The sequence below is a fragment of the Paenibacillus sp. NPDC058367 genome, assembly GCF_042723305.1.
Classification (GTDB): Bacteria; Bacillota; Bacilli; order Paenibacillales; family Paenibacillaceae; genus Paenibacillus_AQ.
In genome coordinates this window covers 368,183-425,853 of record NZ_JBHXIZ010000005.1, presented here as the reverse complement: position 1 = coordinate 425,853, position 57,671 = coordinate 368,183, and the positions used below count along the sequence as shown (strand labels likewise).

Here is a 57,671-nt window from a genome sequence, read left to right as displayed (position 1 = left end):
GATTTACTCTCAATATGCTGCGCCAGATAAAATCTGGAATCCCCAGCATAATCAGCGGCACCGCCACTAGGTATGACAAGGCCATACTAACCATATGGAAGGAAAACATCATATGTCCTAATAGACTAACAGGACCGCCTTGTGCAAGATAAAGCGCAAGCATTCCGCACACAAATAGTGCTCTTCGCCAGAATGGAACCGGAACTGAATCGGCATGACGTCCAGCAATCGGACCAATCCAAACGAAATAACCCGCCGTCAGCAGCAGCATGACCGCCAGAAAAAGCGGGCTCCATAGTTCTGCAAAGCTAAAATATTGTAATCCGAGCATAACCCTAACCCCTCCTAGCGCAGGATCTAGTTAAACACCAAAAAGAGGGGGCATCTCAGCCCGCCTCTTTCTTTATAGTCCGTTAATTCCACCAAACCCAATACAGCGACATAATAATACAGGTACCGGCGGTAAAAAAACCACCCAGCATGAAGATAATCGGTATTAGATGTCCTTTATCTTTCAGGTGCATCCAGAAGCCCATCTGCACAATGACCTGAATGACTGCCATCACCAGGAGTAGAATAACCGCAAAGGTGGCATTCACCCCTCCAGCCGCAACAGCGGCGAAAGCAATTAAGGTCAAGACAATGGACAGTATAAAGACAACAATATGCCTCTGTGGCCCTTCATGCCGATGACGATGCTTATACCCGTCATTCTCTGGCACATGCTGATCTGTCGTCATAGTGTCTAGCCCACCTTTCCAAGTAGGTATACAACCGTAAAGATGAAGACCCATACCACATCAATAAAATGCCAGTACATGGCTGACACATACACTTTTGGTGCAGTAACTACGGTTAATCCTTTACGCATGAGTTGCCCAATCAGGATGGCGATCCATGCAATCCCGAAAGCTACGTGCGCACCGTGGAATCCTACTAATGTATAGAATGCCGAACTAAATGCACTTGTAGTCATTCCGAAGTCTTCGTGTCTCACATATTGAGTAAACTCATAGATCTCCAGAATCAGGAAGCCAAGCCCTAAGGCTACAGTTACCAAAAGCCAGTTACGAAGCACAGCCGGACGGTTCCTATGCATCGCTTGGATAGCGAATACACTCGTCAGACTGCTTACCAAAAGAATGAATGTTGCAGCAGCTACAAGCGGCAAGTGAAACAATTCATTCGCCGATGGCCCCTCATTCGTCTGATTACGCAATGCGAGGAACGTAGCGAACAACGTACCGAACAATACCGCTTCCCCACCTAGAAACAACCAAAAGGCAAGAACCTTGTTTCGTCCTTCGAGCGTAGCTTTTTCCGGCTCGTGAGGAAATTCTTCCTTAGAAGCTTCTGCATGTGCCGTTGTCATGTCCGCTCACTTCCTTCCAGCTCTTCAGGTTCAATATGCCATCCATGATCATCATACAGCGAACGCAACAGCATAGATCCAAACGTGATGATAAGACCGATGGCTGTAACGATATAATTATTAAACATAAAGCTCATAAAGGCGTTGCCGAAGTCATCCCGACTGAACATGAAGCCAAGTCCAGCGATGAAAATTCCAACAGACATAGTAAACGGCAATATAGTTGCAGACGGCATATGGATCGAGCCGACCGGTTCTGCCGGAGTCATGCCTTTATTTCCTGCCATCTTTTCTTTCCAGAATGCATCAATACCACGGATAAGTGGGGTTTGCTTGAAGTTATATTCTGGTGGTGGTGAAGGAATCGTCCATTCTAGTGTACGTCCATCCTCCCACGGATCATTAGCTGCATCCGTCGGTCTTCTTGAAGTTAGATAGATGTTAACCAAGAATATAATCATGCCCACACTCATCAATCCAGCACCGATTGTACTGACTAAATTCAACAAATCGAATTGCTGATTCGGCAAATACGTGAATACCCGACGTTGCATCCCCATGAGTCCAAGGAAATGCTGTACAAAGAATGTCAGATGGAATCCGATGATAAACGTCCAGAAGGTCCATTTGCCCAGCTTCTCACTTAGCATCCGACCAAACATCTTCGGCCACCAGTAATGCAGACCTGCAAACAGGCCAAGCACCAAGCCGCCCACAATAACGTAGTGAAAATGTGCTACAACAAAATACGTATCATGGAACTGAAAGTCAGCAGGCGCAGAAGCCAGCATGACGCCAGTGACGCCACCCATCGTAAAGGTAGGAATGAATCCTGCCGCGAACAGGTTTGGTGTCGTGAAACGTACTTGCCCGCCCCACATCGTGAACAACCAGTTAAAAATCTTGATTCCTGTCGGAACCGCAATCAACATCGTCGATACAGAGAACAACGCATTAGCTACCGGCCCAAGTCCGGTAGTGAACATATGGTGAGCCCAAACCATGAAGCCCAGGAAGGCAATCAGGATGGTAGCGAACACCATTGAGCTATACCCGAACAATCGCTTCCGTGAAAAAGTCGGGATAACCTCCGATATAATTCCGAAGGCAGGCAGAATGAGGATATATACTTCTGGATGACCAAATATCCAGAAGATATGTTGCCAGAGCACCGGATTACCCCCAGCCCCAACCTCGAAGAAATTGGCTCCAAGTATCCGGTCGAATGTCAGCAGTACTAAACCTACTGTAACTGCTGGAAATGCAAACAATATAATTGCGGAAGTAATAAATGTAGTCCAAGCAAACATCGGCATCCGCATGTAGGTCATTCCCGGCGCGCGCATCGTAATGATCGTGGCTAGAAAGTTAATCCCCCCGATGAGGGTACCTAATCCGGCAATTTGAAGACCAATCGTATAAAAGTCTACACCGTGTGTAGTGCTGTATGTACTCGTAGATAGTGGGGTGTAGGAGGTCCATCCGGCATCAGGAGCGCCACCCATTATCCAGCTGAGATTCAGTAGAATTCCGCCGAACAGGAAGGTCCAGAAGCCAAGTGCATTTAGAAAAGGAAAGGCTACGTCACGTGCACCGATCTGTAGCGGTATGACGGCATTCATTAAGGCGAAGATGATTGGCATGACGCCGAGGAATATCATCGTCGTACCATGCATGGTAATAAGTTCATTAAACGTTTGGGCATCCAAAAAATTATTCATCGGCTTGATGAGTTGCCAGCGAATCAGAAGTGCTTCAATTCCGCCGATACCAAAAAATAATCCTCCGGCCCATAGGTACAAAATTGCGATTTTTTTATGATCGACGGTTGTTAGCCAATCCATAAGTCCTGTATGGCGCTTCACACTGTGGCCATGCCCCAGAGGCTTGGATGAATTCAAGGTATGCGCTGCTTGAGCCAAAGTTCGTACCCCCTTTTTCGAAAGTTCCGCCCGCCTTTAGGCTAAGGCATTAGTCCAGCTTATAGTTGGCCAGATACTCAGCAATGCCATCAATCTCCGCATCGCTTAGGCCTAGATCTTTGGGGTTAGGCATCAGATTGCCCGGTTTTACGGATTGTGGATCATGCAGCCATGTTTTGAGATTCTCCTCAATTGGTGCACCATCCTCCCTCGTATCGTCGTTGAGCAGGATCCCTGCAATCGACTCCCGAGAACCAATTCCGGTCAAGTTCGGCGCATTATTAATCCCTTGATCACCTACAGCGTGGCAAGTCAGACACGCCGCTTTGAATTTCTCAGCTAAAGCAGGATCCTCTGGCAGCACAGCTACGGGTGCTTTCATCGAATCTATCCACTTCTGAAAATCTTGCTCACTAACCGATTTCACCTTAAATTCCATGAATCCATGAGACGGCCCGCATAGTTCCGCACATTTGCCACGGTAAACGCCTTCATTAGGTGCACTGAAGCTGAAGCGGTTAATCGTCCCGGCTGGGTTGGTGTCGATTTTACCGGATAGGGAAGGGACCCAGAAGGAGTGCAGCACATCTTTAGTCTCCAGTTCAAAAGCAATATCTTTGCCCACTGGAATAATCAGATCCTGCGCTGTAGTCACCTTGTAATCGGTATACTCAAACTCCCACCAATATTGGTGGCCGGTTACTTTAACCTTAATCGCATCCTTGTCATTGGCATGATCATCTCCTGCGGCGAACACTGCTTTCACCGTTGGAACTGCCAGTACCACTACGAGGATAAGCGGAATGACCGTCCAGAGAATCTCAAGCTTGATGCTACCCTCAACCTGCTCAGGGATTTCATTCTGACCCGGTTTTCGACGGAAACGGATCAGTACATAAGCTGCAATCGTAAAGACAATCAGCAACACGACGATCATAATACTGATCGACAGCTCCATTAATCCATAAGACATTTCCGCCTGAGGCCCCTGTGGTCTGAGCACTGACAAGTCCTCACGGCCGCACCCGGCAAGAAAGAGACCAAACATAGCGGTCATGGGAAGGAGTCGCTTTACAGCCTGCCACGTTTTCATCATTGATCTACCCCGCTTTTCCCGATTTCGTAGGTTCCTGTTTTTTTCTGTCAATTATAACAATCACTATTAATATAAGTTTAAGGGAAAGTTTTGTCAATCGTTCACAACTAGTTCACATTGTAATTTTCGACATAATAATTCCTTGTCCCACCTGCATTTATGCGCATTTTTTGAAAACGCAATCAAATAAAAAATGATCGTTAAAGCGCATTCATTGTGAAATGTGTCTATTAATTCATTTGACTATTTTATGAGAGACAATATTTCTTATTCATAAATGTACATACAAAAAAAACCGATTCCTGCAACAAACGCTGCTCGGGCACGGTTTATAAGAATCCTCGTGGATGTTATTACTCAAAATGATGTCAAAAGTAAGTGACACTCGTATCTGTTAGCTAGGAGACGGATGAATTCATCTTTACCAGCTCATGCTCCACGACCATGGTCAGTTCTTCTTCATAGCCTCCGGTAATCCGATATTTTCGGACGTACTCCTTTACGAATTTCTTGGGATCTTTGGGCCGGAAAATACGTGTCATTTCCCGTAAACTTTCCTTGACTTCGTTATGACCTTTACTTGCCATGATCAGTTCCCTCCCAAAACATTGAAAATGAATGCTCCGTTGTAGAGAATGCATGATGAAAAGTACGCCGTAACCTCGAATGCAAGTGAAGCAACCATTACACATACGTGGCTTGCATTATCCGCCAAAACGTAAAATTCAAAGCTTCAAAGCCTTGAGATACTGGTTCGCCGGTGAAGCAGGTTCGTCGTGATTTGGGCTGAGAGTAAGGACGCCTGTTGAACGAAAGCTCCTTGACACTTTTATTACCCGAAGAGCCACTTACTGAATCACCCCTTTCGGGCCTTATCGTTATATTGTATCATATTCCGGTCCAACTTCCACCTTTCCTTGTAAAATGTGCTAATTGGAAAATTTTTATTTTTTTACAATGTTCTTCGTAAGTCATATTGCTCGTGTCGGGTTAAAATACAATATGCTCTATAGCAGGCCACACCTAGCACATACCACAGCAAGAAAAGGAGATCATTATGGGCCAACCTACACCATTACTGACTTCATCTTATAACGTAGTTCCCGCGATGACTACCGCGCTACCCGAGGAAACTGCAACGCGCCGTGAGGGTCTTGAACAAGCTGATTATGCTATTCAGAAAGAATATCCAAAGATGCATAGTATGCTTATCGCTCGCCATGGCAAGCTCATCTTTGAACGTTATTACGGCAACCATCATGCCGGGGCATTAAATGATCTTCGATCTGCGACTAAAAGCTTTATCAGCGCAATTACCGGAATCGCTATCGATCGGGGAGATATCCCTGATATCGATGTCTCGGTTTCCAAGGTACTTCGTAAACATGTTCCATACCTGCACTCCCCTCATTTATCAAAAATCACTCTCCGTCATCTGCTTACCATGACTTCCGGATTTAGCTGGATCACGGGCAAGAAGCTGGGGGAGCCTTTCGTCCGGAATCTCCATCGTAGTCGCCGCTGGGGTTCCTTTGCTCTTAGTATGAACATAATTCCGGAACATATCGGTCAATTTCAATACCGTAGTATCGACACCCATCTGATTTCGATGATCCTTAGTGAATCTACAGGTCTTGATGCATTCACCTATGCTGCTGAGCATTTATTTAGCCCTCTCCGAATGACTCACACGGCTTGGTTACCGAGTCCCGAAGGACATAGTATGGGACATATTGGTCTGTACTTAAACTCAAGAGATATGGCTAAATTTGGTATATGTCTGCTTAATAACGGCGTATTTGCAAAACAGCAGATCATTCCGAAGCATTGGCTGCAAGAAGCACTAACTGCACAGACTACGGGATACCCGGCTTTTGGAGATTACGGATATCAGTTCTGGGTAGGTACGATGAGCGGCCAACCCTACAAGCTTGCCCACGGTCATGGCGGACAGCAAATCCTTCTCCTACCCAAGTTAGATACGGTAGTGGTCTTTACAGCAGAGAGTAAGACAAACAATTGGAAGAACCCCCGCAAGCTGTTGGAAAAGTATATTATACCCACAATGAGCTAAACATACTTTTTCCTGACAAGTCATAGGCTTTTAAGGAAGAAGGAGTAGCGAACTAACCCCCTTCTTCTCCAAGTAGAAGGAGAGTGAGCCCTTTGTCCCCTTTCAAATCATCCACCGGATTGCCCGATAATATTGCGGGCGCGCTGTGCTATTTTTTCCCTTTTATCGGCGGTGTTGTCTTTCTCGCTCTGGAGAAACGCAACCGCTTCGTGCTGTTCCACGCGTTGCAATCACTGCTTACGTTCGGCGTGCTGATGATTCTCCATGTCCTAACCGGATTTATCCCTTTTCTCGGTTCCCTGTTGAGTGCAATCCTCTCTCTTTGCAGCTTTGCTATATGGCTGCTTATGATCTATCAAGCTTTAAGCAGCAGATGGTATAAGCTCCCTTGGGTTGGGGATATCGTAGAAAGTCAGATTCGGCATCTATAAACACCGCTGAACTAACACCTCTTATCGCTGAAAAGTATTCCCTTTTGCCCATCCACTCCTTACAATGGAAAGACGGGCATCAACGGAATTCTACAGGCTGGAGGAATTTAAATGTATCTATTCATCATAAACCCGCTTTCCGGCGGGGGCGCAGGCGGGCGGACCTGGCATACTGTAGAGGCGCTCATGAAAGAGCGGATGCTGCCATATATGACCTTGTTTACGCATAGCGCAGAGGGTACAGAAGCTCTCGTTCTAAATACACTTAAACACCGTGAGGACTGGAAAGCCGCGATTGTAATCGGCGGCGATGGCACGCTGCACAGCATTTTGGGTGCCCTTCGTGGCAAAGATATTCCCATGGCAATCATCCCTGCCGGCTCCGGTAACGACTCCGCACGCGGCTTCGGCATTCCGCTTTCGACTGAAGCCGCGCTGGAAGCTGCACTTAGCGAACGGTATATCGAAGCCGATCTGATCTCAGGCGCAAACGGACTGACTTTAACAGCCGTTGCCAACGGCTTTGATGCTCAGGTGGCCGAGAATGTGAATGCCAGCCGTTACAAACGGCTGTGCAATGCCATTGGCGCAGGCCAACTGGCTTATATCATCGGCATATTGCATACGCTGATGACGTTTAAGCCATGCCGGGTGAGTGTTGCGTGCGACGGGACGGAGCACGTCTTTGAGAAGGCATGGCTGGTCTCGGTCTGCAACCTGCCCAGCTACGGCGGCGGGCTCTTGATCTGCCCGCAGGCGAAGGCCGATGACGGCCAGCTCGACGTCTGCGTCGTGCACGGGTGCAGCCGCGGGCAGCTGCTGCGGCTGTTCCCAACGGTACTGAAGGGCAAGCATGTAGCTTTGCCCTTCGTGTCGATGCTGCGTGGACGTAGCGTAGCCGTCAACTTCGCAGAGGCCCGGCCGGCGATCGGCGATGGCGAGAGCTTCGGCAAAGGGCCGCTTGCCGTGCGCTGCGAGTCAGGGGCGCTGCGGGTGCTCTCGCCGCTGGCGGCGGTTAGCGCGCAGCGCCATGCCGATCCTGCAGCGGCATGCGGTAGCAACGGGTAATCCATACCCGTGCATCACAAAAAAACAGCAAGAGACAGGCTTATAAACCTGTCTCTTGCTGTTTTGTGTTAACTTCATCCGAATCTACACCAAAGAGTCTTAGCTAAGTAGCCCTTCCTCTTCTTCCACGAAAGAGATTCTTCCGTCCTCCAGTGAAGCGATTCGCACGAGTGATTCTACCCGGTAACCAGCTTCCTGCAGTAACCGATTTCCTGGCTGGAACGCTTTTTCGATCACGATACCAATCCCAACCACACTTCCTCCTGCCTGCTCAACAATACGAGCAAGTCCGAAGGCGGCTTCGCCATTCGCCAAAAAATCATCGACAATCAGAACTCGCTCACCCGGAGCAATGAACTTCTTGGAAACGGTAATTTCATTCGTTTCTTTCTTCGTGAAGGAGTAAACCTTTTCTACATAAATATCCTCTGTCAGCGTCAACGATTTCTGCTTACGGGCAAAAATCAGCGGAACCTCCAGCTCTAATGCCGTCATAATCCCCGGAGCAATTCCCGAAGATTCAATCGTCAGTACCTTCGTAATCTCTTCGCCGGAAAAACGGCGGGTAAACTCACGGCCAACCTCACGCATTAGAAAGGGGTCCATCTGATGATTCAGAAAAGAATCTACCTTGAGCACGCCTTGCCCGAGTACAATACCTTCTTTTAACACCTTTTGTCTCAACAGCTCCATAGTGCTCCTCCTTCTCCCATCAATGAATCCTTTCTCCCCACTTTATAGACCTGTCGGTTTTTGTGGCAATAAATTTCCAACGATAGATTTTAAATTATGGTCATCCTTGCTCTTTTCTTGCCCATTATCATAACCCGTAATTCGGATCTCCACGAAATCGCCCGGATTTACCGGTTTAAAGATCAATTTCTCGCGATCTTCCAGTCTCACGTTAAATTTCATGTCCTTGAACATTTCAACTAGCTCTGCTTCTCCGGGACTTGCTCCTTTATCCAGAAACAGCAGTCCACGCAATTTTTTAGGACCATCCTCATGCACCACTTCAAAATGTACGATACATTCCATGCTTTTCACCTCCCTGTAATAGCTACTGCGCCTGTTCTTCCCCATCATCGCCTGGATCATGCATCACATATTTGCTGTGAATTTTGCTGTAACGCTCACCATAACGTTCTTCTAATTCTGCGCCCATATCCTGCTCCAGCTCGAACAGCACCATTTCCTGTGCAAAATGATTCAATAGCAGATCTACTAACACCGGGTGCTCGGTTACAACCGCTTGCGCCGATCCATCTTCATAGCGCATCCCGAGCATACACCAGCTCCGATCGATTACGAATGAGAACTTCCGTCCATCTGTTCGCTGAGAATCTCTTCCGAGAGGCGGCCATACCGGATAGGCTGCAGGAGCAGCATTGCCACCATCAAACGCCCACAAGAGTCTAACGCCACGCAACTCCGCCTGTTCAAGTTCACTCCGTAGAAGTGACGCTTCCTCACGCCACATATCCACTACGATCTCTTGCTCAGCCATATTAAGTTGGCGAATAAGAGCGCCCAATACATTGCGGTCACCTTCCACATTATAAAACGAAGGGCTAACAGGTCCACCGCGAGGCATCTCACTTTCCATATAAGCCAGTGAAGCTTGAACCCGTCCCGAGATCATGGTCGCAAGCTCCTCTGGATTGAGAACACTGTACCGCGCAGGTTCTCCTTCGCCACATCGTACATATCCCTGCTGCGTAAGGCGTTGTAACGCCGCATACACATTCGATCTTGAAACTCCGAGCTGTTTGGCAACCTCATAGCCAGAAGCCTGACCTTTTGTCGCAAGCTCTACCATAATTTTGGACTCCATCTCCGTGAAGCCCAGATTGCGCAGATGCAGCAGCAGCTGTTCCATCTTGTTGTCCCCCTAAGCTGACTGAAATCCGTACTATATTTGCTCTGACCCACATCGCGGGCACCATAAGGAGCCCTTAGGTAATTCGTTCCGACAGATTTGGCACTGGATCATATCTCGTACACCATGGTCCTCAGTGACCGCAGATTCCTCCTGGTGCTCATTCTTGTGCCATTCGCCGAAGCGACGGTCTAGTTCAAGCTGTCTTTTTCTTTCCCGTTCCAGCTGCTCGGCTTGTTTACGTTCCCGCTCAATATCTTGCTCGCTCGCCTTATATTCTTCAAGTGGCAGCTCATCATCCGGATGCTGAACTTCAGCATATACGACACTCTGCGGGTGCAGCTTCATTGCAATTTCCTTCTCTTCATCCGTAAGCTCATCTGCACCATAATATTGATCTTCGTCATCTTCATTCACAGATTGAACAAATACCGGTGTAGAAGGCACCCTTCTCGAAGCGGACAATGGCTCCAGCTTACTTCCGCATTTCGGACAAAAGTTTGCATCAAGCGCCACAATATGACCACATGAACATAACCGCTCATTTTTCAGCTCAGCAATTCGTGTCCGCAGGACTTCGATTTTTTCCTGAAGTTTGGAACAGTTACGGGACAGCTCCACCATTTTACCTTCAGCTACCGACATATCCTTTGAACGATATCCTTCATAAAAAAGTCTGCCCATTTTCGTAAATTCAACTTCCATTTCTTGTTCAACGTCGGAAATAAGTCCGTTCAGCTTGCCGATCTCTACTGAGTTTTGGGCTTTTTCGGTAACCCGGCTCGCGCTATCTTTAATTTTTTTGATAAAACTCATTACAGTTCCTCCCTCTCCAGCGATACGTGTTTCTATCATACCAAATGTATCGAGTAGATTCATTAATGTGCTTTAATACGCGATTTAGAGGAGAATGTTCCTATAAAATCCATACTAATTGATTTAAGCCACTTCCCTCTTACACTTATGGGTTATATTTCCTAATTTTGAATGTAATTTTGCGTCAGGGGTTCTACATCGGTTAAAATAGAATTATCACAAATAACGAAATCGGGAGAGTTTCAGTGGAAGAACATGAGAGCACACAGCTTACGCTTAGTCAGCTACAGGTACACGTAAAGGATCTGCAACAGTGGCAAGGTAACAGCAACGAGGATTTCGCTAAACTGGTTAACGAGTTCGAAGCCTTACCGGCACTCTATCGCCACGCGTTAAATGATCTTCAGAATAAAATTGATGTGATCAAGACGGAATGGCAATCCCGCGACGGCTTCAGTCCCATCGAACATGTCAAATGCCGGATCAAAGAACCAAAGAGCATTCTTCAAAAGATGGAGCGCAAAGGCTACGGTTTCAGCTTGGAAAATATGGAGCAATACATTCACGATATTGCCGGAATGCGGATTGTATGTGCCTTCGTTAAAGATATATACCGTTTAGTAGATCATCTTAGTACACGCGAAGACATCCGCGTGCTTGAGATTAAAGATTATATAGCTCATCCTAAACCAAACGGATATCAAAGCCTTCATCTTATAGTCGGTATCCCACTCGTCCTGCTGGAAGGAACACGCTGGGTCAAGGCTGAGATCCAGCTGCGCACACTAGCTATGGACTTTTGGGCAAGCATGGAACATATTCTGTATTATAAATTCGATAAGCAGTTGCCTTCGCATGTCGCTGAGGAACTGAAAGAAGCCGCGCGCGCCGCTGATGAACTAGATCAAAAAATGCTTCGTCTTCGCCGCGAAATTCTAGAGCTTTCAGAAGGAGAATTGCCTCCTGCTGGTCAGCATTAGAATAACTAACCAGATACTCTGTTAGATAATTAGGCAAAACAAGAGGCTGTTTCAAGAGTAGCATTCACTACTTTTGAGACAGCCTCTTTCGTATTTTCACTTACCGCTTAATCAGACCCTTATTCGCCCGACGCGCAGACGCTTCTGCAACCCGCTGCATAATCAAAGTTAATCCCTCAATGGCTTTAGGTGTCTGCGGTAGCAACGTTCCCCAGTCTTCTGTAACTTCAGCTACTACTACCGGCGAAGGAAACGGTCTAGCCGCAATCTCATGGAACTGTGGCCCAGGCTGATGTAGCGAACCTTCAGCAGCCGCTTCTGCCAGCCATTCGCCAGAGGAAATGGCCGGACCCTTGCGTTCAAGCCGAGCCAATTCTGTAGAAAGTTCACTAACCGAGGCCTCTTCTTCCTCTGTTTCAGCTTCGTCGCTAGAAATATCCCCTTCAGCCCAAAGGGCAAAAATTCCGTCCAAGAGCTCTCCTTTAGTAAATCCTCTCAGCGAAAGTGCCAGCAGCGGCTCTTCAGCAAGACGTTCTTTAATAAGCTTCAAAGTTTCCGCCTTATGCTCCAAACCCTCACCCTCAAAAAGGGCTTGCTCCAGCTCACTATCCGTAGGTAGAAGCTCAAGCTCTGCCAGCTCACCCGTCAAACGTCCTTGCAGCAGGGCAAATACTTCCCCGGGACTTAGTGCCAGACTTCGTAATATTTCTTTTCTTCGGGAAGCATGCCATACCGGAACCTTCAGAGAGAGAGGTCGATCCGCTTGTTGTTCCTGAGCAGGCGCGCTGGCGTTCAATTCACCCTTCGACCGAGACCCTCCCGTCACTTTCCCAGGTAGCACCGTCCATGCTGCTTTTACTAATCCAGGCACAACTTCCAGCCGCATCTCTAACCGTTCACTCATTGTTCGATCCCTCCGTAACACTCATATCTGTCTTACATCCAGTCCTGATCCTGCAGTTCAATAAGTTCCTTCAGCTCATGATTGGACATCTCAGTCAACCATGTTTCGCCAGAGCCAACAACCTGCTCGGAAAGATTTTTCTTACGCTCAATCAATTCATCAATACGTTCTTCCAACGTTCCTTGGCAAATCAACTTATGCACTTGAACATTTTTATCCTGACCAATTCGGAATGCCCGGTCTGTCGCCTGATTCTCAACTGCCGGATTCCACCAACGGTCATAATGGATGACATGATTAGCTCTTGTAAGGTTCAACCCTACACCACCCGCTTTTAAAGAAAGTACGAAGAAGGATGGGCCTTTTCCCTCTTGAAAATCATGAACCATCTCGTCGCGCTCGCGTTTTGGAATTCCGCCGTGCAAGAACAGCGGCGCTGTTCCATAACGCTTAGTCAGCTTGCTAACCAAGAGCTCACCCATCGCTACATATTGAGTAAAGATCAACACAGATTCTCCGACCTCCGCAATGCTATCCAGAATCTCGAACATGACTTCCATTTTACCGGAATGCTCACTTCGCGGACCCCTGCCTTCTTCTTTGCGGAATAGCTGAGGATGATTACAAATCTGCTTCAATTTCGTTAGAGAAGACAGCACGAGTCCTCTGCGAGCCATCCCGCTACTCTCTCCAATCACGCCAAGCATTTCATCCACGACACCCTGATATAGGACTGCCTGTGTTTCCGTCAGCGGACAATAAGACTTCAGCTCCAGCTTCTCCGGTAAATCTTTAGAGATATCCGGATCACTTTTCAAGCGGCGCAACAAGAATGGAGATACCAAGCGATGCAATTCCCTTAGTCGTTCTCCACCCTCTCCAGATACATAACGCTGCCGGAAGGAATGGTAGGTTCCTAGATAACCCGGGTTTAAAAAGTGAAAAATAGACCATAACTCACCTAGTCTGTTCTCTACTGGTGTCCCCGTCATAGCTATGCGATGCGGCGCTGATAGCTTCATCACACTTTGCGCCTGTTTCGTCCGATGATTCTTAATATACTGAGCTTCATCCAGCACCACAGTGGACCACTGAACATTCGCTAAATCCTCGCTGTCACGACCTGCTAAATGATAGGTCGTCAATACAATATCATGACTGGCAGCCAGTTCTAAAAAGCTATCTCCCCGCACTCGGCGTCCACCATGATGAATGTGAACTTTAAGCGAAGGCGCAAAGCGCTGCAATTCCCGCTGCCAGTTCCCCAAAAGTGAGGTTGGGCATAGAATCAGCACAGGCTCCTGCTTCTCTTCAGATGGAGCACTTAAAGCGCGGTCCAGCAGGCAGGTAATGACCTGCACCGTCTTACCGAGACCCATGTCATCGGCCAGACACACCCCAAATCCCAGACCACTGAGAATGGAGAGCCATTGATAGCCGCGCTCCTGATAAGGTCTCAGGGTGCCGTGCAGACCTTCAGGTACGGCACGCACTGGAAGATTACGCAATATGTCGCCCCGCATCAGCGATGACAATAGTCCGGATGTTTCCATCCCCGTGACCGACATCCCTTTCCAGAGCCGCTCTTCACCATCCTCAGCCTCTAGGCGCATCCAATCGGCTGCGGTCATTTCCCCATTTTCATGGCGTTTCATATATCTAAGAACCTGGCGAATTTCTTTAGGATCTACCTCAATCCATTCTCCGCGGAAACGTACAAAGGGTACGCCTGCCTCCACTAGTGCGTTTAGTTCTTCTTCACTGATTGTACTCTCCCCAAGTGAGGCTTCAATGCGAAATGAAATCAGCTCTTCCATCCCAAGAGCCACTGGAGCAGGACTATCAATCCCACTCACTACCGGCTGCATTTTCATCTTCATGCCAATCCGGCGGCGTCCCTCACGGCTCCAGCGCGATGGCATCTGCACGGTTATTCCACGCTCACGCAGCTGCTGCACCGTCTCCTTCAAAAAGAAATAAAGACGCTCTGGTTCCAAATCTGCTCCCGTAGGTGCAGGCATAGAAAGAGCGCGCTCTATGTCTGGAGAGATTCTTGCCGCTCGGCCCAGCGCTATAAGAAGCTGCTGCTGTATATTTCGATAGCGTTTCCCCCATAACGTAAACTCTCGTTCCTTACTGCTCCAAATCGATTTTGCCGGAATCCAGAATTCCCCTTCTTCCTTGTTCTCCGCCCAGAAGGTTAACCGCCAGATTTCTTCATTATCTCCAGGGGGCTCAAGACGTAGCCCAAGACCCAGCTGTCCACTCCGCGCTTCTTCAGGTTCCGATTGCGGCACATCGCTACCAGCTGTCTCATTCACAGTAGCCAGAAGATCTGTCACCTCTGCTTGCGTTCCCTGCACGGGTATATCCCGGCTGCCTGTAAGAAGACTATTCCACCACAGCTCAGTTAAAGGGGAGTAACCCCGGCGATAATTGGCTTTGTAAGGGGTAAGTTCACTTTCAATACCCGCAATCACTTTCTTTATCTCTGCAGTCATTACCGCCTGCATAAAGGAGTAAAGCACATAGGCGCCTGCCTCTTCCCTCGAAGATAAATCCCCCGCTTCAGCTATATGCGTCCCTAAGGCCAATACCGGCATGGACGACGCCAGCTGCAGAAAGATCTCCTTATCCTCCTGCTTTCGAAAAGCTGGAGACCAGCAGACCGTTGCTGCTTGTTCACCACCACGACGGCGTGAACCTACCGGACGTGGGGGCAAGGCTCCTGGCGTAACGCCGCCAGTACCCATCAATTCCAGCGCAAAGCGGGCTGCTGCCGCCCAATAGCGCAATTCGCCTCCAGGCTCTACTCCCTGATCTCGGCATAACGTCTCATCCCATGCCAGAAGCAGTTCAAATGCATCGCTAGGGACTAAGGCGAGCCCTTCGAATGTTCTTCCGGGCAATCCACGGCGTGCTGGCTTCCCCTCTACAGGAGGAGCCGGATATTTCACTTCTGCGAGTCGCAGAGCAGCACTCGCAAAAGGGCGAACTCCTCCCTGCAGCTCCAGCCGCTTCACCACTCGGGTCCAAGCGTCAACCTTCGGCTCCGAAGTTTCGCCAGAGAAGCAAAATAACACATCCCCCAACCATATTGCATAAAGATGCTTAGTCATCGGTGATCTCCTGTCTTTTAAGCAAGCAAAAAAAGAACCAGTCCGCCACCATCAGGTGGTAACTGCAACCTTTTTCGCGAGAAATAAATTTTGAAGCTATACAAGTAGAAGTAGTTTCTCCATCCTTTTAGAGATGAGATACACTCCTGTAAGAAATATAAGGATAAAGAACTAGGATAAAACTTATCTGCTCTTGAATCTTCATCTCTTCATCTTATACGAAAAAGCGCTGATTTAAAAACGTTTCTGCATATTTTCTGTAGATTTTTATACAAATAAAGTTGAAGTACGTAGAAACACTCATGAATTTGATTCATTTCAGCATATTTTTAATAAATGTTCTAGCCACTATCGTAAAATACCCTTCACCACTACCATACTATCCATGAACATTATGACTCGCTAGTCACTTCTTTTCTTGTTTATAGTCTTAATTGTACCGAAAGCGGGTATATTCTAAGTAAGCATCACCCTATTAAAAAGCTAGGGAGTGAATTCTTTGAGACGTTATAATCCTTATAAATGGTGGAATCTTCTGTTCTTTTTAGGTGTGATTATCGTGAATGTGCTCTCGGTCACCTTACCATTAGGCGGGCACAGCACTGGAGAAATCTCTGATAAATATCAGACCTACATCACACCTGCCGGTTACGCGTTTTCCATCTGGTCATTGATTTATCTACTGTTAGCCGGCTTCATTATTTATCAATTCCGCTCCTATACAGCCTCTAGAGATTCTGTGCGGGCGGTTCAGTTCTGGTTTGTTCTGAGCTGTATTTTTAATATGAGTTGGCTCTTCCTTTGGCAATACTTATACATTGAGCTCTCTCTGGTTGCTATGGTGCTGATGTTAATCACACTGATTGTCATTTACCGAAAAACACGTTTGATCGCTAATCCTACCTCAGGCGAGAAATGGCTGATGAAGCTACCCTTTAGTATATACCTTGGCTGGATCTCTGTGGCTACTATCGTGAACATCAGCGTTGTTCTAGAAAAGAATCATTGGGGAGGTTGGGGTCTTAGCGGTAGCACCTGGGGCGTTATCATGCTCTGCGTAGGAACTCTACTTGCAATTGTGGTCAGCTATCCTTACCGAGATAGCATTTATCCACTCGTATTCGTGTGGGCCTTCATTGCGATTGCCTTGGAACACAAAGAGACCAGCGATGTCTATTTAACCGGAATGATTACAGCAGGCCTCCTGCTTCTTTACAGCATCTGGTTATTGTTCAAACCCCGCCGTAGCAGGTATCGGAGATACAGAAGTTACTAATTCTAATATAAAAAAAGGCAGGCTAGGGTTATCCACCTTAGCCTGCCTTTTTGGTAAAATAATAAAAGTGCAAAGGATAACTCCTTATTTCTTACGAGCTACCGCTTCAATCTCAACAAGTCCGTCTTTAGGCAAACGCGCAACCTCAATAGCACTGCGGGCAGGATAAGGTTCTTTAAAGAAGGTGCTATAAACCTCATTAACGGCCGCGAAATCATTCATATCCTTTAAGAATACAGTTGTCTTTACTACATGGTCTAGTGTTGCACCAGCTTCCTCAAGAATCGCTTGTACATTGTTAAGCGCTTGACGCGCTTGTTCTTGTACACCCTCAACCAAATTACCCGTTTCCGGATTCAGACCAAGTTGTCCTGAAGTGTATACCCAGCTACCCGTGGTTATAGCTTGACTATAAGGACCGATTGCTCCGGGTGCTTTTGTTGTAGCTACTTGTTTTTTGCTCATCTTACTACCCCTCTCCATTATGCGCTGATCATTTATTGTCCATTGTAAGTCCTGTTCTCATCTTAATGCAAATTTATTAGAGACCCAGAAAGCTTAGCGTTTCCCAATCACATGTATCACTTCATTCGTATAAATATGTAATCCATGGGTATCCGCAGACGCAATGTTAACCATAGCTCTTGCGACTGTCGTACCAGGTATTGCACGATATTTAGCCGCCTTACCCACCATTACAAAATCCAGCGCTTTCATCAAACTGGCTCCGACTCTCTCCCCTAATCTGAATTCTTCACGTTGGCCCAGTAGCAAGGAGGGGCGAAATATATGCATACCTTGAAATCCAATAGCGGTTAAACCTTCTTCCGCTCTTCCCTTAGTCCGACTGTAGAAATTACGCGACTTCGCATTTGCCCCTATTGAAGAGACGGCCAAAAACTGTTTAACACCCTGTTCTCTCGCTATGGCTGCAGCATCAAGCGGATAGTGTAGATCGACTCGTTCAAACTTTTCTTGTGAACCCGCCTTTTTTATCGTAGTTCCTAAACAACAGAAGATGGAATGTACCCCTTCGAACGACTCTGTATAGTTTCTTAGGTTCTCCCAATCTACAACGATTTGTTTAAGCTTAGGATGTTCTATGGCTAACGGTGTCCGTACAAGCACCCTTACTTCTTCCCAGTTATCACGATTTAACAATTCCTCCGTAACCGCTTTGCCTACCAATCCGGTGGCACCTAATACCATCGCTATTCTTAACAAGGAATAACCCCCTTTTACTTCTATTCGTCCTTTAGAATACGACGACCTAGCAGAAACGCAAGTGCAATCATAAGCGTCCCTACCACTAGCTGCATACCGTATACCTGAGTCCATTGCGGCCAGTGCGCAATTTTTTCATAGAGCTGACCGCCAATAAGCGGACCAAAAAAGGATGATAACCCGGTAAGCGCCGCATATGTGGCCATATACATCGGCCGTTCTTTTTTCGGCGTGTCTCCAATAATAAAGTTAAAGGCCAGCTGGTTGAAACCGCCTACACCAACACCAAAAACGATATGGGCCGCAAATAAGACCACCAGCATCGGCATCACAGACAAGAGTCCCCACATCAATGAGGACAGTGCAATAATCGGCAAAGTAAAGAATAACAGTCGCTTATTGCTGTATTTCGCATTTAGATTGCCCCAAACGTAGAAGCTGGCCATCATAAACACGGTCTGGGACACATTAAGCAATGACAACGTTTCATAATTAATATGAAGTAACTGCAACATGACATAAGAGTATAGCGGAACCGTTAGATTCTGCAACAACAGCCAAGCAGCCAGAAACAAGGTTGACTTCATAAATAATGTATCTTTAAGCGGTTTCTTAAACATGGGCAAAAATTTATGCTCTTCTGATTTCTCGAACGGTACATCCGGATAAAAAAAGAATACTACGACATTCGATATCGAGAAGATCCACACAACAATATATAGAATCAGAAAACCATGACCCCCGGGATAACGGTCCAGAATAATACCTCCGCCATACATAACCAAACTTCCAAGTGCATTCAGGACCGTGTTACGAATCCCAAAATAACGTCCACGTACCCGTGCGGGAACCAGATCACTAATCACAGAGCTCCACAACACACCACCAGCAGTATTGGCAATAAAAGCAGTAGTATATAAAGCAATAAATGCGATGACCCAATATTCTTTAGGAAAAATAAACGGGATTAGTCCCGTAGAACCCCAAAGTATCCTATGCAGACCGATAAAAGTAACCATAGCCCATTTGCGACTTGGCAGCTTCTGAATCAGAAAAGCTACCCCAATCTGTGCCACATTAACTAATGTAGTAAGCGCTAGCACAAATCCAATTTGACTAGAGGAAGCTCCTAAATATAGTAGAAATCCTGTTAGGAACTGCCCTTGCAGCAGTACCTGAAAAATAGTTGACGGCACACCTTCCAGCGTAGCTATACGCAAATTTCTGCGATGCACTGAAGGTTTACGAACACGTTTTGAAACCGTAACCTTATGCTTATTTTCCATGTTGTCCATAGAGGCGGTAACACTCCTTTGATGCGGCATTGGCTTCATTCTACTCCGCATCAATCTACTGTCAATACGCCAAATCACCAAATAATATTGGAGCTTTACTCACTATCCACTTCAAGGGGCAAATAAAGCGAAAATCGACTCCCCTTCTCTTCCTTACTCTCCAGAGAAATGAACCCGCCGAGCAATCTGGCCAAGTCATTACTAATAGAAAGTCCTAGTCCTGTTCCACCATATTTCCGGCTAGTCGTTCTGTCTGCCTGTTGAAAGGCTTCAAAGATCATGGCATGCTTCTCCGGTGCGATTCCTATGCCACTATCCTCCACATCAAATACAAGCCAATGTTGCACGGCATCCCCTTCCCCACCTTCCTGCTCGTGGATATGCAGCGATACGAAACCTGTCTTTGTAAATTTAAAAGCATTTGAGAGCAAATTACGCAAAATCTGCTGTACGCGATGTGGATCGGAATGAATCATTGGAGGGACATTCTCATCCATGGAGATATTAAAAGCCAGTCCTTTTTGTTTGGCCGTCACAGCGAACTGCATTGCCAGCAAATCTGGGATCTCGCTAACATTTAATTCTTCATTTATAATATCTAATCGACCTGCCTCCACCTTGGATAAATCCAGAATGTCGCTGATGATCATCAATAATTCATCACCCGAACGATGGATAATGGCTGCATACTCTCTTATTTCTGCTTCCGTAAGCAAATCATCATTTTCTTCAATTAATTGCGATAGATTAATGATGCTATTCAATGGAGTTCTAAGCTCATGTGACATATTGGCAAGAAATTCCGATTTGAATTGAGATGCCATCATTAACTGATTAGCACGCTCTTCAAGATCAAGCTTGTTCTTATGTAATTCTTCAGTCTGAGCAGACAACTGCTCGTTAGCATGCTGGATCTGCTCATTCCTTAGAAGACCGAGTTGAAAATCACGGATAATTAATGAGAACAAAATACTTAAAATTAGCCCCGCAGGGAACGTAATTGGCATAATCTCTCTTATGTACTCTTCCACAGGGATAACGCCTAACGCCATAATGTTTATGGCATTCATAAGATTAACGATCAGAATAACGATCAGACCTTGATTCACAATACTGAGGGTTGAGCGTCTGACCCAGTAGCTAAGCGACGCGCAAATAACTCCCAAAATAAAAAGATTTAGCATTCCTGCAACTGCTGCCTCTGTCACTCCGAAAGTTAACCTTGTAAGCCCCGTCCCTATACCGATCAAAATAAGCGTGATGGGTCTAGGATACGCCAGCGTCGAGATGATTAAGGGTACAAACCGCAAATCAAAGATCACATGGTCGTCCAGATTATAACCAAAAAGAGTACTGATCCAACCAGCAAAGATCGCCAGGATCACCCAGCTCGCCTTCTTTATTCCTACACTTGCATTTGAAATGGTATGTTTATAGATCAGATTAGCCAAATAGGCCACGGCTATAAGAATTGCGGTATTCCCGAAAAATATTTTAAGATACCCCATAGTTTTGCTCCTACCTGCACAAGATAAATTACAGATTTCATCTCACAATAATACCATAGCTTAACCTTCGCACACCTAATTGTTGCATAGGAAGAGCGCAAATCGTATACGATTTGCGCTCTTCCTATGCATTTTATATTTGGGTACTTAGAGTAAAAGCTATATTGAATTAATCTCGGTAGGAACGTCCCCAGCTTTGATACTCTTTTTCCGCGTCTTCTTTCGAATGGCCATAACGCTCTTGTAGTTTACCTACCAACTTATCCTTTTCACCATCAATCACATCAAGATCGTCATCTGTAAGCTTGCCCCATTGCTTTTTGGCCTCGCCTTTGAGCTGTTTCCATTTTCCTTTAAACACATTGTTGTCCATTATATGCTCATCTCCTTAGCTGAATTAAGTAGGGTAGAATACTATCCTGTGTTATCGTTACATTACCCTGTCCTATTCGCCATGAATCTTACCTAATCTATAGAAAGTCACAATTTGTCAAATAATAGTTTAAAAAAAGGTATTCAAATCCTTTAAAATTTGATACAATCAATGTATAAATTAAACATTTAATTTTTTAAGTGATTTTTTTCACATGAGTTATTTGCTCTATGTGCTAGAATGCCCTCGGAGATGAAACAACATCATTAAATTTTTTTCTATCGTATGCCGATATATGTCATGATACTGTTAGAGTTTGGCTCTTCACCCCAAGATTAAAGTGACAAATATCATTTATAAAGTGATTTTTATCACTTCGCATTACTATTAAAATGTTTTACATTTTAATATATATATTTTAAACTATATTTTTGGAGGTCATAACAAATGAAAAAAACAACAGTAATCTTGTCGACTGCCCTTATCTTAGGTAGTTTGCTTGCAGGTTGCGGTAACAACACAGACAACACACCGGCGGCTACTAATGCTCCAACAGAAAACAGTACAGCAACTAATTCCACTAACACTGGAACTGAAGCGGCGAAGTACAAAGACGGAACTTATTACGCTACTGCTGATGTGGACGCTAAAACTGGCTGGCAATATTTCGCACTCCTAACTGTAGAAGGTGGAAAGATCACTAAGGCTGACTGGGATGCTTTTAACGTAAACACTGCTGGCGATCTGAAGAAAAAAGTTTCCGAAGATGGTAAATATGGCATGAAAGCTGGTGGTGCTTCTTCTGAATGGCACGAGCAAGCAGCAAAAGCTGAAGCTTTCCTGATTGAAAAACAAGATCCAGCAGCTATAACTTTAGACGCTGAGGGGAAAACTGATGCTATCTCCGGTGTATCTGTACACGTATCTGACTTTGTAAAAGCTGCTCAAGCTGCTCTGGCTGCTGGACCTGTTGAAGCTGGTCAATACAAAGACGGAGGTTACCATGCTGAAGGCGAAATGGATAAAGACTCCGGTTGGAAATCCACTGTTGACTTGACTGTTGCTAACGGTAATGTTGTTGCTGTTAAATTCAGTGGCGTAAATGCTGCTGGCGACGACAAGAAACAATTCTCCGTCGATGGTAAATACGGTATGAAAGCTGGCGGCGCTTCTGCTGAATGGCATGAAGAGATCGCAAAAGTTGAGCAATACTATCTTGAAAAAGGTACTGCTCCAGAACTTACAGCTGAAGGTAAAACTGATGCAATTTCCGGCGTGAGTATTCATGTTGGTGAATATTTTACACTTGCTGAAAAAGCACTCGAAGGCGCGAAATAATTTCGCATAACCTTCTGCAGTTAATCAGACGAATGAGGTGAATTTCTTTTGAAAAAAATAGTCATTTTGGGCGGCGGCTACGGCGGCGTACTCACGGCTAAGAAACTGGCAAAGAAATTTAAGAAAAACAAAGATGTTGAAATCACACTGATCGACCGGAATCCATATCACACTCTATTGACTGAGCTGCATGAGGTTGCCGCGAACCGTGCTCCAGAGGATTCAATCAAGATCGATCTAAAGAAAATCTTTGCTGGACTTAAAGTGAATGTTGTTCTTGACGAAATCAGCAATATTGATTTCAAGGGTAAGAAACTCAAATCCAATAAAACTACCTATGCGTACGATTACCTTGTAATCGGTACAGGTAGCAAACCAACCTTCTTCGGCATTCCAGGTGCAGAAGAGAATACCTTCTCCTTCTGGTCTTACGATGATGCGGTAGCATTGAAACGTCAAATCCGCGACATGTATACCAAAGCCGCAATGGAGAAAAATCCAACTGTACGCCGTGCAATGTTAACTTTCGTTATCATTGGTGCCGGCTTTACAGGTGTCGAGCTTGTTGGGGAAATGGCTGAGCAACGCGAGGAATTGTGCAAGGAGTTCTATATCGACCCATCCGAAGTAAGATTGATTGTGGCTGATATGGCTCCCAAGATTCTGCCTATCCTTCCAGATAAGCTGATTCAAAAAGCTGAAGCTCACCTTCGCAAGCTGAACGTGGAAATTGTAACAGGCGCCAAAATCACTGAAGTAGGCGAAGGTAGTGTTGCCCTTGGTGAGAAAAACGTCGTTGCTTCACAAACCATCGTTTGGACTGCAGGTGTTGAAGGTTCTGAAATCGTGGGTGGACTTGAAGTACAACAACAAGGACGCAAACGGATTGTTACGAATGAGAACCTTGAAAGTGTAGATCATAAGAACGTATATGTAGTAGGGGACAACATTTTCTTCATTCCTGAAGGTGAAACTCGTCCTGTACCACAAATGGTTGAGAATGCTGAACAAGCAGCTCCGATCGTTGCTGGTAACATTGCAGCTGACATTCAGAACACTGCTAAAAAAGCATACAAACCAGGTTTCCACGGTACTATGGTATCCATCGGTAGCCGCTACGGTGTAGCAAACGTTGGTTTGCCAGGCAAGTTCTTTATGCTTACTGGTTTTATGGCAATGTTATCCAAACACTTTATCAATATGTTCTACCTGTCTCAGGTTGTAGGCTTCAATAAAGTTTGGACTTACATGATGCATGAGTTCTTCCATGTTGAGAACCGTAAGAGCTTCTTGGGCGGACACTTCTCCAAGCGTTCACCTAACTTCTGGCTCGTTCCGCTTCGCATGCTGCTTGGTGGAATGTGGCTATATGAAGGTATAGATAAGCTACGGAAAATTTGGGTAGATCCAAACAAGATATTCCTAATTCCAGCCGCTCCTTTTGCAACGGATGCTTCATCAGCAGCCAGCGTAGCGGTGGATGCAGTTAAAACAACAGTAGATGCACAATCTGCAGCTTCAGCAGTATCCACTGCAAAAGAAGCGGTTGAAGCATTGCCAGTTCCTGGCTTCGTTTATAATATTACAAACTGGTTCATGGATTTGATGTTCTACAACAACGACGGAAGTTATACATTCCTCGCGAAATGGTTCCAAATCGGTATGGTATGTGCAGAAATCGTGTTCGGTATTATGCTTATCGTTGGTCTGTTCACAGCTATTGCTTCTATAGCGACGATAGCCATGTCCGTCATGATCTGGTCGACCAAAATGGCTTCTACAGAAATGTTATGGTATGTTGGTGCGGGTATCGCCTGCATCGGCGGATCGGGCAGCACATTTGGCCTAGATTACTATGTACTTCCTTGGCTTAAGAAACATTGGAAGAGAGTTCCGATCATCAGACGATGGTATCTATACACCGACTGATTATAAAGCCCTGAATTCGTGTAATTTATTTTAAAGAAAATATGTAGATTGCATGTCAGTAAGCTAAATATGGATGTACTTCAGAGTAATGTGTCCCTAGGACACATTACTCTCCTTATTTACAAGAAGAAAATAATCTTCCTAATATCAGGAAATGGTCAATTTATTCTTTAATGAATGGTTTTGTAGGGATGATCAGGGGTATGGTTTCTTCCGGCAAAACCGACAAGAAGGAGAGAATCTTGTGAACAAACAACTCATAGAAGATACCCTCCGGTTGTTGCATACTGAAATGTCACCTATTGCCGGAATTGAGCTTAATCCCTCTCCGGCTGCATGTGAACAGCTAATCTCGGTACTAGAACGCCATGATCTGGAATACAACCGCAAAGTCAATTTGCTGGGTATTTACACTATTCTCACTTTGGCAGCTGAGCGCCATATGGAATGTATCCCACATCATCCCGACCTTACACGCAACATTTTGGATGGAGATTATTTGTACAGCTTTTACCTTCAGTTTGCGGTGAAATGCCGTGAGCTCGACCTAGTTGCTTATCTAGCTCCTTCGATCAAAAAAATGCAAATTAGACGGTCAAATGGAGACTTCGCGGAACATGATCCAGCGGCTGGAATCGAACAGTTCTTGATTCAAGAGTGCAGACAGCGCAGTCGCACAAGCAAAGCCATTTGACAGGTGGGATCTATAAGATGAAGCTGCATGAGGCCTTAAACATAGACATAGATGAAATTAATCGTGAAATCGTAAATCTAGTGGCACGAGATAAGGATGTTCCTAAGAAATCACAACTCGGGCAGAGTGTTCTTGAGCTTATAAATTCTGGAGGTAAACGCCTCCGTCCTCTTATGGTCATTGTTGGCAGTCGTTTTGGCCGAAAGGATACAGGTCGAAGAGCGCTTCAATTAGCTGCTGCCGCTGAATTTATTCATGTTGCCTCATTAATTCATGATGATATCATCGACGATTCTGAGTTACGGCGGGGCAAACCCGCCCTACATACTAAGACGGGCACACTATCAGCTGTGCATATTGGCAATTATATGTCCGCTCGGGTTATCGAACTGTTAAGCAAATATACCGGAGACAAAAACAAATATGTTCATGACTTATCTTCTGTAGCTACTGCTCAGCTCTGTCTAGGTGAGTATCAGCAAATGGAACATGCTTTTGATTATGAGATTACAATGGAACAATATCTTGAGAAGTCCTTAAACAAAACAGCTCTTCTTATGGCCACCTGCTTACGTGTGGGTGCATTATCCACCGAAAGCTCAGAGGAAGTGGCCAACCTTCTGTATACCTTTGGCGAAGCCTTAGGCATGTCTTTTCAAATACAAGATGACCTGCTGGATTTCACGCAGTCTGAGGCTGTGCTGGGTAAGCCCGCCGGCAGCGATCTGCGTCATGGTCAGGTTACCCTGCCAGTGCTTTATGCATTACAGGATCCAAAGCTTTCGCCTGTGATTCGTTCAATCGGCCCTGATTCTTCGGATGCTGAAGTGGCACATGTGCTCGCCCTTATTAAGAGAAGCGATGCCTTAGCTCGCGCCGAACAGTTCAGCCAGAACTACCTAGATAAGGCTGGAGCGATTGTGCAGCAGCTCTCCTCCTATCCGGCGCATGCCGATCTGGATACGCTGCTGCAATATTTTGCCGACCGTGATCGCTAAGGGTCTGCTCTCGCAGCAATCAAAAACGGATACCACCCATTTACTTGGGTTGGTATCCGTTTTTTTATGTACATTAGCTAAACAAGCCGAACGTAGCGCAGCGCCCGTGAGCGTATTTAGCCTTTTAGCTTCCAGGCTCTACTATTCCGAACATATAGGGAAATCCTCCCTATAATTAACTTAAAATCGCTTATAATCCACGATTATAGGGAATTCCCCCCTCTAAAAACCTGAATTTGTATGGTTTATAGACTAATCAGCCAATTTAGAGGGAGACTTTCCCTATAACAAGATCGAAAGTCACTTAAGCTCGGAAATATAGGGAGTTTTTCCCTATAAGTCTACCTTGGATTAGTTCAGCCCTCTCGCACTGCTCTAGCCCCCCTCGCAGATGCCCACAAAAACAAAAAAGGAAAGCCGCGTAGCCAGCTTTCCGATCCCATTGCCTACTCCCTTTTGGGTAGGCTATTGTCTTTTGTTGTTAGCTTGGAGGTTAGGACGGAACGTAGTGGAATTTTGGAACTGTAGAAGCGTAGCGCTCGCCTTTATTCTCGGATTTCTACCGCAAATAGCGGTTCAAATCAAAGAAATCCGAGAATAACAGCGATCGAAAGTCCAACATTCCACGCAGTGCAGCTTCCTAACCACCGCCTTATTGCTCCCTAGCTAACATAAAAAAAATCAATCAGCGTACACAATAAAATTACTATGCTGATCACCTGATTCAGATTATAAGAGGCCACCTTCATCAGCTTACGATTCGATGGTTTTATAATCTTATGCTCGGTCATCAGGAGCAGCGTCGCAATCCCAATTCCCACCAGATACATCCAGCCGAGATCACGCCATAGATATAAGAACAATAGCAGCATAATCATGATGAAATGTAGTCCTTTTGCAATGCGCAGCGCGTTCTCTAGACCGAAAAAGCTAGGAATAGACCATAGACCATGCCGCCGATCAAATTCAATATCCTGAGTGCCGTAAATAATATCAAATCCGGCAATCCACAGCATAACAACAGTACCGATAACAAACGGTGTAAATGCGATATTTCCGGTTACAGCGAACCATGCGCCAATCGGTGCAGAAGCAATAACAAATCCTAAATATAAATGACTTAGAAAGGTAAACCGCTTCGTGTAGGAATAGGTTGATATCAATACGATAGCCACCGGTGACAAGATCATGCAGAGCAAATTAAGCATGCCTGAAGCCACAATGAAAATGGCATAGTTGACAATAACAAAGACAACAACTTCTTTTTCCGCCAGTAAGCGTTGAGGCAGATGTCGATGTGCCGTACGAGGATTCTGTTCATCGAACGTACGGTCCGCCAGCCGATTGAATGCATTGGCGCCATTACGGGCGCCTATCAATGCAATCAATCCCCAGATCATCACATGTCCTGATGGCCAGCCCCCAGCGGCCCACACCATCGAGATAATGGCAAATGGCAGCGAAAAAAGTGTATGAGAGAACATCACCAGTTCGCTGAACATTTTAAGCTTTAGGCCTGCAGTTTTAAAAATGTTTAGAATAGCCATTCGTTTTCCTCTTTCTTCGCTACTTGAAATTCATTGTATTAGTCATTAAGCTCCGCAAGAACTTCGTTCAGGACGTCAAGCATCCCGTCGATATCTTCTTCTGTAATAATCATCGGTGGCTGGAAGGCTAGTACATTGCGTCCTATGCCATTTTTACCGATTAGATAACCTCGGTCCTTCATCGCCTCCAGCACTTGATCTGTAAGTGCCGCTGCACCCTCAGCATCTACACCCGTTAGCTCCGCACCCAGCATTAGTCCAGTTCCCCGCACATCAACTATCATCGAAGGATAACGAGCTTGCAAAGCCTTCAAACCTGCCTTCAATCGTTCTCCGAGCTGTACCGAGCGTTCAGGAAGCCGTTCATCTCGAATATAATCAAGCACAGCCAGCGCCGTTGCAGCAGATACCGGATTCCCCCCAAATGTGGAAGCTGAAGGACGGTTTAGGGCAAGGGCAATCTCATCGGTTGTAGCGAAGGCTGCAACTGGAATTCCGTTACCGAGTGCTTTGGCCATACTTATAATATCGGGTACAACGTCAAAATGCTCCATAGCAAACATTTTACCAGTACGTCCAAATCCAGTTTGGATTTCATCAGCGATTAGGAGTACACCGTATCTCTCTAACAATGCTTTTACATCACGGAAGTAGGTTCGGGTTGGCATAATCATTCCGCCGTTGCCTTGGATTGGCTCTACGATCATGGCAGCGATAGTATTCCCCTTCTCTTCAAGCACCCGCTCTAGCGATTCCAGGGATAACGATGCCGCTTCCTCCAGCGATAAATCCGGATGATAAGGGCGAGGAATAAACTCAACGTCATGATCCAAGTATTTATCGGTACGCCACATAGGCAGGCCTGTCACACTCATAGTTAGATTGGTACGGCCATGCAGGCCACTCTCCAGCGCTATAAACCCTTTACGTCCCGTATACATCCGAGCGAGCAGCAGAGCTCCCTCATTAGCTTCAGAGCCACTGTTAACAAAGAAGGTCCGTCGTAGCCCACCCGGCATAACCTCTTCCAAACGCTCTGCCAAATCTACACTCGGTTGAGTTAGATAGATGGTTGTCGTATGCTGCAGCTGCTGCAGTTGTTCAATCGTGCGTACTGTTATGGCCGGATTACAGTGACCACATGCGACTACGGATACGCCAGCGAAGAAATCCGTATAGGACTTTCCTTTTTCATCATAAACAAACTGCATTGAACCACGAACAAGCTGAGGTGCATCACGGTAAAAATGCTGTGTACAAGGATAGAAATATTGCTTACGTTTGGCTGCTACTGCTTCTCTTCCGATGAAGTCTTGTTGTTCCATGAAGGGTTCTCTCCTTTTTGTGAAAATAGTAACTTATTCATAGAGTCCTGTGCACCGCCCTATCACTAGGCGATATTTAGTTCCCATTAAAATACAATTAGTTGAACTGTAGCGAGCCCAAAGTATAACCAGCATAGACCGGCTTAAGGCCGCCCAGCATGTCATCCCCGATATCAGATCGGTTGATTGCCTGTTGATAAGAAACAATAATTTCACGTAGCTGTTCGACGCTATAGGTTGCTCCTTCAATACGGAAGCTTGATATACCTAGTCCACTCATCTCACTCAACAAAGGTAAATAGCAAAGCTCTTTTGCGAATAAAAGATGGCAACGGCCGTGCTGATCACGATATACCGGATTCTCGCCTTGGTCTGTCTTTAGTACCAATACATTATTGTGTACATATTGATTATCCTCTTCAGCAATAGGCTCCATTAACTCCGTATTCTCATAAAGATCATGTTCCATATACATTAGTGCAGGTGTACCATGAACAACAACTTCCAAAGGCGTTTTGCAACGAGAGGCAAAGGTAGCAAAATGCTCTAGCGTCATTTCTGGCGATACCGAAAGCTGAGTTAAACCTAAGTTAGCATATAATTGCGCTGAAAGATGATTGTATACATTTAAGTTACTGTCCCCAATTAGCGGATAACCTGTATTGTTATAACGACGAATAGCTCCTAAATTTGTAACGATAATACCGTCAATCGGCAAGCGTTCTCCGCCAAGCAATTGATCATATTGATCAAAATGCAGCTCGGTCATCATCCGTGGTAAACCCAAGTAGATTTTGCTATCGCCCTTTAGCTCACCCAGTTCCTTGATGTCACGCTTTGTAAAAGGTTTATCTGGTTCAAATACATCCCCTGGCAAGTACAGGCTATCTACACCAAGCTCTAAGACCATCCGTGCCTGTTCCATATTATTCACACGTACAGCTAACTTGGCTTTTGTCTTTTGCGGTTGCTCGACCTCAGCCAATCTTTCCCGCAACTGCTCAACTCGTTTCTCAGACAGCTCACGCTCTGCAGTTGGTGTACTGAATACTTTTCCAGTGCTATAGAATTTACCAGTTCCTTCATAACGACGGTTAATGTTAGTCAGTCCTGGTTTGCCGAAGGCATACGCCGTCGAAAAGTCACGTTTACGGTTGTTATGAAGCTCTTTCGTATCTACCGTACGATCAAAGCCAATCGGATCATCGATATACCGGTCAATGGCTTCGCCGTAGCTATTCGCCAGCATCACCATAAACTCCTTATCCCGCATGCGGCCCTCTATTTTAAAGGAGGTGATCCCTGATTCAATCAATTCCGGAAGATGCTCATACATAAACATATCTTTTACAGCTAGGGGGTATTCGGCCGGATATACATACCCGTCTTTTTTAACCCGATAATCCCAGCGGCAAGGCTTCATACATTTCCCACGGTTACTGCTCATACCGAATACATGGGAGCTGAAATAACAATTCGCACCGTGAACGGAGCACATATCCCCGTGAATAAAATACTCCAGTTCCATCCCACTCCGCTGACCTAGCAGCTTAGCTGTCTGCAAATCCATTTCCCGCGAAGTAACCACACGACTTACACCCAGATCACGCAATGCGTAGATCATTTCCAGATTGTGAACATTCATCATGACCGAAGAGTGAATAGGAAGATTAAGCTCCATCTCGCGAATTAGCTCCAGCACTGCCATATCCTGAACAATCAAGGCATCGGGACGAGCACCATCAAGGAAACGCAAATATTCTTTAGCCTCTTCCACATCTTCTTCACTAAATAGGTTATTCACTGTGATATACACTTTTTTGTCTAGACGGTGAGCAATATCTAGTGCCTCTACGATCTCCTCATGAGACAGATTATATCCTTTACGCATCATTCTCATATTCAATACAGGTCCACCAAAATAAACTGCATCACATCGTGCCTGGATCACTTCCTTGAAAATCTCAAACGTTCCTGCGGGTGCTAATAATTCAATCTCTCTACCATTAAAATAACGTGCCATTCAAGTTCCCTCCCAAGTTGATACTCTCCATACAAGTTGTACTTTACACCAAAGCTACTGCAATCCCCATTACAATAAACATAGTAATAAAAATAGTATCGAATATGCCCCACCTTAGGCGGTGATACTGGCTACGCGGAGCATCCATACGAAAGCCACGAGCTTCCATGGAATATACCAGATCCTGCGCACGCCTAAACGCACTAGCGATAATCGGAACCAGCAAGGACACTAACATTCGCCCCTTTTCCTTTAAAGGTAGCTCTTTCAGATCAGCACCCCGTGAGGCCTGCGCTTTCATGATAATCTGCGATTCATCTAGAATCGTAGGTATGAAACGAAGGGAAATGCTGATCATCAGTGTGATACGGTCGGGCTTCAAGCCAAACTTTTTGAATGGAGCCAAAATCCCCTCCAGCCCTTGATTCAGCTTACCCGGCGTTGTGGTGAATGTAAGTAACGCCGTGAAAGTGATCAGAAAGAACATGCGGATGACCGAAAACGCGCCTAATCTTAGCCCTCCCTCATAAATGGACCACGAACCAAGCGTCAGCACCGCCTCACCTGTCTTCACAGACAGCAGCTGTACGATAAAGATAAATAGCATTAAATACCGTAAAGGTTTAGCTGCTTTCAGGAAGTATTTAAGCGGAATCCGAGTGGAAGCCATAACCGCTATTGAGAAAATAGCCAGCAGCGCCATAGCCATCCACGAACGGGAGAGCAGGATAACAGCTACGTATAATAGCATTCCGGTGATTTTGGCACGAGCATCTAGCTTATGCACCCATGAACCGGTCTCAATACTGCGCCCTATGATTAGCTTCTCATTCATGGCCATCCCTCTTTCCTTCGTGCTGCTCGCTAGAGTTGCCTGATCCAGATGGCAGCGAAGCGATTAGCTCTGCTAAGCTCTCAGCCGTTAAGCGAGGAGCTTCATCCGTAAGACCAAAGCGATCAGCTACTGCACGCCAGTAACGAAGGGACTGCGGAACCGTCAAGCCACACTGTTCCAGAATCGAAGGGTCATCTGCCAGCGCTTTTACGCTGCCTTGAAATGCCGTACTGCCCTCTTTAAGGACAAGCCAGTTGTCCGCGTAAGGTAATAACTCATCCATCCGATGCGTGACGACGATGATCGTTCTCCCCTGCTCACGGCATAAACGCTCCAGCAAGTGGATTAGTTCTGCACGGCTGATGGGATCAAGCGTAGCCGTCGGTTCATCCAGAACGATGACTTCAGGATCCATAGCTAGTACGGAGGCAATAGCTGCCTTACGCATTTGCCCACCGCTCAATTTAAAAGGATTCCGCTCTAGCAGCGCCAGATCCAACCCCATATCTAGCATGGCCTGTCTTGCGCGTGCCTTTGCCTCTTCGAGGCTCATGCCGAAGTTAAGAGGACCGAAGATAAGATCCTTTTCGACCGTATCTTCAAACATTTGCTGCTCTGGAAATTGAAATACCAATCCGACTCTACGGCGCAGCGGCATCAGCTTAGGTGATTTCTCCCCCGCCTGGATGGTTACATCGAGTACTTTTACCGTCCCCTCCGTTGGTTTCAGTATCCCGTTAAACAACTGCAGCAGTGTCGATTTACCAGAGCCTGTCGCTCCAGCAATACCAACCATAGAGCCTGTTGGAACACTGAGGTTAATGTCGCGGAGCGCCGTCAGCTTCCATAGGCTTCGGTCAGCATAGGAATAACTTACTTGCTGTAATTCTATGGCCATAACGTGTCTATAAGCTCCTTTTCACTGGCGGGAACATCCACATGGATGCCCTGATTCTGCAGCTCGCGTGCAAGGCGCCAAGGATACGGCTCACACAGATGGCATTTTTGCAGAAGCTCCTCGTTCCGGAACAATTCCGCCGGTGTAACATCAGCAGCTAAACCACCTCCATGCAGCGCAAGCACCCGATCCGATGCCAAAATCTCATCTGCATCATGCGTAATCATAAGGATCGTATACTTTCCTTCCGCTCGCATATCCTGCAAAATACCAAGAAGATCATTTCTGCTTCCTTCATCCAACATAGAAGAGGCCTCGTCAAAAATGACGATGCCTGGTTCCATAGCAAGAATGGAGGCGATAGCGACACGCTGCTTTTGGCCTCCAGACAGCTCACCTGGGTGTTTGGACAGCAGATGATTTATTCCCAGCCTCGTCGTATAAGAGTGTAATCGTTCAGCCATCTCTTCGTACGACAAACAAAGCCCTTCCAGGCCGAATAAGATATCTTCCTCTACAGTGGCTCCAATAAACTGATTATCTGGATTTTGGAACACCATACCAATGCATTGCCGAATGCTTCCGATCGTTTCCTCACTCAGTTGCATACCACTAACCACAATCTCGCCAGCACTCTTAGGCAGCAAAGCATTTAGTAGCTTAACTAGCGTAGACTTTCCGCAGCCATTAGGACCAACCAAGCTAACCCATTGTCCCTGAGAAATAGATAACGTTATATTTTGAAGAATCGGATGCTCAGGATCATAACCAAACGATACCCCATCTAGAGAGATGATAGCTTGTCCTTCTCCCTCTAATTCTTGACCTTCATATGATTCATTCATGTTAGTCATCCTTCCGCTGATGTGACTAATCAGTCCAAAAACTCTTCAAACAACGATATTTTTGACAATGAAGCCACCAAATAACGGACTGCATAACCCACGGCAATTCCTGTTACTACTCCAGTGATTAGCAGCATGGGAAGATAATAAAAAATACTAAGGGATGAGAATACCATAGAAGCTGCCAGCAGCTGACCGATATTATGTGCAATCCCACCAGCTATACTAATGCCGATCAAGCTTATACTCTTGCCTTTGCCACTAATCAGCATTAATACGAACATTACAACAAAGCTAAACAGCGAACCGAATAAACTGAATAGTAAGCTTGAAAAAGTACCTAGCAAAAATGCAGTAAGCAACGTTTTGAGGATGACAAGCAGGAATGCGTCCCGTCCACGTAAAAAGTAAATACAAGTCAAAATCATGATGTTAGCTAATCCTAGTTTAGCACCTGGCACCAGTCCCATTCCTGACAACGGAATCTGCGCTTCTATTAGACTAAGCACTACTGCCACTGCGGCGAAAATCGCAATAATTACCGTTCTTTTTAAAGCTGTTGCAGATTCACTACTGGACATAGGCATCTATATCATCCTCCCCCGACGCACTTGTGATTTCCACTAATACTCTATGCGGTAGACAGACAATCGTCTGTTTGGGCAGGGTAATAAAACCAAAACCTAGGCATACTTGATCCGGGCAGTCGGCATCGTACATTTCAATCCCGTAATCATGCACCTTCAAGAGGTTATAGCCACGTTCGGTACGAACCTCAATGGTTTGTTCTTCTTTTGTAAGCTTTACCGTTTTAAATAACTCGCCGTCCACCGTTACATTGGCTACGAGATTTTTACCGGCCCCACCTTTATCATCATTGTCCGAAAACCATCTCGGTGCGAGAAAAGCGAGCGCAGCAATTAACACGATGGAAATCAACCACACATCTGCGCGTTTCATAAAAATCTCCCTTATTTTTTAATTAAAATCCAGACTTATTAATTATAACGGTCTACCCTCAATCCTTCAATCAATGTTGGGGTTTAATGTAAGTTTTAGAGACCAGTTCACAAAATAGGCACGCAAAATAACCCCCACAGCCCCATTTACTCTGGCTTTCTAGCTTTTCCGAATTAATCCACAAATAATCCAGCATACGATATATTCAAATCAAACGCTTTCTCTTGCTCTGCTTGTTCCCCTTCTAAATCAAACAACCCTTATCTTGGAATTCATTATTATATTTGCCTTTTAAACAATACTGTGTTATATTTATATCGTATTTGTTTTTCGATATATTGAATATCCCCATCAAGAAGATGTCAGGCCGACTATTTTACACTTCGGCAATTTGGACACAGAGGCTTCATGTTTTCTTGCAGAAACTTTCCTTTTTATGAGACTAAATTCGAAATATAGCATTCCGATTCACACTGGCGCGGTCAATGGAGCCGCAAGGGCAAAAGAGAGGTAGGGCTTTTGTCGTATTGGAAGGATTATTCTCGCCACACGGCTGCTGGAAATAACAAGGAATTAAGACACCCGTTACTCACGAACGGCGGGGGATGAATATAACGAAAAAGCATGGCTGTACGAACCTTACATAAGGACACATGCCATGTGTGGAAAAATATAGGCGCCCGATAACCGCTACCTAGCGGATATCGGGCGCTGTCTACGTTCAGGGCATCTAATTTACATACTGATTCACAAAAGCTGTTACTACGTTTATATACCCCGTCTTATCCATATCGTAAGCTAACCCATGCCCTGCTTGCGGCACTACGAACTTCTCTTTGGGACTCTGACATGACTCATACAATTCATTCATCATACTATATGGTACAAAATTATCGGCATCCCCATGAATAAAAAGAATCGGCACCTTCGCCTTCCTCACCTGTTTCAAGGCAGACGCTTCACTAAAACCATACCCTGCTTTCAAACGAGTAATTAGACTCGCACTTTGAATAAAAGGGAAACTTGGCAAGCGATACATACGCCGTAGTTGGTAGGCTAATTGTGCTTTAACTGAGCTGTAAGCACAGTCCGAGACAATAGCTTTGACCTGCGACGGGAGATTTTCGCCTGAGGTCATTAGCACTGTAGCACCACCCATAGAGACCCCATGTAGTACAACTTGAGCACTGGGCCCAGTCTTTTCAATTATATAATCAATCCACTGCAAATAATCCTTGCGCTCATGCCATCCAAAACCAATATAATTCCCAGCGCTTTCCCCATGTCCCCTGGCATCGGGAATCAGGATATTAAAGCCCAGTCTCTCGTAATAGATTTTGGCGTACGCCCCCATGTCCTTCCCTTTTCCAGAATAACCATGAGCTAGAATCGCTGTACGACCTTCAGCACGATCCGAAAGGAGCAAGTACCCTCTTAGTTGTAGCCCGTCCTCAGATGTAATCTCCACATTCTCAAAGCTCTGACTAGAGATCCAATCCTTCCCCTCACCCCAAGAAGCCCCGGCAACCGGGGGATCAACCTTCAAATCACGATTATTACTCAGGAATTCCTTCGGTGCTCGTTTAATAGCAATTCCATAAAAGAAAAAGCCCGCATAGATCAGAGCTCCTATGGCGATGACAGCGCTAATGAAGAACCATACCAATTCATCTTCCCCGTCCTTTCCTCATATCCGTTGTAAATCAGTATAACATCTACTTAGAATGCGCCAAAATATAACAATCATAACAAAAGAAAACCGCCATCGGAATATGTCCCGAAAGCGGCTTTACTATTCTCCACGGCATAACTTGTATTCAAGCTACAATCACCGTTTATTATTTCTTGCTCGAGAATCTATTTCTCATTAGCAATCCAATAAGTGCAAAACCTAGACCAGTTACATAATAAGGGACTGAACTTGATTCTCCCGTTTTTGGAAGTTCATCCACAGGTGGATTACCTAGCGGGATTGTATCATCCACTACAGCAATATCCTCTGGTGACGGCGTTGGTGTTACTGTCAATACTGGTCCTAATGGAATCTCCTCCTCATCAACAAGTACCTCTGTATTGCTCGACGGTGTTGGTGTTGGTACTGGTGCTGGAGTCGACGAAGCTACAGGGCCCAGCGGCACAGGATCATCATTAACAACGATAGTACCAATTACAAATGATGGTGTTGGTGTCGGGAACACCGGAGGCTCCGGCGTCGGTGTTGGCGTCACTTCTGATGAAGGTGTCGGTGTTGGCGTTACTTCCGGCGACGGTGTCGGTGTTGGCGTTACTTCCGGCGTTGGTGTTGGCGTCACGGTCGGCGTTGGTGTTGGTGTTGGCGTCACGGTCGGCGTTGGTGTTGGCGTCACGGTCGGCGTTGGTGTTGGCGTCACGGTCGGCGTTGGTGTTGGTGTCACGGTCGGCGTTGGTGTTGGCGTCACGGTCGGCGTTGGTGTTGGCGTCACGATCGGCGTTGGTGTTGGCGTCACGGTCGGCGTTGGTGTTGGTGTCACGGTCGGCGTTGGTGTTGGTGTCACGGTCGGCGTTGGTGTTGGCGTCACGGTCGGCGTTGGTGTTGGCGTCACGGTCGGCGTTGGTGTTGGTGTCACGATCGGCGTTGGTGTTGGCGTCACGATCGGCGTTGGCTTTGGTGTGTGTGTTGGCTTTGGTGTGTGTGTTGGCTTCGGCGTTTGTGTTGGCTTCGGTGTGTGTGTTGGCTTCGGCGTTGGTGTTGGCTTCGGTGTCGGTGTCACGCACGGCGTAGGCGTCACGGTCGGCGTTGGTGTTACGGTCGGCGTTGGTGTTGGCGTCACGGTCGGCGTCGGTGTTGGTGTCACGGTTGGCGTTGGTGTTGGCGTCACGGTTGGTGTCGGTGTTGGTGTCACGGTCGGCGTCGGTGTTGGCGTCACGGTCGGCGTTGGTGTTGGCGTCACGGTCGGCGTTGGTGTTGGTGTTACGGTTGGTGTCGGTGTTGGTGCCACGGTCGGCGTTGGTGTCGGAGGTGGTTCTTCCCCTCCATATGGATACCAATGCATCTGCACCCCACCAGCAAATCCCTTTGCAATCAGCGTCCCATGCAGTTCACCGGAATTATAAGTTACTTTTGCAAGCGGAGCTAGGATAGTTCCTTCTATTGTTAAACTTCCAATGTCAACAGTGCTAGCTTCATAAAAATTAAATAATACCTTGTTAGGGCTACCTCCCCAGATTTGAAAGCTTGGAATGTTAACTGAACTTCCGCTAACGTTAATGATAACTGTGGCGCTATTTGCAATATTAAACTGTAAGCCATTAGCACCAGCGAAATCGGCAGCACTAAGATTAAGAACGTTAAATGGTTCCGGAGCATCAATCGTTATTTTCCCATATTCCTTTTTGAAAGTTCCTATTGTAGCAAGCGAAGAGAATTCATTAGAACGTCCAATAAGAAATTGCTCTTCAGCATCAAAATCAATAGGAGTCCCTTTTCTCGCTGGTTCTTTAAGATCTACACCGTTGCTGGAAAAAACACCACCATAAACGGATGCTCCATGAACAGTCCCATTAGTAAAACTGATGTCATTACCAGCGATAAGAACATCTCCACCTGGATTATCCTTGGATACGCCGTAATTCTGCAAAGTAATATTACCTTTGGCCGCAAGGCGCCCATGAACCTGATCATTAGATTGTTTGAAATCCCCAAAAATAAAAGTATTAAAATTCCCTGCAATACCTAACACAGGTGTAGGAGTATAGGGAAGCACCTCCCCAGCCGCATTTACCAAATGACCTCCAGAAAGACCACTACCTACCGTCAATATCCCCGCTAATACTAGTGCAAGCAGCGGTTTCATTCTTCTTTTCAAAAAGCACACCTCCTAAATCTATGATTTATATTTAATCAGAATAATTACCAGAAACTCTAAAGGACCTAACAACAAAAAAGACCGCCAAAAAAGAAGTGGAATTCCCTTCTCATGGCAGTCGGACGGTCATAGCGCATTTAAGACACTTTAGACTCCTGGACTTTGCGTCCCACCCTTTCAGGCGGTTTGCTATTATCATGATAATATATGTATTGACTTGCGGATTAGAACTAGCATTTTAAGCATCCTATTAAATAATCGTCTATGACTTTTAATACTTTTGAACTAATAATAGTTTAGCGCTCCATTCCTACAATTGTCAATCAATTCCTTTTGATATTCATACGCGTAAGCAAGCACAAAAAAAGCGCCTAAAGGCGCTTCACACAAAGGTTTTCCTTCAATTTTAAAGTAACTTTATCCAACCTAATATCGATATCCATAATGGAATACTTAGAATCAAACCAAATACCATTCCACGGTGGAGACTTCCTTCCTCTTTCATCCTAATTCTCCCTTTATATAAGTCTGAAGCATTATTTTTTATTATTACAATTTTAATATATTTTATTCTTTCTAATTTAGTTGTGAATTCAATCACATTGGACTATCTGTTTAGAAATACCATTGATTATTTTTGGAATATCGGGGTAGAATACGAATATACGTTCCCATTAGAGGTGATGAGATTCATGAATAGAGCTGAAAGCAGGGACAACATGCTGGTCAAATCTTATTTATTGCTTCCGATGATTTTATCAGCTTTCGAACGGGACTCCGCCATTCTATCTGCACATTTACGAACACCTACCCCCTATCTGGAGGTTCTTGAAACAGCCGCAGCAGTTGCTACAACAGATCTAAGAGATGTTCGTTCAGAGATGAGAAAACGGGGAATCAAGGTTTATGAGCAGAACAGACTTAACACGGGGATAGAAGCCAAATTTATATGTCGTGGATACCATGAACGAATGCTGTTGTTAAACGACATCGTCGCTGCCCAAGCTGCCATTCATATGCGCAGATATCTCGGTCTGGATATTTCATCTTTTAAGAGCTATGAAGAGCAGTATCAGATTAAGTGAAGTAGCGAAGAAGCTGCCCCCCTCCCTCATTTAATTAGCGAACAAAAAAATAGGCCTTACCATGGGAGTTGGCAAGACCTGAGAGATTTATACCACAAAACACTGGGGGGTGTTTGGTGTCTTCAATATATACCTTGAACCTGAAAATAAGATGATGCTCACATGAAAATTACATTAAAAACTTCAATTCGTCGCTTAGGCTATCCGCTTGGCACTTTTGATTTCCAACCAAAGAGGCCCGCTTCGCCGACAGAGAAAATCGACCGATTGATAGTTAGCCACGAGTGCTTTGAACAAATTGTTTCAAAATGATATAGTGAATTCGTTCTCACAGGATGACTTGATAGCAGGTTGTAAAACATAATAAAGTCGGGACCTGAGTACGGAGCGACAACAGGCGTTTGCCTTTTCGTTGAATATTTTCTGAAGGAGGGTAATAGCCCATGAGTGATGAAATCTGTATACCGCCTGGCATTCAACAGAAGGACACTAGCTTTGGCTACACCTTGTCTATTATTAGCGGTAAATATAAAATGACTATTCTCTACTATCTCTCTGAAAACAAGATCGTGCGGTTCAATGAACTGCAACGGGGTATCGGTACAATACCTTTTAAGACATTAAGCGTTATGTTGAAAGAACTGGAAGCCGACTGTCTCGTCAGGCGCGAGGAATTCCCCCAGATTCCCCCTAAAGTTGAGTATTCCTTGACCGAGAAGGGCCAATCGCTTATTCCGGTGCTGGATATGATGTGCACTTGGGGAGAGAAAAACTTCGTTCCAGCCGCGCAAGAGATAACCATACCTTTTACGATTTAACGACAACTTATGACAAAAGCAGCATTTCCATTAATGAAAATGCTGCTTTTTGCTTCAAATCTAATTACATATTTTCGATAAATTCAACATAGCCTTGCGAACTGATATCCAATTTATTTAAGTAATCCGTACTTCCTACCGTCTCAGATTCCGTGCCATAAATGGCATAGAAGGAACGATAATCAGCGTTGCAATACAAAAAAGTCGTGTCAAAGGGAGATAAAATACGGTCAAGCCCGTAGCCGAGTTTACCTTCTTCACTAAAGTCTTTTGCACTTCCTCCGGCAGTTACAGCTAATGCGATTTTTCGATTTCTTAATTTATCACTCTTCGAGCCATATGCCCATCCGTAAGTAAATACTTCGTCCAGCCACTTTTTAAGCAGAGGTGGACTACTAAACCAGTAGACAGGGAATTGTAAGACGAGCTTATCATGCGCTTCAATCAGCTGTTGTTCCTTTTCCACGTTGATTTTTTCATCGGGATAGGCTTTGTACAGCTCGTGCACCGTATATTTGTCTGGATATTTACGGAGTTCTTCGATCCAGCGTTTATTAACGACGGATGTTTCGATGTTTGGGTGCGTGACGACAATAAGTGTTTTCATTGGTGTATCCTCCATGTTTGAATCAGATTTAGGACTTGAGTATACCTCCCACCATGACATCGCGTAAGTATGCACTTTTAGTTCACGTACTTACCTAAAGGTAAGCACTGCAACCTGCCTGCACGTGATTGATGTATAGTCTTCGGGGCGAATCTCGTCTTCGGTGTACACCCAAATATCACACAAGAGAGACTGGGTCATTCCGCCATTTTACTTGAGTAAAGGTTAGACGGATGTAACGTTATGTGTATGAACTCTATATCACTGATAAAAAAAATTTGCCTGAACGCAAAGAAATACCCCACCATTACTGGCAGGGTACGATACTTCCGCATAATTTCAACATAATCCATTTGGGATACTTGCCTACCACTTAAGGTTGACAGGGTGCGTCTTTGATTATGTATGAAAAAAATCCACCAGCATGAGTACTGGCGGATTTAATAAGGTGCAGCTATATTGGGAGGTTTGAAACTTAAATAAACAAAGTCTTAGAGATGATTACCAACAAGATAAACAGAACCAGAATTGCGGCGGTAGAAGTAAAGCCACCATATCCTCCTGCGAATTCGCCCATTTTAACTCCTCCTTTGTAATTGAATACAATTTAAAATATACAAGCTTTTGTAATGATGACCAGCAGGATAAAGAGCACTAAGATTGCCCCTGTGGATGTAAAGGCTCCACCAACAAAACGTTCAGGTTCACGTTCACGTTCACGTTCACCAACGCCGCAACAACGTTCTCCACGTACTTCGCCCATTTGTCAATTCCTCCTTTTTAATTGGATACAAAACTAAGATATGCGGGATTTGTATCGGTGCTTGGGTAAAAAAGAAACGAAAATAGTAGGCCTGTTGCGGGATCCGACATTTCGTAAAAAACAAAAAAATACCCACCAGCCGAAGCCAGTGGGCGGTTTTTCCCGGTTTTATGATTTTTTAAATAAGGGCTATAGCCAGCAGAGTGAACAAACTCAAGGTTAAGATGTCATTTGTAGCAAAAGGATTACCAAAAAAAGCTGAAGTGTGCACAGATCCGTTATGTTCCGTTCTTAAGTAAACATTATTTCTGTCCACATTTGTAATTACGCCTACGTGCTGTCTACCATCTTTAGTCAGAATCCGCACTCTTCTATTCATGTAGCGCAAGCAGCTGCAATAAGCATCCATCAGGAAACTCCCCCTCGCTCGTATTACTTTATTTTATGATGAGAGGTTACGCCGGTAACGGCCAGCAGCGCCCAAAACTTCCGGCTCGACAAATTAACTTTCCAGTTCACTTTGTAAGGTTAACTGTCTTACTTGCTCTTTCTTGCCGTTTACGAGTACTACCACTGTATTGTCATTGTTGCCCTGATTCGCTGTTTCCTTCTTTTTCAGCCCTAGGTACTTTGCAATCCCGATCACATGGCTATCAATGATTGCTTGGATAACCACATCTTTTTTGAGTTTGGCAGCGTCGGTTGCCACATCCAAAAATAAATTCTCCGTGAGTACTGCAGGCATGTTGCTCTCACGCACCACGTGGTTTTTTGCCTTTTGGCCCCGGTCGTTGGGGACTCCATTACAAGCGGAAAAGACACTCTTTCGGTAGAAGAATGGTAGAAGAAACAAAAAAGCGCGACTCCCCAAACTTCAAGAATCCGCGCCAAATATGGTTTTTTGGGATGCTGGTGAAGGGAATTGAACCCCCGGCCTACGCATTACGAGTGCGTTGCTCTACCCCTGAGCTACACCAGCTTAAGGCTGATTTTTCTGTCAAACAAAAAATATTATACAACTTTCAGCCAGAAACGCAAGCCTATTTCTCCCTATTTCCCTACTCTCCCGAACTGCTATTCCACCTGTAGTTTACGCTCCACAGACTCCAGCTTTCCACGGCTAGTGGAGGGTTTATCGCGGCGGTCGTCTATTTTAAGTGAGGTAGAGACACGCTCTGCACCTGCGGCAAAAGGAGACTCGTGCAGCGCTTCGACTGCAGCAAAAATACGCTGAAGAGGCCCTTCGATGATTGTACCCATGGATGTAAGCTCATAAGTAATCCCTTCTACCGTCTTCAGCACTCGCTGCATATCCGCAACATAGCTGCTAAGGCTCGTACTACCTGTTCCAATCGGAATAACGGTTACTTCAGCAATAGGCATGGGAATACCTCCTCGGAATTTTAAAGTATGTGTCTCCTTCTATTGTAACAACTCCACCGCTCTCCCACAAATGATCTCAGCTTTATTATGCCCCTTCTTCTTTCCCCAAAATTCTCCGAAATATGACTTTCGCCACAAGTATTTTTTCTAACATGAATTCTAGGGTCATCTGCACTACATTTATGGACTCTTTGTGGCATCTTTTCGGACAATTTATGAATCATTTTTCATATGCCTGTGGATCAATTGTGGATTACTTATGGACAGCCTGTGGATCATTTGTGGAGTACTTTTGAAGAACCCGCTCCCCACGCGGGTTTTCTAAAAAACTATTTACAAACACAACATCTTGGGTTATTTTTATCTAACGACAACAAAATATAGTGGAGACAGGCGCTTTGATCCTTTATCGGAATTAGAGCTTAATAGGGAAGTACGGTGAAAATCCGCTGCGGTCCCGCCACTGTAACCGGATGCCCCTTACAAGCTTTTTTAAGACGGGCAGATCTCCTGGCAGAAGCCACTGAGGGGTAAGAGCCCCCTTGGGAAGGCGCTGAGAGGTCCTACGGAAGCCAGGAGACCTGCCTGTTTCGACGACACCAACTATGAGTGCCTGCGAGGAACAGGAACGGTGTCCGCATGCGGTCATCTTCTTAGAGACCACTGCAAATATCTGTGTGGATATTTACATAACGCATCGGGCATTTTCTGCCATCCTCGCTAGAGGATGCTTTTTTTATGAGATCACAATGAATATACGGCCGCTTATGCGGCCCCACTTCTTAATGATAGGACGATAGACTGAGAGGAGAGCTATACAATGACGTTGTTGGAGAGACAATTTAACGGTACAACAAATGCACGAGAAGTTCTTTTAGAAGAGCTCATTGATTTAGGACGCGATATTATCGACAGCCGGGATTTGGACTTGCTGCGCGAGAATGCCAATTTGAACGGAGAGAGTTTCTCCGGTAAAATGAGCAAGTTCGGCAGTGAATATTCAAAATGGTACGCCCGCAACTTTACGATGCCGCCGCAGCTAGTGCAAGCCATTGATGACAATGTCGTCTATGTGCATGATCTGGATCAATACGCAATCGGAACGACTAACTGCATTTTTATCCCGTTCGATAAGCTTCTCCGCGAAGGCTTCAACACCGGCAACGGCAGTGTTCGTCCTCCGAACTCCATAATGACAGCTATGTCACTGGTAGCAATTATTTTTCAATCCCAGCAAAATGCTCAATATGGCGGCGTATCCGCCAATAAACTCGACTATGATCTGGCACCTTATGTAACCAAATCCTTCGCTAAGCTGTTCCGCAAGGGTCTGGATTATTTTGATGAGGGACAAGCTAATGATTCTTTGGGCGAGATTACAATGAGCCGGATCGATCTGGCGGAGTTATATCCAAAAGCGTTTCGTTTTGCACTAAAGGAAACCGAAATCGAAACCCTGCAAGCGGCTGAAAGTATGGTACATAATCTCAACACCATGTCCAGCCGATCCGGTGGGCAAATTCCGTTTACCAGCATCAATTATGGTACTTGTACTTCACCAGAAGGTCAGCTTGTGATCAGCTCCCTGCTAACAGCAACGATGAACGGACTTGGCAGCGGAGAAACACCTGTGTTCCCGATTCAAATCTTCAAATGCAAGCAAGGAGTCAATCAACAGCAAGGTGATCCTAACTATGAATTGTTCCTAAAAGCGGCGGAATGTTCTGCACGCAGACTATATCCGAACTTCGCTAATCTGGACGCTCCGCTCAACTTGCAGTATTATGATCCAAGTGATCCTGATACGGAATTTGCTACAATGGGCTGCCGCACCCGAGTGCTCGGTGACCGTTTTGGGCGTAATCATTGCTCCGGGAAGGGCAACCTTTCCTTTAATACACTGAATCTGGTTCGGCTCGGTCTGGCACACGGCACAGTAACAGGCCGACGTACCGTCGCAGATGAAGCTGGCTTCTATGAGGATCTAAACCACTATATGGATATTGCGCTGGAAGGACTTCTTCATCGGTTCCACATCCAAAGCGCGCAAAAAGCTAAAGCATCCGATTTCATGATGCGAGAAGGCGTCTGGGAAGGCGGCGAAAATCTCGCTCCTGAAGACTCTGTAGGCGAACTGCTGAAGCATGGTAGTCTGTCGCTTGGCTTCATCGGTATGGCGGAATGCATGAAAGCCATGTACGGCAAACACCATGGCGAGCATATGGAAGTCCATGCCAAGGCTGTGGCTATCGTGCGTCACATGCGGGAGTATTGCGACCTTAAAAGTGAGGAACTTAATCTCAACATTACCTTGTTCGCAACACCAGCAGAGGGCCTGTCCGGCAAATTCACCAAGATTGATCGCAAGGTACTGGGTTCTATTCCGGGCGTAACTGACCGTGAGTATTATACGAACTCTTTCCACATCCCTGTATACTACGATCTAGGTGCTGCTCAGAAGATCAGCTTGGAAGCTCCTTTCCATGAATACTGCAATGCCGGGGCTATTTCTTATGTCGAATTAAATGGCAATGCCCGCAGCAATCCATCTGCTTTTATCAAAATCATTAAATATGCACTAGAACAACAGGTCAGCTACTTCAGCATTAACCATCCGATTGACCGCTGCTCCAGCTGCGGATACGAAGGCGTAATTGGGACAAACTGTCCTTCCTGCAACGCACATGAGAATGACGTGCACATCCGTCGTTTGCGCAGAGTTACAGGTTATTTAACTGGCGACTATCAGACCCGCTTCAATGCCGCCAAACAAGCCGAAGTACGGGATCGCGTTAAGCATCTATGAATATTTGCGGATACTATCCGGAGTCGATTAACGAGGGAGAGGGCATGCGGGCCGTCCTCTTCATCAGCGGCTGCCGTCATCGTTGCCCGGGATGCTTTAATCCCGAGACATGGAACTTTAAATATGGAGAAGCCTTCACCTTAGAACGTCAACATGAAATCATTGCAGAAATCGCCGCTAACCCTTTGCTGGATGGTCTAACACTGGCAGGCGGCGATCCTTTTTTCTCGGCAGAAGAGGTACTTGGGTTCATTCATGAGCTTCGCGCCGTGCTCCCTGGCTTCCCCATCTGGATTTACAGTGGTTATACGTATGAGGAACTAACCGCCCTTCCCGGTTCGCCGGAGTGGAATCTACTTACACAGTGTCAGGTATTAATAGATGGACGTTTTATAGAAGAATTGAAAGATACTACACTTCCTTACCGAGGAAGCTCTAACCAACGCATAATCGACATTCCGGCCAGTACGAACGGCTCGGAGGTCTTTCTGTGGCAGCCTACTGCGCTATAATATATCAATTTTTGATATTCAAAATTAATCCAAAATAAGAAGGGATGAAATAACCATGCCACAATTCGTAGTAAAACCAGATAATCGCCAACTGGCTTTTGATGAGAAGCGCCTTTCCGTATACGCCGACCGTATCTTAGAAGGTCTTGATCAACTAAATAAAGAAACATTGCTGCGGGGAGTAATTTCCAAACTGCGTCGTGACTCCGTAAGCGGAGAAGAAATTAGCAATGCCTTCACCATGAGTGCTCTAGAGCTTGTAACGAAAGAAGAGCCTACTTGGAAGTTTGCAGCTGCCCGTGCCCTTCTGACTACCCTTTATAAAAAAGCAGCCGTTCATCGCCGCTATAAAGCTTATCCAGAAGAGCCTTACGGTGAGCTGTACCCGCTAATTACGGATCTCGTAAAAAAAGGAATCTATCGTGAAGAGCTTCTAAGTCATTACACCAAAGAACAAATTATCGAACTAGGTGGGTGTATCGATTATACACGCGATCTTTTGTTTGACTATATCGGTCTGCTTACGCTATCCGACCGTTATTTGGCGCATGATTTTGACGGCCGTGTAATGGAGCTTCCACAAGAACGTTATATGATTATTGCTATGTACCTGATGCACCGTGAACCAGCTGAGAAACGTCTTGAGCTTGTAAAAGAAGCTTACTGGGCTATGAGCAACATCTACATGACAGCTGCTACCCCTACAATGTCCAATGCCGGCAAAAAGGTCGCTGGACAGCTATCCAGCTGCTTCATTGATACGGTAGACGATTCCCTAGAGGGTATCTTTGATTCCAATACAGACGTAGCGCGCCTTAGCAAAATGGGTGGCGGTATCGGCGTCTACCTTGGTAAAGTACGGGCACGGGGTTCGGATATCCGTGGCCATAAGAACACTAGCTCCGGCGTAATTCCTTGGATTCGCCAATTGAACAATACAGCAGTCAGTGTAGATCAACTTGGAACACGTAAAGGTGCTGTCGCTGTCTACCTTGATGTATTCCATAAAGATATTCTCGCTTTCCTCGATCTTAAACTAAATAATGGTGACGAGCGTATGCGTGCACATGACGTATTCCACGGTGTAACCCTGCCGGACTTGTTCATGGAAGCCGTTGAATCACGCAGCCACTGGAACCTCTTCTGCCCACATGAAGTGAAGAAGGTTATGGGCTGGACGGATGAGAACGGTCGTCCGCTTGGTCTGGAAGACTTCTACGATGAAGAGCTTGGTAAAGGCACTTTCCGTGAAAAATATGCTGAAGCTACAGCCAATTTGGAATTGTCCCGTATTACCGTTCCTGCGATCGACATCATGAAACGGATTATGAAATCACAGCTTGAAACAGGTACTCCATATATGTTCTACCGTGATACGGTTAACCGGACGAACCCGAACCGTCACCAAGGTATGGTCTTCTCTTCCAACCTGTGCACAGAAATTATGCAGAATCAATCCGCTACCGTTATTGAACAGGAAGAATTAGTAACCAAAGATGGCAAGACCCGGATTGTTATCTCCAAAATCCCTGGCGATTTCGTAGTCTGCAACCTGAATTCGATTCACTTGGCACGTGCGATTCCAGCTGGTGTGCTGGAAAGACTTGTACCTATCCAAGTACGTATGCTGGACAACGTAATCGACATTAATAATATTGAAGTTCTGCAAGCACAATACACGAACAGCCAATACCGCGCAGTCGGTCTCGGCACATTCGGCTTGCATCACCTATTGGCACTCAAGGGCATTCGTTGGGAATCTGATGAAGCCGTAGAATATAACAACCATTTGTATGAACACATCAACTACCTGTTGGTACGTTCGAGCATGGAGCTTGCCCGTGAAAAAGGCCGTTATCCGAAGTTCGCCGGTTCCGATTGGGAGACAGGTGCATACTTTACTTCACGTGGCTACGTTAGCGGTGAACAAGAAGGTAAATATGTAACCACTGAACAATGGCGCGAGCTGCAAGAAGAAGTGGCTAAAGACGGTGTTCGTAACGCATGGATGTTCGCGATTGCACCGAACGGCTCCACATCGATTATTGCCGGCTCCACAGCCAGCATTGATCCTTTGTATGAATTGCTTTCCTATGAAGAGAAAACAACTTACAAGATCGCTAACCCAGCACCGGATCTGTCCGACAAGACGATTTGGTACTATAAAACTGCGTTTACAATTGACCAAAACTGGTCGATCCGCATGGCTTCTGCTCGTCAGCGTCACGTCGATCAAGGCCAAAGCTTTAACCTGTATGTTCGTCCTGACATCAAGGCTACCGAGTTCCTTGAGCTGCATCTGAACGCCTGGAAGGGCGGATTGAAATCAACTTATTATGTGCGTAGCCGTGCTTTGACAATAGAAGAGTGTGATTCTTGCGCTAGCTAAGAGTCTTACTGCTTTAAAAAATTTGGTGATTTAATCGTAACTGCGAGAAATGTTTGGGCTTCCGGTCGCTGTTATCCTCAGATTTCTTGATCTATACCGTCTTCGCGGTAGAAATCCGAGGATAGCATATGCTTTCGATGCGAGCTTTCCTACGGAAAGCTTTCGGGCGAACGCTATCGCTCCTACAGCTCCAAACTTTCTCTCCGTTACTTCATCAACCTAATTTAATTAAAGATCAGACAAGACGAATTACCAGCGCAAAAAAATGGAGGGAAATTAAATGCAACTACAAAAGATTTTTAACACTGAAGCACCCAACCAATCCACACGCATCATCGACGGTGAGTGCTCAGGTATTCTGAACTGGAACGATATTCGCATGCCGCATATGTACAAGCTGTACAAGGTGCTGCTGCTGAATCACTGGATCGCGGATGAAATCCCAATGTCCAAAGATGCGCAACAATTCCCTATGCTCGATGCTGAGGAGCAACGCGTATTTAAGATCAACATCTCCCTGCTCGCCGTGTTAGACTCGATGCAGACGATGTTCGTAAGCGACGTGAAGCGTTATTTTACTGACTCTTCTCTAGAAGCTATCTCTGCCATTATCGGACAACAAGAAGTGGTGCATAACCAATCCTATTCCTATGTTCTTTCCTCTATCGTGTCGGAAAGTGAGCAGAAAGAAATTTTTGAATATTGGAAAAAAGACCCTGTCCTGCTGGAACGCAATCAGTTTATCTCTGATATTTATCAAGAGTTCCGTGATAACCCTACGAGACAAACCTTTTTCCATGCGCTGGTAGCCGATCTCATCTTGGAAGGAATTTTCTTCTACAGCACCTTCGCCTTCTTCTACAATCTGGCCCGTGACCAGAAGATGATGGCGACCAGCCAAATGATCTCTTATATCCAACGTGACGAGAATCAGCACTGCTATTTCTTCGCAGAAGTATTTAAGCAGCTGCTTGTAGATTTCCCTGAGTTGAACACTAAAGAGAACATGGATTACGTGTATCGTACGATCGACCGCGCGGTAGAGCTTGAAACCAACTGGGCTTACTACACCCTTACTAATGTCCGCGGTATTGATCTTAACGAGCTTAGTGACTACATCAAATATACAGCGAACAAGCGCTTAACCTTGATGGGTATGGAAAAAGCCTACCAAGGCGTTGATGTTAACTGTATGCCTTGGATCAAACCTTTCTCCGATGATGCGCTTAATGCCACCAAAACCGACTTCTTCGAAGCTAAATCCCGTAACTACGGTAAGGTTGGCGACGATAACGGATTCGACGATTTGTAAGACCGGATTATAACGAACCCTATATAAAAAAAAGGCCATTCTCTACTTTCACAGTGAGATGGCCTTTTTACTATAGCAAAAAGCGTCTCTTCACCCCTTGGATCAGGTATGAATGAGACGCTTATATAGTTGGTATGAATCCATTCGAAACAGAATGCTTGCTACTTAGTCTTAAGCCTTGCGTTCCACACGATGTGTAGTTTCTTCTGCAAGCTCAGCTAACGCATCATTCAGACGCAGCTTCAGCTCCTCAGCAAGCTCTACCACTCCGTGATCATTACGAACCACCTGAGAATCCACGGCATACACTCCACCAAGAATGTAACGTGCACCGAGTACAGACAACACAGGTTTCAAAGCATAATCAATCGTAAGTAGATGTGCAAGACTGCCACCCATGAAGAGCGGGAGTACGATTTTGCCGGCCAATCCCTTTTGTGGAACTAGATCCAAGAAGGTCTTCAGCACGCCTGTATAAGAGGCTTTATAAACCGGGCTAACCACGATTACCGCATCCGCTTCGGCTACAAGGCCGTTCGCTTTGACGATAGAATCACTCTCAAACTTGGTATGAATCAAATCTTCCGCTGGCAGCTCTGCAACGTTAATACGCTCAACCTCAAAGCCCTGATCCGTTAAGCTTGCCTCCGCATACTCTATAACTGCATTGATGCGCGATACCAAGGAAGGTGTTCCGTTAATCACAACAATTTTAGCCACTTCTCCACCTCTTTCATCCCATTAAGCAGCTCACACTGCAAGTATTTATCCCGACAGGAATACTTCAAATTAATATTAATCCTATCGCAGATCAGATATTATTGTCAAACCATAAACGCTTGCGCTCATCCCACTCTTGCGATATACTAAGCAACAATATTAAATCCAAGAAACAGGCCAATGACCGGCATCCAACCGTGAGGCGTCTGCGACCGGAGCCTATAATGACTCCCTAAGTTCACCGGGTTTCGCCCGTTACCGCGAAGACCAAAGAGGGTCGAATTCTTTCCTGCTGTTAAGGAGATTCGATCAACCTGGGTGGCACCGCGAGCTGACGCTCCTCGTCCCATGGATGAGGGCGTTTTTTGCGTTTTTTCAAGCATAAATACCTTCGGCGTCCTTTTAAGGACGGTAAGTGTTTGTGCGAGAACTAGAGGGATAAAGTGAAGTGTGAAACTTACACTTTCTTATCTTTTAAACAAAAAGGAGCGAGCGATATGCTGGAAATGAACTGGATCAAGGATAATCAAGAACTTGTAAGAAACACTGCCACATGGAAAAGAGTCGACTTCCCACTGGATGAATTGCTGGAATGGGATGAAAAGCGCCGAAGCCTGCGACAAGAAACCGAACAAATGAGAGCCGAACGTAATGGGCTAACCAAAGAGGTTGAACGATTATTACGGCAGGGTGACCGCCCTGCTGGAGAGATCGTCAAGGTACAGGTACGAGAACTCAATCATCGGCTGAGCCTGCTGGAAGCAGATCTGAACGAGGCTGAACGCCGCTGTAGAGAGCTCATGCTGCTCGCACCGAATTCGGTGTCGCAGGATACACCCATCGGCCACGATGATAACGATAATGTAGAACTGCGGTTGAACGGAGCGGTGCCGGAATTCGGCTTTGCGCCTCGTGATCATGTGGAGCTAGGTGAACTCCACGATATTATTGATATTCCCCGTGGCGTCAAAGCAGGCGGTCCTCGCAGCTATGTGCTCAAAGGAGCCGGCCTGATGTTACATCTCGCTGTACAAAGACTTGCCCTAGATGTGCTCACTGCACGCGGATTCACCGTGATGGATGTTCCTGTGATTGTCCGCCCTGAAGCGTTGGAGCGAACCGGATTCTTCCCGGGTGGGATGGATCAGACGTACGAGCTCAGCGGAGATAATCGCTGGCTGGTAGGCACATCTGAAGTGTCGCTAGTTTCACTCTACAGTGATGAGATTGTAGAGCTTGACACACCCATGCGACTAGCCGGAATGTCGACTTGCTTCCGCCGTGAAGTTGGATCAGCGGGGCGAGATGTGCGCGGGCTGTACCGCGTACATCAGTTCTCGAAGATTGAGCAAGTCATCTTATGCCGAAATGACGAAGGTGTCTCGGACCATATGCTTCACGAGATCCTCGCAAATGCCGAGCACATTCTTCAGCTCTTAGAGCTCCCCTATCGAGTCATGGCTGTCTGCACAGGGGATATGTCCCTGAAGACGCATAAGCAGTATGACATCGAGACATGGATGCCTAGCAGAGGCGCATACGGTGAGACCCATTCGGCTTCTAATCTACTCGATTTCCAAGCTCGCCGTTCGGGCATCCGTTATCGGGATGCGGACGGTCGCTTACAATACTGCCACACCTTAAATAACACCGCAGTGGCTACGCCAAGAATTCTGATCCCGCTGCTGGAGAATCACCAGCAAGAGGATGGTTCTATCTACATTCCTCAGGCGCTGCGCAAATATATGGACGGATTAGAGCGGCTAGAACTTCCACAACAGTAGTCTGTTTTATCCAAGTAAACTTAAAATAAATAATGCCTATTCACTTCTCAACAAGAAGCTGAATGGGCATTTTTTTGTTCTAAGACCTCCCAAATAGTCGAGCCCAATAACTCCTTCTCTATTGTTATTCAAATGTAAAATTTAACAGAAGTATAGAATACATTTGTTGTAATCCTTTGATAATTCAACTATAAAAATTAATTCATATATGGGACTATTCATCATCCAATAAACACTAGATTTTAAGGATTATTGTATTTATGCACTATTTTCAGCCCCTATTCTTATGCGAAAACAATAACTTTTTATTTTTTTATTTTAATTTATAGAACCTTTAATTTATATTAATGCAAACCAACCTTTCATTTTACATTTGAATGATAAGATTTAGTAGGTTTCTAATAAAAGATTTGAGGGGAGAATACTTATCCAAATGATTATTTCTTCAAGAGTAAGGAAATGGTGGGCTAGTGGACTGGCAATGTTAATGCTTGTCGGCAGTGTGCTACCAGCTATTCAGACTGCCGAGGCAGCACCGGATAATAGCAATGTTGTTATCTCACAAGTCTATGGCGGTGGTGGAAACAGCGGAGCAGAGTTTAAGAATGATTTTATTGAATTATACAATCCTACCAACAAACCAGTAGTTTTGACTGGATGGAAAGTTCGGTATACTTCCGCAACTGGAACCTTTAGCAGCGGAACAGAATTAACAGGAACTATTCCTGCAAATGGATACTACCTCGTCCAAGAGGCTGCAGGAACAGGAGGAACTGCTGCACTACCTACTCCTGATGCCGCAGGTATCCTAGCTATGAGTGGGACAAACGGTAAAGTCGACTTGGTTGACCCATCGAATAATACGATAGATTTAGTTGGCTATGGTACAGCTACAGGTGTTGAGGGAACTCCAACCCCTGCTCTCACCAACGCGACAGCCGCTATTCGTAAAGCCGCAGCTGGTGCACCAGCTGATAGCCGTGGTCTAGATACGGATAACAACGTTGCGGATTTTGTTGTTCAAGCAGCAAGTCCACGCAATAGTAGTTATGGTAAAGCACCAGAGACAGCTAGCTCCGTAGTAGCTTCACCAGCCGCTAATGCCTGGCCGGTAGGCACTGAAATTTCTCTGAACTCTCCGACAGTTGGAGCATCCGTCTATTCAGCTGTTTATGGATCAGGTGGTTCAACTGATTTCCAACCTTACACAGGGCCTATCACCTTAACTGAGGACACTACGATTAAGGCGTATGCTTCAGAACCGAATATGCCAAACAGCGCAATAACAACTTTTGACTACACGATTCTGACCAAAACAGACGTCGCAACAGCACGCCTTGGTAATAAAGGTCAGAATATTTCAACAGAAGGTATCGTAACTCACATTAACGCAGCAAAAATGTATATTCAGGATGGAACCGGTGGGATCGTACTTTATGGATTCCCAGAGTTCGCAAACGTTGGAGATCGTGTTGCAGTTAGTGGCGAGATGGATATCTACAGCAACCTGCAAGAGCTCAAACTCCAAAGCGGACTTCAATACTCTGTCGTTGCGAGTGATGTAGGTGTACCCGCACCTAAATTGATTACAGCAACCGACTTGTCTGCAGCGAACGGAGAAAACCATGAAGCTCAGCTGGTAACTATGAATAATGTCACTATAGATAATGTAAATGGAAATACAGTGACTGCAAGTCAAGGCGGACAACAATTCACAATTTTCTCAACCCTGCCTAAACTAGTAAAGGGTGCAACCTTTGATAATATCACTGGGGTTGTCGAGCAATATAATACAACTTATCAATTCATTCCACTTAACGAAAACGCTTTGGTGGAAGAAACCTTTTCCGTAATGGCGAGCCCTGGTGCAGGTCGCATCATTAAAGGAAGTACTGTGACCCTATCCAGCCCTACCCTTGGAGCACAAATTCATTACACGACCGATGGAACTGAACCGACAGCAGCAAGCAAGCTTTATTCAGATCCAATTACAGTTAGTAAAGATCTTACCATTAATGCAATTGTCGTAGCAGATGGCAAGACAAGTAAGGTGTATACCTTTGCTTATAAAGCTTCTGATCTCCCTCGTATACATGATATTCAAGGAGAATCTCATGCCTCTGAGTATGTAGGTCAGAACGTTACTGACGTAGAAGGTATCGTTACCCAATACGGATACACATTCGCAACTGGCGCTTATAGAGGTTTCTTTATGCAGGACCCTCAGCCGGACAATAATGTGAACACATCGGAAGGTATTTTCGTTTACAGCACAAATGCATCCCTTAAACCTAAAGTTGGAGATTTAGTGCGCGTTAATGGAGCCGTTTCCGAGTATAACGAAGGAAGTGCGAGCAATCTAACCTCCACTCAAATTAATATGACATCACTAACAGTAGATTCCTCTTCTAGTTATACTGTGCCTGAACCTATCGTACTTGGCAAAGGTGGAAGAGCTATTCCTTCTTCCATCATTGATAATGACAGCATGGCTGATTTTGAACCTAGTGAAGATGCCATAGATTTTTATGAATCGTTAGAAGGTATGCTTGTAAAACTCCCTACCCCTACGATTATTAGTCCTTACTGGACAAGTGGTAGCGGAAATTCCATGCTTTATAACATCCCTACAAGAGTAGAAAATGATACTCCTGATGTCATCACACCAGCTGGTGGACTAGTTCTAAAAGAATATAACCAATTCAATCCTCAGCGCCTTATCATTGCTTATGGAAATCCGGGTCAAGAAGTCATCACCGGAGATAAGTTCGCTGGAGATGTTACAGGGGTCATCGGATACAACAATGGCAATTTCAAAGTAATTCCGGAGAACGGTAAGCTGCCAACCATTACCCCAAGTACTTTTAAACAAGAAACAACTACTCTTGAGGTTAATGAGGACAAGCTATTAATCGCTTCATACAACATTGAGAACTTCTACCCAGGCGTCGGAGCAACAAAAATCCAGAAACTTGCCGACTCCATCACGAATAATATGAAAAAGCCTGACATTATCGGCGTGGTCGAAATGCAGGATAGCAATGGTGAAACCAATAATGGAATCACTGAAGCAAGTGCTGACGAACTAATTAAGGCTATTGAAACTGCAGGCGGTCCTGTATATAAATACACAGACATCGCTCCAGTCAACAATCAGGATGGCGGAGCTCCAGGCGGAAACATTCGCGTAGGCTTCTTGTACAATCCAGCAAGAGTACAGCTTGCGGATAGTGTAAACGGTCAAAAAGGTACATCTACGCAATCCGTTGCTTATAATGCAGCGACAGACAAGCTGACTTACAATCCAGGACGAATTGATCCAACGAATGCTGCATTTGCTAGTTCACGTAAACCACTTGCTGCACAATTTATTTTCGGCGGCGAAAAAGTGATCGTGATCGCAAACCATTTCAATTCAAAAGGCGGCGATAATGGTCCTTTCGGGAACGTTCAGCCACCGGTATTGTCCAGTGAAACACAACGTCATAAAATTGCGGCGGTCGTAAACGGATTTGTCAAAGAGGTTCTGACTGCTAATCCTGAAGCCAACGTCGTAGCTCTTGGCGATTTGAATGATTTCCAATTCACTAAAACTGCAACTATTTTAAAAGGTACAGAGCTGGACAATTTGATCGACACATTGCCTTTAAATGAGCAGTATACGTACACCTATGACGGAAACTCTCAAGTACTGGATCATATTCTTGTCAGTAAAAATCTAACGGCTTCTTCCAAAGTAGATGTCGTCCATCTAAATGCCGACTTCTCTCCATCGAAAGGTCGGGTATCCGATCATGATGCGGTTGTAGCACAGATTGATTTTAGTACTGCTGAAGATTTTCCATTAACAGTTCTACACACCAACGATACGCATGCAGGATTAGATACTGTAAGCTCACCAAACAATATCTTGCGCCGTGTAACAGCAATCAAAACTGCTAAGGCGACTACAGAAAACCCTATTCTTCTCGATGCGGGTGATGTGTTCTCCGGAACACTCTACTTCAACAAGTATCTGGGTCAAGCAGATCTGGCCTTTATGAATCTGGTCAAATATGACGCTATGACTTTCGGTAATCATGAATTTGATAAAGATTCTGATACGCTTTCCAAATTTATCGGCAACGCTAAGTTCCCTTTTGTCTCATCTAATGTGAATTTCTCTGCAGATGATATTCTAAGCAAAATGTTCACCAACGAAATTGGTCGATCGGGTAATGCGGCAACCATCTACCCTGCTCTGATTAAAGAAGTAGACGGCGAACAGGTTGGTATCATTGGTCTGACGACAGAAGATACAGCGAACATTGCTTCACCAGGTAAAGTGACTTTTGAGAATGCTGTAGTGAAGGCAAAAGAAACTGTCGCTATGCTGCAAAAAGAAAAGATTAACAAGATTATTGTTCTCTCACACCTTGGCTACGAAGAGGATCTCAAGTTAGCCAAAGCGGTTAATGGCATTGATATTATTGTCGGTGGTCACAGCCACACGCAATTAGATCAAGCGGTTGTAGATAACAGCGATCCTAATGCACCGAAGCTTATCGTACAAACTGGTGAAAAAGGACTCTTCCTTGGTCAGCTTGAAGTTAAATTTAACAAAGATGGCATACTGACAAATTGGAAAGACCAATTAATCTCCATCGACGCTAAGAACGGCGCTAACTATGTTATCGCAGAGGATCCTGAAGCTAAAAAGATCCTGGATACCGACTATAAGCCAGGTATTCTAGAACTGAGCAATGAGGTAGTAGGAAACTCAGAGGTTGTTCTAAACGGTGTTCGTGATAATGTTCGTACAAAGGAAACTAACCTTGGTAATCTGATTGCCGATGGTATGCTTTTTGCAGCCAAGAAAGCTGGCACTAATGCGGTAATCGCCCTGCAAAATGGTGGCGGTATTCGCGAATCCATTAAT

52 protein-coding genes, 1 tRNA gene and 2 riboswitches (1 of these 55 cut by a window edge) are annotated in these 57,671 nt (G+C 45.4%); of the genes, 17 read left to right on the top strand and 36 right to left on the bottom strand.

Features of this window, described 5'->3' with window-relative positions; translation table 11 throughout:
- The 6 genes from ctaG to ACFWMP_RS25170 form a co-directional block, all read right to left on the bottom strand.
- On the bottom strand, positions 1 to 331 hold the 5' end (the start) of the coding sequence (ctaG, locus tag ACFWMP_RS25195; protein WP_076300136.1) for a cytochrome c oxidase assembly factor CtaG. 590 nt of this gene lie to the left of the window's left edge; 331 of the gene's 921 nt are visible here — the first part of the coding sequence; it begins with the start codon at positions 329 to 331; the stop codon falls past the left edge of the window.
- A gap of 82 nt (positions 332 to 413) precedes the next feature.
- Complete coding sequence (locus ACFWMP_RS25190; RefSeq protein WP_042184535.1) at positions 414 to 740, bottom strand: cytochrome C oxidase subunit IV family protein; 327 nt, start codon at positions 738 to 740, stop codon at positions 414 to 416.
- Positions 741 to 745: 5 nt separating this feature from the next.
- Positions 746 to 1,372, bottom strand: a complete 627-nt coding sequence (locus ACFWMP_RS25185; protein ID WP_042184533.1) for a cytochrome (ubi)quinol oxidase subunit III — start codon at positions 1,370 to 1,372, stop codon at positions 746 to 748.
- A complete protein-coding gene (gene ctaD, locus ACFWMP_RS25180) occupies positions 1,369 to 3,216 on the bottom strand; it encodes a cytochrome c oxidase subunit I (protein WP_379424977.1) in 1,848 nt (615 codons plus the stop codon). Before ctaD ends, ACFWMP_RS25185 begins: the two co-directional genes overlap by 4 nt.
- Before the next feature lie 127 nt (positions 3,217 to 3,343).
- On the bottom strand, positions 3,344 to 4,390 hold the full coding sequence (gene coxB, locus ACFWMP_RS25175; RefSeq protein WP_042123804.1) for a cytochrome c oxidase subunit II: 1,047 nt from the start codon (positions 4,388 to 4,390) through the stop codon (positions 3,344 to 3,346).
- A 398-nt stretch (positions 4,391 to 4,788) separates the two neighbouring features.
- The gene (locus ACFWMP_RS25170) at positions 4,789 to 4,977 is read right to left on the bottom strand and encodes a hypothetical protein (protein ID WP_042123803.1); all 189 of its coding nucleotides are present in this window, start codon (positions 4,975 to 4,977) and stop codon (positions 4,789 to 4,791) included.
- Positions 4,978 to 5,447: 470 nt separating this feature from the next.
- Here ACFWMP_RS25170 and ACFWMP_RS25165 point away from each other — a divergent pair, with 470 nt between their 5' ends.
- The 3 genes from ACFWMP_RS25165 (at position 5,448) to ACFWMP_RS25155 (ending at position 7,963) form a co-directional block, all read left to right on the top strand.
- Positions 5,448 to 6,464, top strand: coding sequence for a serine hydrolase domain-containing protein (locus tag ACFWMP_RS25165; RefSeq protein ID WP_340973948.1), 1,017 nt, complete (start codon positions 5,448 to 5,450; stop codon positions 6,462 to 6,464).
- Between the two features lie 92 nt (positions 6,465 to 6,556).
- Positions 6,557 to 6,895: a DUF4870 domain-containing protein gene (locus ACFWMP_RS25160; RefSeq protein WP_379424961.1), complete on the top strand. Its 339-nt coding sequence runs from the start codon at positions 6,557 to 6,559 to the stop codon at positions 6,893 to 6,895.
- A 111-nt stretch (positions 6,896 to 7,006) separates the two neighbouring features.
- Positions 7,007 to 7,963 carry a diacylglycerol/lipid kinase family protein gene (locus ACFWMP_RS25155; protein ID WP_379424960.1) on the top strand — a complete coding sequence of 319 codons (957 nt, stop codon included), beginning with the start codon at positions 7,007 to 7,009 and terminating at the stop codon, positions 7,961 to 7,963.
- Between the two features lie 99 nt (positions 7,964 to 8,062).
- Here the strand turns inward: ACFWMP_RS25155 and ACFWMP_RS25150 are convergent, their stop codons facing one another.
- The 4 genes from ACFWMP_RS25150 to ACFWMP_RS25135 are packed head-to-tail and all read right to left on the bottom strand — an operon-like array spanning position 8,063 to position 10,658.
- Positions 8,063 to 8,656, bottom strand: coding sequence for a xanthine phosphoribosyltransferase (locus ACFWMP_RS25150; RefSeq protein WP_042123794.1), 594 nt, complete (start codon positions 8,654 to 8,656; stop codon positions 8,063 to 8,065).
- 42 nt (positions 8,657 to 8,698) lie between these two features.
- Entirely contained in the window at positions 8,699 to 9,001 is a 303-nt protein-coding gene (locus ACFWMP_RS25145) for a hypothetical protein (protein ID WP_042184527.1), read from the bottom strand.
- Positions 9,002 to 9,023: 22 nt separating this feature from the next.
- A complete protein-coding gene (locus tag ACFWMP_RS25140; protein WP_042184525.1) occupies positions 9,024 to 9,842 on the bottom strand; it encodes a TrmB family transcriptional regulator in 819 nt (272 codons plus the stop codon).
- 33 nt (positions 9,843 to 9,875) lie between these two features.
- Positions 9,876 to 10,658 carry a zinc ribbon domain-containing protein gene (locus ACFWMP_RS25135; RefSeq protein WP_339244542.1) on the bottom strand — a complete coding sequence of 261 codons (783 nt, stop codon included), beginning with the start codon at positions 10,656 to 10,658 and terminating at the stop codon, positions 9,876 to 9,878.
- Between the two features lie 305 nt (positions 10,659 to 10,963).
- Between ACFWMP_RS25135 and ACFWMP_RS25130 the strand changes: the two genes are divergently transcribed.
- Entirely contained in the window at positions 10,964 to 11,638 is a 675-nt protein-coding gene (locus ACFWMP_RS25130) for a GTP pyrophosphokinase (protein ID WP_042193221.1), read from the top strand.
- A gap of 100 nt (positions 11,639 to 11,738) precedes the next feature.
- Here ACFWMP_RS25130 and ACFWMP_RS25125 read toward each other — a convergent pair whose 3' ends face one another.
- Together ACFWMP_RS25125 and ACFWMP_RS25120 are read right to left on the bottom strand one after the other, a co-directional pair.
- Complete coding sequence (locus ACFWMP_RS25125; RefSeq protein ID WP_379424959.1) at positions 11,739 to 12,542, bottom strand: hypothetical protein; 804 nt, start codon at positions 12,540 to 12,542, stop codon at positions 11,739 to 11,741.
- 32 nt (positions 12,543 to 12,574) lie between these two features.
- On the bottom strand, positions 12,575 to 15,661 hold the full coding sequence (locus ACFWMP_RS25120; protein ID WP_042184521.1) for a DEAD/DEAH box helicase: 3,087 nt from the start codon (positions 15,659 to 15,661) through the stop codon (positions 12,575 to 12,577).
- Positions 15,662 to 16,160: 499 nt separating this feature from the next.
- On the opposite strand from ACFWMP_RS25120, the gene ACFWMP_RS25115 reads away from it, so the two are divergent.
- Positions 16,161 to 16,937 (top strand): TspO/MBR family protein, encoded by a 777-nt coding sequence (locus tag ACFWMP_RS25115; protein WP_042184519.1) that lies wholly within the window; start codon positions 16,161 to 16,163, stop codon positions 16,935 to 16,937.
- Between the two features lie 84 nt (positions 16,938 to 17,021).
- On the opposite strand, the gene ACFWMP_RS25110 is transcribed toward ACFWMP_RS25115, so the two are convergent.
- The 5 genes from ACFWMP_RS25110 to ACFWMP_RS25090 form a co-directional block, all read right to left on the bottom strand.
- The gene (locus ACFWMP_RS25110; RefSeq protein WP_042184517.1) at positions 17,022 to 17,402 is read right to left on the bottom strand and encodes a RidA family protein; all 381 of its coding nucleotides are present in this window, start codon (positions 17,400 to 17,402) and stop codon (positions 17,022 to 17,024) included.
- 93 nt (positions 17,403 to 17,495) lie between these two features.
- Positions 17,496 to 18,161 carry an oxidoreductase gene (locus ACFWMP_RS25105; protein ID WP_379424958.1) on the bottom strand — a complete coding sequence of 222 codons (666 nt, stop codon included), beginning with the start codon at positions 18,159 to 18,161 and terminating at the stop codon, positions 17,496 to 17,498.
- Between the two features lie 20 nt (positions 18,162 to 18,181).
- Positions 18,182 to 19,456, bottom strand: coding sequence for an MFS transporter (locus tag ACFWMP_RS25100; RefSeq protein ID WP_081382976.1), 1,275 nt, complete (start codon positions 19,454 to 19,456; stop codon positions 18,182 to 18,184).
- A gap of 95 nt (positions 19,457 to 19,551) precedes the next feature.
- Complete coding sequence (locus tag ACFWMP_RS25095) at positions 19,552 to 20,964, bottom strand: ATP-binding protein (RefSeq protein ID WP_379424957.1); 1,413 nt, start codon at positions 20,962 to 20,964, stop codon at positions 19,552 to 19,554.
- Between the two features lie 169 nt (positions 20,965 to 21,133).
- Complete coding sequence (locus tag ACFWMP_RS25090) at positions 21,134 to 21,337, bottom strand: CsbD family protein (protein ID WP_042184513.1); 204 nt, start codon at positions 21,335 to 21,337, stop codon at positions 21,134 to 21,136.
- Positions 21,338 to 21,784: 447 nt separating this feature from the next.
- Between ACFWMP_RS25090 and ACFWMP_RS25085 the strand changes: the two genes are divergently transcribed.
- From ACFWMP_RS25085 to ACFWMP_RS25070, 4 genes are all read left to right on the top strand, one after another.
- Positions 21,785 to 22,675: an FMN-binding protein gene (locus ACFWMP_RS25085; protein WP_379424956.1), complete on the top strand. Its 891-nt coding sequence runs from the start codon at positions 21,785 to 21,787 to the stop codon at positions 22,673 to 22,675.
- Between the two features lie 48 nt (positions 22,676 to 22,723).
- Positions 22,724 to 24,604 carry an FAD-dependent oxidoreductase gene (locus ACFWMP_RS25080; RefSeq protein WP_379424955.1) on the top strand — a complete coding sequence of 627 codons (1,881 nt, stop codon included), beginning with the start codon at positions 22,724 to 22,726 and terminating at the stop codon, positions 24,602 to 24,604.
- A gap of 244 nt (positions 24,605 to 24,848) precedes the next feature.
- On the top strand, positions 24,849 to 25,298 hold the full coding sequence (locus ACFWMP_RS25075; protein ID WP_042184507.1) for a hypothetical protein: 450 nt from the start codon (positions 24,849 to 24,851) through the stop codon (positions 25,296 to 25,298).
- A 17-nt stretch (positions 25,299 to 25,315) separates the two neighbouring features.
- Positions 25,316 to 26,296, top strand: coding sequence for a polyprenyl synthetase family protein (locus ACFWMP_RS25070; RefSeq protein WP_149644609.1), 981 nt, complete (start codon positions 25,316 to 25,318; stop codon positions 26,294 to 26,296).
- A gap of 662 nt (positions 26,297 to 26,958) precedes the next feature.
- Here ACFWMP_RS25070 and ACFWMP_RS25065 read toward each other — a convergent pair.
- From ACFWMP_RS25065 to ACFWMP_RS25020, 10 genes are all read right to left on the bottom strand, one after another.
- Positions 26,959 to 27,843: a UbiA-like polyprenyltransferase gene (locus ACFWMP_RS25065; protein ID WP_042184503.1), complete on the bottom strand. Its 885-nt coding sequence runs from the start codon at positions 27,841 to 27,843 to the stop codon at positions 26,959 to 26,961.
- 38 nt (positions 27,844 to 27,881) lie between these two features.
- A complete protein-coding gene (locus ACFWMP_RS25060; RefSeq protein ID WP_042184501.1) occupies positions 27,882 to 29,168 on the bottom strand; it encodes an aspartate aminotransferase family protein in 1,287 nt (428 codons plus the stop codon).
- A 97-nt stretch (positions 29,169 to 29,265) separates the two neighbouring features.
- On the bottom strand, positions 29,266 to 31,191 hold the full coding sequence (locus tag ACFWMP_RS25055) for a peptidase U32 family protein (protein WP_379424954.1): 1,926 nt from the start codon (positions 31,189 to 31,191) through the stop codon (positions 29,266 to 29,268).
- A gap of 43 nt (positions 31,192 to 31,234) precedes the next feature.
- Positions 31,235 to 32,026 (bottom strand): energy-coupling factor transporter transmembrane component T family protein, encoded by a 792-nt coding sequence (locus ACFWMP_RS25050; RefSeq protein WP_042184497.1) that lies wholly within the window; start codon positions 32,024 to 32,026, stop codon positions 31,235 to 31,237.
- The gene (locus ACFWMP_RS25045; RefSeq protein WP_042184495.1) at positions 32,019 to 32,924 is read right to left on the bottom strand and encodes an ATP-binding cassette domain-containing protein; all 906 of its coding nucleotides are present in this window, start codon (positions 32,922 to 32,924) and stop codon (positions 32,019 to 32,021) included. The genes ACFWMP_RS25050 and ACFWMP_RS25045 overlap by 8 nt, the downstream gene beginning before the upstream one ends.
- A complete protein-coding gene (locus tag ACFWMP_RS25040; RefSeq protein ID WP_052404135.1) occupies positions 32,915 to 33,769 on the bottom strand; it encodes an ATP-binding cassette domain-containing protein in 855 nt (284 codons plus the stop codon). The genes ACFWMP_RS25045 and ACFWMP_RS25040 overlap by 10 nt, the downstream gene beginning before the upstream one ends.
- A gap of 29 nt (positions 33,770 to 33,798) precedes the next feature.
- The gene (locus tag ACFWMP_RS25035) at positions 33,799 to 34,356 is read right to left on the bottom strand and encodes a Gx transporter family protein (RefSeq protein WP_042123757.1); all 558 of its coding nucleotides are present in this window, start codon (positions 34,354 to 34,356) and stop codon (positions 33,799 to 33,801) included.
- Entirely contained in the window at positions 34,340 to 34,729 is a 390-nt protein-coding gene (locus ACFWMP_RS25030) for a NusG domain II-containing protein (RefSeq protein WP_042184493.1), read from the bottom strand. Before ACFWMP_RS25030 ends, ACFWMP_RS25035 begins: the two co-directional genes overlap by 17 nt.
- Positions 34,730 to 35,459: 730 nt before the next feature.
- Entirely contained in the window at positions 35,460 to 36,395 is a 936-nt protein-coding gene (locus ACFWMP_RS25025; RefSeq protein WP_379424953.1) for an alpha/beta hydrolase, read from the bottom strand.
- Positions 36,396 to 36,567: 172 nt separating this feature from the next.
- Positions 36,568 to 38,574 carry a choice-of-anchor A family protein gene (locus ACFWMP_RS25020; protein ID WP_379424952.1) on the bottom strand — a complete coding sequence of 669 codons (2,007 nt, stop codon included), beginning with the start codon at positions 38,572 to 38,574 and terminating at the stop codon, positions 36,568 to 36,570.
- Positions 38,575 to 38,684: 110 nt separating this feature from the next.
- Positions 38,685 to 38,775, bottom strand: a riboswitch (cyclic di-GMP riboswitch).
- 491 nt (positions 38,776 to 39,266) lie between these two features.
- On the opposite strand from ACFWMP_RS25020, the gene ACFWMP_RS25015 reads away from it, so the two are divergent.
- Complete coding sequence (locus ACFWMP_RS25015; protein WP_042184484.1) at positions 39,267 to 39,659, top strand: YhjD family protein; 393 nt, start codon at positions 39,267 to 39,269, stop codon at positions 39,657 to 39,659.
- Between the two features lie 443 nt (positions 39,660 to 40,102).
- Positions 40,103 to 40,477 (top strand): winged helix-turn-helix transcriptional regulator, encoded by a 375-nt coding sequence (locus ACFWMP_RS25010; RefSeq protein ID WP_042184482.1) that lies wholly within the window; start codon positions 40,103 to 40,105, stop codon positions 40,475 to 40,477.
- Positions 40,478 to 40,541: 64 nt separating this feature from the next.
- Here the strand turns inward: ACFWMP_RS25010 and ACFWMP_RS25005 are convergent, their stop codons facing one another.
- The 7 genes from ACFWMP_RS25005 to ACFWMP_RS24975 all read right to left on the bottom strand — a co-directional run bounded on the left by ACFWMP_RS25005 (position 40,542) and on the right by ACFWMP_RS24975 (position 43,230).
- A complete protein-coding gene (locus ACFWMP_RS25005; RefSeq protein ID WP_042184480.1) occupies positions 40,542 to 41,084 on the bottom strand; it encodes an NAD(P)H-dependent oxidoreductase in 543 nt (180 codons plus the stop codon).
- Positions 41,085 to 41,559: 475 nt separating this feature from the next.
- Positions 41,560 to 41,661: a sporulation protein YjcZ gene (locus tag ACFWMP_RS25000; protein ID WP_197071258.1), complete on the bottom strand. Its 102-nt coding sequence runs from the start codon at positions 41,659 to 41,661 to the stop codon at positions 41,560 to 41,562.
- Positions 41,662 to 41,691: 30 nt separating this feature from the next.
- Positions 41,692 to 41,847, bottom strand: coding sequence for a hypothetical protein (locus tag ACFWMP_RS24995; RefSeq protein WP_197071257.1), 156 nt, complete (start codon positions 41,845 to 41,847; stop codon positions 41,692 to 41,694).
- 178 nt (positions 41,848 to 42,025) lie between these two features.
- The gene (locus ACFWMP_RS24990; RefSeq protein ID WP_042184478.1) at positions 42,026 to 42,256 is read right to left on the bottom strand and encodes a hypothetical protein; all 231 of its coding nucleotides are present in this window, start codon (positions 42,254 to 42,256) and stop codon (positions 42,026 to 42,028) included.
- Between the two features lie 93 nt (positions 42,257 to 42,349).
- Positions 42,350 to 42,607, bottom strand: a complete 258-nt coding sequence (locus ACFWMP_RS24985) for an N-acetylmuramoyl-L-alanine amidase (protein ID WP_379424976.1) — start codon at positions 42,605 to 42,607, stop codon at positions 42,350 to 42,352.
- 147 nt (positions 42,608 to 42,754) lie between these two features.
- A tRNA-Thr gene (locus tag ACFWMP_RS24980) sits at positions 42,755 to 42,826 on the bottom strand.
- A gap of 95 nt (positions 42,827 to 42,921) precedes the next feature.
- Entirely contained in the window at positions 42,922 to 43,230 is a 309-nt protein-coding gene (locus ACFWMP_RS24975) for an MTH1187 family thiamine-binding protein (protein ID WP_076285946.1), read from the bottom strand.
- A gap of 374 nt (positions 43,231 to 43,604) precedes the next feature.
- Positions 43,605 to 43,833: riboswitch (cobalamin riboswitch) on the top strand.
- A 217-nt stretch (positions 43,834 to 44,050) separates the two neighbouring features.
- Between ACFWMP_RS24975 and ACFWMP_RS24970 the strand changes: the two genes are divergently transcribed.
- From ACFWMP_RS24970 to ACFWMP_RS24955, 4 genes are all read left to right on the top strand, one after another.
- Positions 44,051 to 46,036 carry an anaerobic ribonucleoside triphosphate reductase gene (locus ACFWMP_RS24970; RefSeq protein WP_042184472.1) on the top strand — a complete coding sequence of 662 codons (1,986 nt, stop codon included), beginning with the start codon at positions 44,051 to 44,053 and terminating at the stop codon, positions 46,034 to 46,036.
- Complete coding sequence (gene nrdG / locus ACFWMP_RS24965; RefSeq protein WP_042184469.1) at positions 46,033 to 46,548, top strand: anaerobic ribonucleoside-triphosphate reductase activating protein; 516 nt, start codon at positions 46,033 to 46,035, stop codon at positions 46,546 to 46,548. The genes ACFWMP_RS24970 and nrdG overlap by 4 nt, the downstream gene beginning before the upstream one ends.
- 55 nt (positions 46,549 to 46,603) lie before the next feature.
- Positions 46,604 to 48,937 carry a ribonucleoside-diphosphate reductase subunit alpha gene (locus ACFWMP_RS24960; RefSeq protein WP_042184468.1) on the top strand — a complete coding sequence of 778 codons (2,334 nt, stop codon included), beginning with the start codon at positions 46,604 to 46,606 and terminating at the stop codon, positions 48,935 to 48,937.
- A gap of 280 nt (positions 48,938 to 49,217) precedes the next feature.
- Positions 49,218 to 50,249 carry a ribonucleotide-diphosphate reductase subunit beta gene (locus tag ACFWMP_RS24955; protein WP_036682584.1) on the top strand — a complete coding sequence of 344 codons (1,032 nt, stop codon included), beginning with the start codon at positions 49,218 to 49,220 and terminating at the stop codon, positions 50,247 to 50,249.
- A gap of 171 nt (positions 50,250 to 50,420) precedes the next feature.
- Here ACFWMP_RS24955 and ssuE read toward each other — a convergent pair whose 3' ends face one another.
- Entirely contained in the window at positions 50,421 to 50,969 is a 549-nt protein-coding gene (ssuE, locus tag ACFWMP_RS24950; protein ID WP_042184465.1) for an NADPH-dependent FMN reductase, read from the bottom strand.
- Between the two features lie 146 nt (positions 50,970 to 51,115).
- Positions 51,116 to 51,319 carry a hypothetical protein gene (locus ACFWMP_RS24945; RefSeq protein ID WP_339302266.1) on the bottom strand — a complete coding sequence of 68 codons (204 nt, stop codon included), beginning with the start codon at positions 51,317 to 51,319 and terminating at the stop codon, positions 51,116 to 51,118.
- Between the two features lie 147 nt (positions 51,320 to 51,466).
- Here ACFWMP_RS24945 and serS point away from each other — a divergent pair, with 147 nt between their 5' ends.
- A complete protein-coding gene (gene serS / locus ACFWMP_RS24940) occupies positions 51,467 to 52,753 on the top strand; it encodes a serine--tRNA ligase (RefSeq protein WP_379424951.1) in 1,287 nt (428 codons plus the stop codon).
- A 433-nt stretch (positions 52,754 to 53,186) separates the two neighbouring features.
- The coding region (locus ACFWMP_RS24935) for a chitobiase/beta-hexosaminidase C-terminal domain-containing protein (RefSeq protein ID WP_379424950.1) at positions 53,187 to 57,671 on the top strand (4,485 nt) is incomplete at its 3' end.

Bases quoted from the DNA above. Each gene is read 5' to 3' on its own strand.
- ACFWMP_RS25190 (WP_042184535.1), bottom strand. From the start codon at position 740: ATGACGACAGATCAGCATGTGCCAGAGAATGACGGGTATAAGCATCGT.
- ACFWMP_RS25185 (WP_042184533.1), bottom strand. From the start codon at position 1,372: ATGACAACGGCACATGCAGAAGCTTCTAAGGAAGAATTTCCTCACGAG.
- ctaD (WP_379424977.1), bottom strand. From the start codon at position 3,216: ATGGATTGGCTAACAACCGTCGATCATAAAAAAATCGCAATTTTGTAC.
- coxB (WP_042123804.1), bottom strand. From the start codon at position 4,390: ATGATGAAAACGTGGCAGGCTGTAAAGCGACTCCTTCCCATGACCGCT.
- ACFWMP_RS25170 (WP_042123803.1), bottom strand. From the start codon at position 4,977: ATGGCAAGTAAAGGTCATAACGAAGTCAAGGAAAGTTTACGGGAAATG.
- ACFWMP_RS25165 (WP_340973948.1), top strand. From the start codon at position 5,448: ATGGGCCAACCTACACCATTACTGACTTCATCTTATAACGTAGTTCCC.
- ACFWMP_RS25155 (WP_379424960.1), top strand. From the start codon at position 7,007: ATGTATCTATTCATCATAAACCCGCTTTCCGGCGGGGGCGCAGGCGGG.
- ACFWMP_RS25150 (WP_042123794.1), bottom strand. From the start codon at position 8,656: ATGGAGCTGTTGAGACAAAAGGTGTTAAAAGAAGGTATTGTACTCGGG.
- ACFWMP_RS25145 (WP_042184527.1), bottom strand. From the start codon at position 9,001: ATGGAATGTATCGTACATTTTGAAGTGGTGCATGAGGATGGTCCTAAA.
- ACFWMP_RS25140 (WP_042184525.1), bottom strand. From the start codon at position 9,842: ATGGAACAGCTGCTGCTGCATCTGCGCAATCTGGGCTTCACGGAGATG.
- ACFWMP_RS25135 (WP_339244542.1), bottom strand. From the start codon at position 10,658: ATGAGTTTTATCAAAAAAATTAAAGATAGCGCGAGCCGGGTTACCGAA.
- ACFWMP_RS25125 (WP_379424959.1), bottom strand. From the start codon at position 12,542: ATGAGTGAACGGTTAGAGATGCGGCTGGAAGTTGTGCCTGGATTAGTA.
- ACFWMP_RS25120 (WP_042184521.1), bottom strand. From the start codon at position 15,661: ATGACTAAGCATCTTTATGCAATATGGTTGGGGGATGTGTTATTTTGC.
- ACFWMP_RS25110 (WP_042184517.1), bottom strand. From the start codon at position 17,402: ATGAGCAAAAAACAAGTAGCTACAACAAAAGCACCCGGAGCAATCGGT.
- ACFWMP_RS25100 (WP_081382976.1), bottom strand. From the start codon at position 19,456: ATGGACAACATGGAAAATAAGCATAAGGTTACGGTTTCAAAACGTGTT.
- ACFWMP_RS25095 (WP_379424957.1), bottom strand. From the start codon at position 20,964: ATGGGGTATCTTAAAATATTTTTCGGGAATACCGCAATTCTTATAGCC.
- ACFWMP_RS25090 (WP_042184513.1), bottom strand. From the start codon at position 21,337: ATGGACAACAATGTGTTTAAAGGAAAATGGAAACAGCTCAAAGGCGAG.
- ACFWMP_RS25085 (WP_379424956.1), top strand. From the start codon at position 21,785: ATGAAAAAAACAACAGTAATCTTGTCGACTGCCCTTATCTTAGGTAGT.
- ACFWMP_RS25070 (WP_149644609.1), top strand. From the start codon at position 25,316: ATGAAGCTGCATGAGGCCTTAAACATAGACATAGATGAAATTAATCGT.
- ACFWMP_RS25065 (WP_042184503.1), bottom strand. From the start codon at position 27,843: ATGGCTATTCTAAACATTTTTAAAACTGCAGGCCTAAAGCTTAAAATG.
- ACFWMP_RS25060 (WP_042184501.1), bottom strand. From the start codon at position 29,168: ATGGAACAACAAGACTTCATCGGAAGAGAAGCAGTAGCAGCCAAACGT.
- ACFWMP_RS25055 (WP_379424954.1), bottom strand. From the start codon at position 31,191: ATGGCACGTTATTTTAATGGTAGAGAGATTGAATTATTAGCACCCGCA.
- ACFWMP_RS25050 (WP_042184497.1), bottom strand. From the start codon at position 32,026: ATGAATGAGAAGCTAATCATAGGGCGCAGTATTGAGACCGGTTCATGG.
- ACFWMP_RS25045 (WP_042184495.1), bottom strand. From the start codon at position 32,924: ATGGCCATAGAATTACAGCAAGTAAGTTATTCCTATGCTGACCGAAGC.
- ACFWMP_RS25040 (WP_052404135.1), bottom strand. From the start codon at position 33,769: ATGAATGAATCATATGAAGGTCAAGAATTAGAGGGAGAAGGACAAGCT.
- ACFWMP_RS25035 (WP_042123757.1), bottom strand. From the start codon at position 34,356: ATGCCTATGTCCAGTAGTGAATCTGCAACAGCTTTAAAAAGAACGGTA.
- ACFWMP_RS25030 (WP_042184493.1), bottom strand. From the start codon at position 34,729: ATGAAACGCGCAGATGTGTGGTTGATTTCCATCGTGTTAATTGCTGCG.
- ACFWMP_RS25015 (WP_042184484.1), top strand. From the start codon at position 39,267: ATGAATAGAGCTGAAAGCAGGGACAACATGCTGGTCAAATCTTATTTA.
- ACFWMP_RS25010 (WP_042184482.1), top strand. From the start codon at position 40,103: ATGAGTGATGAAATCTGTATACCGCCTGGCATTCAACAGAAGGACACT.
- ACFWMP_RS25005 (WP_042184480.1), bottom strand. From the start codon at position 41,084: ATGAAAACACTTATTGTCGTCACGCACCCAAACATCGAAACATCCGTC.
- ACFWMP_RS25000 (WP_197071258.1), bottom strand. From the start codon at position 41,661: ATGGGCGAATTCGCAGGAGGATATGGTGGCTTTACTTCTACCGCCGCA.
- ACFWMP_RS24995 (WP_197071257.1), bottom strand. From the start codon at position 41,847: ATGGGCGAAGTACGTGGAGAACGTTGTTGCGGCGTTGGTGAACGTGAA.
- ACFWMP_RS24990 (WP_042184478.1), bottom strand. From the start codon at position 42,256: ATGGATGCTTATTGCAGCTGCTTGCGCTACATGAATAGAAGAGTGCGG.
- ACFWMP_RS24975 (WP_076285946.1), bottom strand. From the start codon at position 43,230: ATGCCTATTGCTGAAGTAACCGTTATTCCGATTGGAACAGGTAGTACG.
- ACFWMP_RS24970 (WP_042184472.1), top strand. From the start codon at position 44,051: ATGACGTTGTTGGAGAGACAATTTAACGGTACAACAAATGCACGAGAA.
- nrdG (WP_042184469.1), top strand. From the start codon at position 46,033: ATGAATATTTGCGGATACTATCCGGAGTCGATTAACGAGGGAGAGGGC.
- ACFWMP_RS24960 (WP_042184468.1), top strand. From the start codon at position 46,604: ATGCCACAATTCGTAGTAAAACCAGATAATCGCCAACTGGCTTTTGAT.
- ACFWMP_RS24955 (WP_036682584.1), top strand. From the start codon at position 49,218: ATGCAACTACAAAAGATTTTTAACACTGAAGCACCCAACCAATCCACA.
- ACFWMP_RS24945 (WP_339302266.1), bottom strand. From the start codon at position 51,319: ATGGGACGAGGAGCGTCAGCTCGCGGTGCCACCCAGGTTGATCGAATC.
- serS (WP_379424951.1), top strand. From the start codon at position 51,467: ATGCTGGAAATGAACTGGATCAAGGATAATCAAGAACTTGTAAGAAAC.